The organism is Halobacillus litoralis (assembly GCF_020524025.1).
Classification (GTDB): domain Bacteria; phylum Bacillota; class Bacilli; order Bacillales; family Halobacillaceae; genus Halobacillus; species Halobacillus litoralis_D.
Map to the genome: position 1 here is coordinate 1,093,084 of NZ_JAIVKN010000001.1, position 57,671 is coordinate 1,150,754.

At 40.9% G+C, this 57,671-nt stretch carries 62 protein-coding genes and 1 riboswitch (2 of these 63 only partly in view); of the genes, 12 read left to right on the plus strand and 50 right to left on the minus strand.

The window, feature by feature from the left end; genetic code table 11:
- The 16 genes from LC036_RS05785 to LC036_RS05860 form a co-directional block, all read right to left on the minus strand.
- On the minus strand, window positions 1–678 hold the 5' portion of the coding sequence (locus LC036_RS05785; RefSeq protein ID WP_226579444.1) for a hypothetical protein. Its footprint begins 492 nt before the window's first position; only the first 678 of its 1,170 coding nucleotides appear in the window; it begins with the start codon at window positions 676–678; the stop codon falls past the left edge of the window.
- Window positions 659–1,207 (minus strand): RNA polymerase sigma factor SigX, encoded by a 549-nt coding sequence (locus LC036_RS05790; protein WP_226579446.1) that lies wholly within the window; start codon window positions 1,205–1,207, stop codon window positions 659–661. Before LC036_RS05790 ends, LC036_RS05785 begins: the two co-directional genes overlap by 20 nt.
- 183 nt (window positions 1,208–1,390) lie before the next feature.
- Window positions 1,391–2,221 (minus strand): alpha/beta fold hydrolase, encoded by an 831-nt coding sequence (locus tag LC036_RS05795; protein ID WP_226579449.1) that lies wholly within the window; start codon window positions 2,219–2,221, stop codon window positions 1,391–1,393.
- 387 nt (window positions 2,222–2,608) lie between these two features.
- Window positions 2,609–3,121 carry an ECF transporter S component gene (locus LC036_RS05800; protein ID WP_226579452.1) on the minus strand — a complete coding sequence of 171 codons (513 nt, stop codon included), beginning with the start codon at window positions 3,119–3,121 and terminating at the stop codon, window positions 2,609–2,611.
- A gap of 6 nt (window positions 3,122–3,127) precedes the next feature.
- Window positions 3,128–3,523, minus strand: a complete 396-nt coding sequence (locus LC036_RS05805; protein WP_226579454.1) for a DUF4430 domain-containing protein — start codon at window positions 3,521–3,523, stop codon at window positions 3,128–3,130.
- 232 nt (window positions 3,524–3,755) lie between these two features.
- Window positions 3,756–3,937, minus strand: a riboswitch (cobalamin riboswitch).
- A 44-nt stretch (window positions 3,938–3,981) separates the two neighbouring features.
- Window positions 3,982–5,763 carry an ATP-binding protein gene (locus LC036_RS05810; protein WP_226579457.1) on the minus strand — a complete coding sequence of 594 codons (1,782 nt, stop codon included), beginning with the start codon at window positions 5,761–5,763 and terminating at the stop codon, window positions 3,982–3,984.
- Entirely contained in the window at window positions 5,763–6,479 is a 717-nt protein-coding gene (locus LC036_RS05815) for a response regulator transcription factor (protein WP_226579461.1), read from the minus strand. The genes LC036_RS05810 and LC036_RS05815 overlap by 1 nt, the downstream gene beginning before the upstream one ends.
- Before the next feature lie 82 nt (window positions 6,480–6,561).
- Window positions 6,562–7,749, minus strand: coding sequence for a c-type cytochrome biogenesis protein CcsB (gene ccsB, locus LC036_RS05820; protein WP_319004430.1), 1,188 nt, complete (start codon window positions 7,747–7,749; stop codon window positions 6,562–6,564).
- 16 nt (window positions 7,750–7,765) lie between these two features.
- Complete coding sequence (locus LC036_RS05825) at window positions 7,766–9,400, minus strand: cytochrome c biogenesis protein ResB (RefSeq protein WP_226579464.1); 1,635 nt, start codon at window positions 9,398–9,400, stop codon at window positions 7,766–7,768.
- A 28-nt stretch (window positions 9,401–9,428) separates the two neighbouring features.
- Window positions 9,429–9,980, minus strand: coding sequence for a thiol-disulfide oxidoreductase ResA (gene resA / locus LC036_RS05830; protein WP_226579467.1), 552 nt, complete (start codon window positions 9,978–9,980; stop codon window positions 9,429–9,431).
- A 53-nt stretch (window positions 9,981–10,033) separates the two neighbouring features.
- The gene (locus tag LC036_RS05835; protein WP_226579470.1) at window positions 10,034–10,771 is read right to left on the minus strand and encodes a pseudouridine synthase; all 738 of its coding nucleotides are present in this window, start codon (window positions 10,769–10,771) and stop codon (window positions 10,034–10,036) included.
- A gap of 138 nt (window positions 10,772–10,909) precedes the next feature.
- The gene (locus LC036_RS05840) at window positions 10,910–11,425 is read right to left on the minus strand and encodes a spore maturation protein (RefSeq protein ID WP_226579473.1); all 516 of its coding nucleotides are present in this window, start codon (window positions 11,423–11,425) and stop codon (window positions 10,910–10,912) included.
- Window positions 11,422–12,012 carry a nucleoside recognition domain-containing protein gene (locus tag LC036_RS05845; protein WP_226579476.1) on the minus strand — a complete coding sequence of 197 codons (591 nt, stop codon included), beginning with the start codon at window positions 12,010–12,012 and terminating at the stop codon, window positions 11,422–11,424. Before LC036_RS05845 ends, LC036_RS05840 begins: the two co-directional genes overlap by 4 nt.
- The gene (locus LC036_RS05850) at window positions 12,000–13,088 is read right to left on the minus strand and encodes a D-alanyl-D-alanine carboxypeptidase family protein (RefSeq protein WP_226579479.1); all 1,089 of its coding nucleotides are present in this window, start codon (window positions 13,086–13,088) and stop codon (window positions 12,000–12,002) included. The genes LC036_RS05845 and LC036_RS05850 overlap by 13 nt, the downstream gene beginning before the upstream one ends.
- A 247-nt stretch (window positions 13,089–13,335) precedes the next feature.
- Complete coding sequence (gene scpB / locus LC036_RS05855; protein ID WP_226579482.1) at window positions 13,336–13,929, minus strand: SMC-Scp complex subunit ScpB; 594 nt, start codon at window positions 13,927–13,929, stop codon at window positions 13,336–13,338.
- Window positions 13,920–14,675, minus strand: coding sequence for a segregation/condensation protein A (locus tag LC036_RS05860; RefSeq protein ID WP_226579485.1), 756 nt, complete (start codon window positions 14,673–14,675; stop codon window positions 13,920–13,922). The genes scpB and LC036_RS05860 overlap by 10 nt, the downstream gene beginning before the upstream one ends.
- Window positions 14,676–14,813: 138 nt before the next feature.
- On the opposite strand from LC036_RS05860, the gene LC036_RS05865 reads away from it, so the two are divergent.
- Window positions 14,814–15,278 (plus strand): DUF309 domain-containing protein, encoded by a 465-nt coding sequence (locus LC036_RS05865; protein ID WP_226579488.1) that lies wholly within the window; start codon window positions 14,814–14,816, stop codon window positions 15,276–15,278.
- Between the two features lie 57 nt (window positions 15,279–15,335).
- Here LC036_RS05865 and LC036_RS05870 read toward each other — a convergent pair whose 3' ends face one another.
- The 25 genes from LC036_RS05870 to LC036_RS05985 form a co-directional block, all read right to left on the minus strand.
- Window positions 15,336–15,701: a GNAT family N-acetyltransferase gene (locus LC036_RS05870; RefSeq protein ID WP_226579491.1), complete on the minus strand. Its 366-nt coding sequence runs from the start codon at window positions 15,699–15,701 to the stop codon at window positions 15,336–15,338.
- Window positions 15,702–15,986: 285 nt separating this feature from the next.
- On the minus strand, window positions 15,987–16,448 hold the full coding sequence (locus LC036_RS18615; protein WP_413229840.1) for a M50 family metallopeptidase: 462 nt from the start codon (window positions 16,446–16,448) through the stop codon (window positions 15,987–15,989).
- 16 nt (window positions 16,449–16,464) lie between these two features.
- The gene (locus tag LC036_RS05875; RefSeq protein WP_226579494.1) at window positions 16,465–16,899 is read right to left on the minus strand and encodes a peptidylprolyl isomerase; all 435 of its coding nucleotides are present in this window, start codon (window positions 16,897–16,899) and stop codon (window positions 16,465–16,467) included.
- Between the two features lie 14 nt (window positions 16,900–16,913).
- Window positions 16,914–18,209 carry a diaminopimelate decarboxylase gene (gene lysA, locus LC036_RS05880; protein WP_226579497.1) on the minus strand — a complete coding sequence of 432 codons (1,296 nt, stop codon included), beginning with the start codon at window positions 18,207–18,209 and terminating at the stop codon, window positions 16,914–16,916.
- A gap of 255 nt (window positions 18,210–18,464) precedes the next feature.
- On the minus strand, window positions 18,465–19,931 hold the full coding sequence (locus LC036_RS05885) for a spore germination protein (RefSeq protein WP_319004431.1): 1,467 nt from the start codon (window positions 19,929–19,931) through the stop codon (window positions 18,465–18,467).
- A gap of 23 nt (window positions 19,932–19,954) precedes the next feature.
- Window positions 19,955–20,305, minus strand: coding sequence for a stage V sporulation protein AE (gene spoVAE / locus LC036_RS05890; protein WP_226579499.1), 351 nt, complete (start codon window positions 20,303–20,305; stop codon window positions 19,955–19,957).
- Window positions 20,302–21,318 (minus strand): stage V sporulation protein AD, encoded by a 1,017-nt coding sequence (gene spoVAD / locus LC036_RS05895; RefSeq protein WP_226579502.1) that lies wholly within the window; start codon window positions 21,316–21,318, stop codon window positions 20,302–20,304. The genes spoVAE and spoVAD overlap by 4 nt, the downstream gene beginning before the upstream one ends.
- An 11-nt stretch (window positions 21,319–21,329) precedes the next feature.
- The gene (spoVAC, locus tag LC036_RS05900) at window positions 21,330–21,773 is read right to left on the minus strand and encodes a stage V sporulation protein AC (protein WP_226580034.1); all 444 of its coding nucleotides are present in this window, start codon (window positions 21,771–21,773) and stop codon (window positions 21,330–21,332) included.
- A 43-nt stretch (window positions 21,774–21,816) separates the two neighbouring features.
- On the minus strand, window positions 21,817–22,227 hold the full coding sequence (locus tag LC036_RS05905) for a stage V sporulation protein AB (protein WP_264188094.1): 411 nt from the start codon (window positions 22,225–22,227) through the stop codon (window positions 21,817–21,819).
- Window positions 22,214–22,831: a stage V sporulation protein AA gene (locus LC036_RS05910; protein WP_226579505.1), complete on the minus strand. Its 618-nt coding sequence runs from the start codon at window positions 22,829–22,831 to the stop codon at window positions 22,214–22,216. The genes LC036_RS05905 and LC036_RS05910 overlap by 14 nt, the downstream gene beginning before the upstream one ends.
- Window positions 22,832–22,951: 120 nt before the next feature.
- Window positions 22,952–23,698 carry an RNA polymerase sporulation sigma factor SigF gene (gene sigF / locus LC036_RS05915; RefSeq protein ID WP_226579508.1) on the minus strand — a complete coding sequence of 249 codons (747 nt, stop codon included), beginning with the start codon at window positions 23,696–23,698 and terminating at the stop codon, window positions 22,952–22,954.
- Between the two features lie 10 nt (window positions 23,699–23,708).
- Window positions 23,709–24,149 (minus strand): anti-sigma F factor, encoded by a 441-nt coding sequence (spoIIAB, locus tag LC036_RS05920; RefSeq protein WP_226579511.1) that lies wholly within the window; start codon window positions 24,147–24,149, stop codon window positions 23,709–23,711.
- Window positions 24,134–24,499: an anti-sigma F factor antagonist gene (gene spoIIAA / locus LC036_RS05925; RefSeq protein ID WP_226579514.1), complete on the minus strand. Its 366-nt coding sequence runs from the start codon at window positions 24,497–24,499 to the stop codon at window positions 24,134–24,136. Before spoIIAA ends, spoIIAB begins: the two co-directional genes overlap by 16 nt.
- 92 nt (window positions 24,500–24,591) lie before the next feature.
- Window positions 24,592–25,767 (minus strand): D-alanyl-D-alanine carboxypeptidase family protein, encoded by a 1,176-nt coding sequence (locus tag LC036_RS05930; protein WP_226579517.1) that lies wholly within the window; start codon window positions 25,765–25,767, stop codon window positions 24,592–24,594.
- Window positions 25,768–25,981: 214 nt separating this feature from the next.
- Window positions 25,982–26,368: an HIT family protein gene (locus tag LC036_RS05935; protein WP_226579519.1), complete on the minus strand. Its 387-nt coding sequence runs from the start codon at window positions 26,366–26,368 to the stop codon at window positions 25,982–25,984.
- Window positions 26,369–26,380: 12 nt separating this feature from the next.
- Entirely contained in the window at window positions 26,381–26,734 is a 354-nt protein-coding gene (locus tag LC036_RS05940) for a hypothetical protein (protein WP_226579521.1), read from the minus strand.
- 139 nt (window positions 26,735–26,873) lie between these two features.
- Window positions 26,874–28,175, minus strand: a complete 1,302-nt coding sequence (locus tag LC036_RS05945) for a pyrimidine-nucleoside phosphorylase (RefSeq protein ID WP_226579523.1) — start codon at window positions 28,173–28,175, stop codon at window positions 26,874–26,876.
- A gap of 109 nt (window positions 28,176–28,284) precedes the next feature.
- Window positions 28,285–29,106, minus strand: coding sequence for a purine-nucleoside phosphorylase (locus tag LC036_RS05950; protein ID WP_226579525.1), 822 nt, complete (start codon window positions 29,104–29,106; stop codon window positions 28,285–28,287).
- A 13-nt stretch (window positions 29,107–29,119) separates the two neighbouring features.
- Entirely contained in the window at window positions 29,120–30,298 is a 1,179-nt protein-coding gene (deoB, locus tag LC036_RS05955) for a phosphopentomutase (RefSeq protein ID WP_226579527.1), read from the minus strand.
- Window positions 30,299–30,397: 99 nt separating this feature from the next.
- Window positions 30,398–31,285, minus strand: a complete 888-nt coding sequence (gene xerD, locus LC036_RS05960; RefSeq protein WP_226579529.1) for a site-specific tyrosine recombinase XerD — start codon at window positions 31,283–31,285, stop codon at window positions 30,398–30,400.
- A gap of 7 nt (window positions 31,286–31,292) precedes the next feature.
- The gene (locus tag LC036_RS05965) at window positions 31,293–31,511 is read right to left on the minus strand and encodes a YqzK family protein (protein WP_226579531.1); all 219 of its coding nucleotides are present in this window, start codon (window positions 31,509–31,511) and stop codon (window positions 31,293–31,295) included.
- 339 nt (window positions 31,512–31,850) lie between these two features.
- The gene (locus tag LC036_RS05970) at window positions 31,851–32,327 is read right to left on the minus strand and encodes a Fur family transcriptional regulator (protein WP_226579535.1); all 477 of its coding nucleotides are present in this window, start codon (window positions 32,325–32,327) and stop codon (window positions 31,851–31,853) included.
- 111 nt (window positions 32,328–32,438) lie between these two features.
- A complete protein-coding gene (spoIIM, locus tag LC036_RS05975; protein WP_226579537.1) occupies window positions 32,439–33,077 on the minus strand; it encodes a stage II sporulation protein M in 639 nt (212 codons plus the stop codon).
- A gap of 81 nt (window positions 33,078–33,158) precedes the next feature.
- On the minus strand, window positions 33,159–34,316 hold the full coding sequence (locus tag LC036_RS05980) for an endonuclease Q family protein (protein ID WP_226579539.1): 1,158 nt from the start codon (window positions 34,314–34,316) through the stop codon (window positions 33,159–33,161).
- Complete coding sequence (locus tag LC036_RS05985; protein WP_319004432.1) at window positions 34,316–34,861, minus strand: NUDIX hydrolase; 546 nt, start codon at window positions 34,859–34,861, stop codon at window positions 34,316–34,318. The genes LC036_RS05980 and LC036_RS05985 overlap by 1 nt, the downstream gene beginning before the upstream one ends.
- Window positions 34,862–34,958: 97 nt before the next feature.
- On the opposite strand from LC036_RS05985, the gene LC036_RS05990 reads away from it, so the two are divergent.
- Complete coding sequence (locus tag LC036_RS05990; protein ID WP_226579545.1) at window positions 34,959–35,882, plus strand: aldo/keto reductase; 924 nt, start codon at window positions 34,959–34,961, stop codon at window positions 35,880–35,882.
- A gap of 166 nt (window positions 35,883–36,048) precedes the next feature.
- On the opposite strand, the gene LC036_RS05995 is transcribed toward LC036_RS05990, so the two are convergent.
- Complete coding sequence (locus tag LC036_RS05995) at window positions 36,049–37,095, minus strand: dipeptidase (protein WP_226579548.1); 1,047 nt, start codon at window positions 37,093–37,095, stop codon at window positions 36,049–36,051.
- Between the two features lie 473 nt (window positions 37,096–37,568).
- A complete protein-coding gene (locus tag LC036_RS06000; protein WP_226579551.1) occupies window positions 37,569–38,096 on the minus strand; it encodes a DinB family protein in 528 nt (175 codons plus the stop codon).
- A gap of 610 nt (window positions 38,097–38,706) precedes the next feature.
- On the opposite strand from LC036_RS06000, the gene LC036_RS06005 reads away from it, so the two are divergent.
- On the plus strand, window positions 38,707–39,849 hold the full coding sequence (locus LC036_RS06005; RefSeq protein ID WP_226579554.1) for a glycosyltransferase family 4 protein: 1,143 nt from the start codon (window positions 38,707–38,709) through the stop codon (window positions 39,847–39,849).
- 406 nt (window positions 39,850–40,255) lie between these two features.
- On the plus strand, window positions 40,256–41,698 hold the full coding sequence (locus LC036_RS06010) for a DHA2 family efflux MFS transporter permease subunit (RefSeq protein ID WP_226579557.1): 1,443 nt from the start codon (window positions 40,256–40,258) through the stop codon (window positions 41,696–41,698).
- A 107-nt stretch (window positions 41,699–41,805) separates the two neighbouring features.
- Here LC036_RS06010 and LC036_RS06015 read toward each other — a convergent pair whose 3' ends face one another.
- The 4 genes from LC036_RS06015 to LC036_RS06030 form a co-directional block, all read right to left on the minus strand.
- Window positions 41,806–42,918, minus strand: a complete 1,113-nt coding sequence (locus LC036_RS06015) for an NAD(P)/FAD-dependent oxidoreductase (protein WP_226579560.1) — start codon at window positions 42,916–42,918, stop codon at window positions 41,806–41,808.
- 119 nt (window positions 42,919–43,037) lie between these two features.
- Window positions 43,038–43,763 carry a GntR family transcriptional regulator gene (locus LC036_RS06020; RefSeq protein ID WP_226579562.1) on the minus strand — a complete coding sequence of 242 codons (726 nt, stop codon included), beginning with the start codon at window positions 43,761–43,763 and terminating at the stop codon, window positions 43,038–43,040.
- A gap of 184 nt (window positions 43,764–43,947) precedes the next feature.
- Window positions 43,948–45,261, minus strand: coding sequence for a cytochrome P450 (locus tag LC036_RS06025; RefSeq protein ID WP_226579565.1), 1,314 nt, complete (start codon window positions 45,259–45,261; stop codon window positions 43,948–43,950).
- Window positions 45,262–45,363: 102 nt separating this feature from the next.
- Window positions 45,364–45,849 (minus strand): DinB family protein, encoded by a 486-nt coding sequence (locus LC036_RS06030; RefSeq protein ID WP_226579568.1) that lies wholly within the window; start codon window positions 45,847–45,849, stop codon window positions 45,364–45,366.
- A gap of 108 nt (window positions 45,850–45,957) precedes the next feature.
- On the opposite strand from LC036_RS06030, the gene LC036_RS06035 reads away from it, so the two are divergent.
- Window positions 45,958–46,143, plus strand: coding sequence for a hypothetical protein (locus LC036_RS06035; protein ID WP_226579571.1), 186 nt, complete (start codon window positions 45,958–45,960; stop codon window positions 46,141–46,143).
- Between the two features lie 319 nt (window positions 46,144–46,462).
- Here the strand turns inward: LC036_RS06035 and LC036_RS06040 are convergent, their stop codons facing one another.
- Window positions 46,463–47,938 carry a UDP-N-acetylmuramoyl-L-alanyl-D-glutamate--2,6-diaminopimelate ligase gene (locus LC036_RS06040; protein WP_226579574.1) on the minus strand — a complete coding sequence of 492 codons (1,476 nt, stop codon included), beginning with the start codon at window positions 47,936–47,938 and terminating at the stop codon, window positions 46,463–46,465.
- A gap of 359 nt (window positions 47,939–48,297) precedes the next feature.
- Between LC036_RS06040 and LC036_RS06045 the strand changes: the two genes are divergently transcribed.
- The 6 genes from LC036_RS06045 to LC036_RS06070 all read left to right on the plus strand — a co-directional run bounded on the left by LC036_RS06045 (window position 48,298) and on the right by LC036_RS06070 (window position 54,536).
- Complete coding sequence (locus tag LC036_RS06045; RefSeq protein ID WP_226579577.1) at window positions 48,298–48,747, plus strand: ASCH domain-containing protein; 450 nt, start codon at window positions 48,298–48,300, stop codon at window positions 48,745–48,747.
- Between the two features lie 303 nt (window positions 48,748–49,050).
- A complete protein-coding gene (sppA, locus tag LC036_RS06050) occupies window positions 49,051–50,049 on the plus strand; it encodes a signal peptide peptidase SppA (protein WP_226579580.1) in 999 nt (332 codons plus the stop codon).
- 12 nt (window positions 50,050–50,061) lie between these two features.
- Window positions 50,062–50,604: an RDD family protein gene (locus LC036_RS06055; RefSeq protein ID WP_226579583.1), complete on the plus strand. Its 543-nt coding sequence runs from the start codon at window positions 50,062–50,064 to the stop codon at window positions 50,602–50,604.
- Between the two features lie 311 nt (window positions 50,605–50,915).
- Window positions 50,916–52,295, plus strand: a complete 1,380-nt coding sequence (locus tag LC036_RS06060) for a spore germination protein (RefSeq protein WP_226579586.1) — start codon at window positions 50,916–50,918, stop codon at window positions 52,293–52,295.
- Window positions 52,292–53,386 (plus strand): GerAB/ArcD/ProY family transporter, encoded by a 1,095-nt coding sequence (locus LC036_RS06065; protein WP_226579589.1) that lies wholly within the window; start codon window positions 52,292–52,294, stop codon window positions 53,384–53,386. Before LC036_RS06060 ends, LC036_RS06065 begins: the two co-directional genes overlap by 4 nt.
- Window positions 53,376–54,536, plus strand: coding sequence for a Ger(x)C family spore germination protein (locus LC036_RS06070; RefSeq protein ID WP_226579592.1), 1,161 nt, complete (start codon window positions 53,376–53,378; stop codon window positions 54,534–54,536). The genes LC036_RS06065 and LC036_RS06070 overlap by 11 nt, the downstream gene beginning before the upstream one ends.
- A 227-nt stretch (window positions 54,537–54,763) precedes the next feature.
- On the opposite strand, the gene LC036_RS06075 is transcribed toward LC036_RS06070, so the two are convergent.
- Window positions 54,764–55,789 (minus strand): serine hydrolase domain-containing protein, encoded by a 1,026-nt coding sequence (locus LC036_RS06075; RefSeq protein WP_226579595.1) that lies wholly within the window; start codon window positions 55,787–55,789, stop codon window positions 54,764–54,766.
- Window positions 55,790–56,043: 254 nt separating this feature from the next.
- Between LC036_RS06075 and LC036_RS06080 the strand changes: the two genes are divergently transcribed.
- On the plus strand, window positions 56,044–56,766 hold the full coding sequence (locus LC036_RS06080) for a 3-ketoacyl-ACP reductase (protein WP_226579597.1): 723 nt from the start codon (window positions 56,044–56,046) through the stop codon (window positions 56,764–56,766).
- A gap of 228 nt (window positions 56,767–56,994) precedes the next feature.
- On the opposite strand, the gene LC036_RS06085 is transcribed toward LC036_RS06080, so the two are convergent.
- On the minus strand, window positions 56,995–57,671 hold the 3' portion of the coding sequence (locus LC036_RS06085) for a MetQ/NlpA family ABC transporter substrate-binding protein (RefSeq protein WP_226579600.1). It continues 157 nt past the right edge of the window; only the last 677 of its 834 coding nucleotides appear in the window; its start codon lies off the right edge, out of view; it ends in the stop codon at window positions 56,995–56,997.

A 57,671-nucleotide genomic window follows, 5' to 3' on the forward strand; every position in this document is an offset into this window, starting at 1 on the left:
CCAGCGGATACTATCTATGACCATTTGGGAATAAGAAGACCCACTCACTTTGAATTGATCGGGAAAAATAACCTTTGCCCGTCCCTGTTCAATATCAATGGTTAAGTCTTCTGTAATCCGTTCTGACAATCCGAGAGATCCAGCAGGAACACGATCAGAGAGAGAGGATGTTTGTGTCAAAGGTACCACTGTTTCTCCGTTCATTCCAGGATAAGCATATGTTTTCCCTTCCCCATTTCCTGCCAGCAGGGAGTTCACTTCTACACTGTCCTCTGAGGTATTCGAGTCGTTGGAATGCGTATCTGTTGAAGAATGTTCTTGTGTTTGATTCGAGTTCTTTTCTAATGGATGATTCTTATCTGTTTTATCCTGCTCCGGCAGCTTCTCCGCTCCTTTACTTTCCTCAAGTGAAGAGTCAGACTTTGAGTGGGAGCCCTCAGATGAATCCTCCATAGTTACAGGATTCATCTGGTTAATGAACGTAGGAATGAATACAGTAAGCAGGAGGATGACGGTAAGGGTTGCGAGACTTGGAAACAACCAAGGTGGAAACTTCCTTTCAGGGATATTAACGCGTGCACGAACCGATAGATATAACTTTTCTTTCGATTGATGGTCCTTTAGAGACGGGAGTTGTCTTAATCGTTTTTCGACATCGTTATTTTTTTGTTTCTTCATGATTACCGCTCCCCTCCTCTTGATTCTCCATCAGTGCTTTAATGGTTCTTATGGCTCTATGTTGAGTCGTTTTCACTTTGCTCTCACTCCAGCCCGTAACTTCTGCTGTTTCCTTAATTGTGAGCTCTTGTATGTAACGAAGGACGAGGACGCTGCGCTGGTTTACAGAGCAATGATCTAACGCATCGTAAACTTGTTGGATTTCTTCATTCTGAACAATTAATTCTTCAGGTACTGGATGCTGATCTTTCAGCTCATCCCCTTTATCATGCCAATCAAAGAATCCCAAGATTCTGTTTCTTTTTCTCTTCTGCTTCCTGAAGTAATCGAAAATCACATGACGAGCAATTGAAAACAACCATGTCTTCTCTGTACTTTTTCCGCTGAATGAGTCATAGGATTTTAAGACTTTCACATAAACATCCTGAACAAGATCTTCAGCGAGACTCCGGTCTTTCACCATGTACATAATAAACTGGAAAAGATCCTGGTGATAGTTTTCATAAAATTCATCGAAGAATTGTTTCAATAGCCGTACCTCCTGAGTCACCTGAATAGTCGTTTTATGTATGTAAAAGTTACACTTCTAATCTTAATATGTGAAAAATGAGAAAGAAATCTGTAATTTAATTGAAAGAAAAAAAGTTGAATACAAATGATGGAGGACACGATTACCTAAAGCCATCAAGCGTATTCAACGAACTAAAAAAGATTATGACTGTGCATCAGCGGTATAAGCTTTTTCCTCTAAATCTGGCAGAAGCACTTGACCTTTTGATTGAATAAACTCTAATGAACACTCATTAAATGCCTGTGGTTTATCTAAGTTCACTACGTGGCCGCTGCCAGGAACGATTAATAAAGCTGCGAGATTTAGATTACCAATATCTTTCTTAAGACGTTTTTTGAACATATGGTCTTCTTCACCGGTAATATAGAGTTTGGGTACCAATGAGGCTTTTTCATTTACACGTTTGAACGTAGTTTCTACGCTTGGAAAGATGTCATACCAGCCTAGAAACTCCCCTCTCCCCATCTGAGAGGCCTCACTGATGAAAGCACTTCTAGATTCTTTGTGATTACTCTTCGGCATGAGGATATGCGCAAAAAGGGAATAAATCCATAAATGAGGCATGAGGTTCTTAATCCAACCACCTAAAGTAAACAAAGTTCTAGACAGTGGAGTAAAGCCTGTAATTGCTCCGCCCAGCACTGCCGTTTCCACTCGTTGTGGTGCAATCGTTAAAATGTTATTAATTAGTACAGATCCCAGTGATATCCCGACAAAGTGGGCTTTTTTTATATTTAATTTATCCAGTATCTCTATAATATCTTTGGCAGCACAGTCAAAAGAGAACCCTTCCATATAACTATATACGCTGGGGGATTTTTTGTGGCCGGGTAAATTCACTGCAATGATATTATAATCTTTTCTAAACGCTTTCACTTGAGGGAAGAAAATATTTGAGCTCCCTCCAATCCCATGAAGGAGAATTACATATTCTTTCGCCTGGTCTTTACCTAAAACTTTATAATCTAACAAATACAATCTTCTCCTTACTGATGTTATATATCCTTACTCATTAAAACACACTTTTATTAAAATCCACAAAAAAGGGTAGGCTTAATCAAATAGAAACGTTTTGTCAACAGAGTTTAAGTTCACCTAAGAATTTCATCTTACCTTCAGCCCGGATAAGGACAGAGGTTTATCCATCGTAACATTAAATGGAGAGAACGCGGAATTTTCATTTCATAGCATACTAAATAATCCCGGATTCTTACGGAACGGCAGAAAGCCTATTTATAGAAATTCTTTTAAATACAAACCTTTACTAGAAATAGAGGATTAAAAAGATGAGGCATTGTTACTCTACCATTAAAAGTTTAAAGATGACAAACCCAAAAAAAGCTACCCGTTTATGGGCAGCTAAGAAATGTTCGTAATGGCATTTCTTTTATTATAGCGTTGAAATAGAGCACCTAAGATTGGCGACAGTATTAAGATAAAAGCAGTATTGGAAATCGCATGGTTGATATCCATCGGTAAACCTGCCAGATAGTAAGGCCAGAAAGGCTGACCGACAGCTCTCATGGTAAGAGAAAGAATGAAACCGAAAAACAGTCCACTAAAGAAACCATACCCGGATAAGAGCCAAGCAGGAGTGTTCGGCCATAGTTTCCCTATCCATCCTGCCGTTACACCAATTATGGACCAGGCTGCAATCTGCCAGACGGTCCAAACACCCATCCCAAGCAGCATATTGGAAACGAATGTTGTCAGGAAGGCAATAATAATTCCTGCAAGCGGTCCCAGCCAGAAACCGGCTATGATGATAATTGCTGTCACCGGCTGTACGTTAGGAACGGTCGAGAGAGCCATGCGGCCTGCCACAGCGAGGGATGCCAGCATAGCAATCAAGGTCAATTTATATGTTTTCATTCTTTATCATTCCCAGGAATGGTAATCAAATAGAATGTCGTCTCCTTCTTTTACCTCATATTCATTTGCTCCTACCGTTGCTTCTTCACCATTAACGGTATACATCCAGGCCATTTTTTCTTCCTGATTGCCTGCCACTCCTTCAATACTGTTAATAAAACCATCTGTCTGCTCAACTTCAAAATTCTCTTCCATCAATTCCATCAGGGTTGTTCCTTCTTCAACGGTAAATTGTTCGTCCGCCAGAACTTCTTCACCATTTTTCTTAGATAGTTCAACTTGAACCGTTACTTCCTTCACTTCTTCTTGCGAAGTGTTCGACATCTCTTCCTGAGCACCACATCCTGCCAGCACTCCTGCTGTTATAACAGCAGCTAGTAAAAACGAATACCATTTACCCATTCCTCATCTCTCCCCATCTCTTTTTTGTTTCTTTGCTTACAATAGAAAAGAGACGAAACAACCAAAGAGGCATATGTAAAAGAATAAATGTGCAAGGGGTGACCCTTTTTTTAAACCCGGCCCATAAAAAAAGCTTGTCCATAGTATAGGACAAGCTTAAGACAAACCGTATAGGTTAAAAACACGTTCTTTTTCAGACCAATCGGTTGTCTCAAATGCTCAATCCCCGAAGCTTTGAAACGTTGGATCAGGCAGGTCTACTGACTTGTGTGTCATCCTATTCAGGACCCTTCCCATGCGGAAAGCACAGTGGAATTTCCCTTTCGTCTACACTTACAGTTGCGAGGACAGTTCTGGTCTTTCACCAGATTCCCTATTAAGTCTTTATCAGACACCTGAATCCTCTTCGTATGAAGTTCCATAATTAAGATTACATGAACTCTCCTGCATTAGCAACACTAATTTTCAGCATTCATATCTGGAATCTTAAGAGTGAAGGTCGTTCCTTCATTAATTTTACTGTGAACACTAATGCTTCCTTCATGTGCTTCCACTATATTCTTAGCTATGGCAAGTCCTAAACCAGTTCCTTTTTTATAGTTTTTGCTTTCCCGTTTCCTGGATTTATCCGCTTTGTAAAACCGCTCAAATACAAAAGGAAGGTCTTCCTCAGCTATTCCAAGCCCTGAGTCATGAACAGAGGCGACCCATTCACCCCTGCCGGCATCTACTGTCACAAGCACCTCGCCTCCACTCTCGGAATGACGTATAGCATTATCAATTAAGTTTGTAAATACCTGTTCAATTCTGTCAGGATCAAAATGAAGTGTTTTTAGATTTTGATTGATACTATAGGTCAAAACCACCCCTTTTTCATTGGCAATGCCGTGAAACTTACGGATGATTTTGTGCATATATGTCTCCATATCAATTGGTTCGATGGAAAGCTGAATATGCCCAGCCTCCATTCTCGCCAGGTCTAAAAGTTCATTTACAAGGCGGCCAATGCGCAAGGATTCATCATGAATAATCTGCGCCAGCTCGTTTTTCTCTTCTTTACTCTCGGCAATATCATCAACTATAGCCTCACTATACCCCTGCAGCATTGAAATAGGAGTGCGCAGTTCATGAGAAACATTAGCAATAAAATCTTTACGTAATTTGTTCAGGCGCCTTTCTTCTGTCATATCTCTCAAAACAGCTACAGCCCCCCGGACCTTTTGACGATCATACAGTGGTGTCATGATAATGACCCAGGACCTTCCCTGCAGGGTTACTTCTGTCATTGATTCATTTTCTTCTGATATGACACTCCTGAACAATTCCTGCAAAGGTTCTGGAAGGGCGTCTTCCTTATTCCAAACTCCATGATTTTTCTCGAATTCATACGCTTCCAGATATTGCTGAGCTGGCGGGTTGGATACGAGAACATCCCCTTGTCTATTTATGGTAATGACACCGTCAGCCATAGATCGGAGAATTCCTGAGAGCTGTTCTTTTTCCTGGTTTAGAGCATTGATATGAAACTTCAATTCTCGTCCCATCCGGTTAAAGGCCATCGCGAGCTCACCAATTTCATCATGAGTACGAATGGGTATTTTTGTATTAAACTCACCCTTGGCCAGTTCCAAAGCTCCTTCTCTCATCTTTATTAAAGGAGCTGTAATCCTTGTAGAGAGGAAAAAAGCAAAAATGGTTGTTAAAACAATGGCAATACCTGCTCCAAGGAAGATAATCTTTGTTGTCTGCTCTGAGGTTTCTTCAATAGTATCAAGCGATTGATAAACAAACACAGCCCCTTTATTATCTGAAAGGGGGGTTCCCACGACCATTACACCAGTTTCACTTGATTCAAGAGAAGCTACTTTTTTCACATCTACCCCCTCTTCCAGGACAGCAGAGAGCTCAGGGTCCTTATCAAACCATTGAGCATCCATTTTTGGAAGATTTTCAGAATTACTTTCGGATATTAGCACTTGATCCGGTCCCCATGTAATGACCGCTCTGCTTTCAGGGTCTTTCACCATTGCTGTAGTGGATAGCAGAAGGTCTTGATCTCCTTCAAAACGGTCCACAACTTCAGAAATTTTATCAGCCGTCTGAAGCAAATGTTTCTCCGCTTCCAACACATGATAATTCTGAAAAAATTCCAGCAGCAATATGGTTAAGATGAACAACACAAAGCAAACGAGGAAGAGAATGGTAAACCAAAGTTTACCGACTACACTACGCCAAAACATCAGTCACCAGTGACCTCAAACTTATACCCAATGCCCCATACGGTGACAATCATGCCAGCGGCTTCAGCGGATACTTTACTAAGCTTTTCACGTAGTCTTTTTACATGGGTGTCGACTGTTCGTAAATCGCCAAAAAACTCATACTGCCACACTTCTTTTAGTAAACGTTCTCTGTCGAAAACTTTATCTGGTGATTGAGCCATATAGTGAAGAAGCTCATATTCCTTTGGTGTTAGAGCAATTTCTTCTCCGTCCGCTGTCACACGGTGTGCATCGTTATCAATAGTCATGTGTGGAAAAACAAGGACATTTCTTGCTGAAGTCTCCGTTTCTAAGAATTTCGTAGAAGAAGACCTTCTCAAGAGCGCCTTCACTCTTAAAACAACCTCTCGTGGGCTGAAAGGTTTTACAATATAATCATCTGTTCCGACCTCGAAGCCCTGCACTCTGTTGGCCTCTTCCCCCTTGGCTGTGAGCATAATGACAGGTGTTGCCTTCTTTTCACGAAGTTCTTTACACACTTCTATTCCATCTTTACCTGGAAGCATCAAATCAAGAAGTATAATGTCATAGTCGTTTTGTACGGCTTTTCTTAACGCTTCCTCCCCATCTTCCGCTTCATCAATCATATAATTTTCTCTCTCCAGGTACATTCGGATAAGGCGACGTATACGCTCTTCATCATCGACAACTAATACTTTTGCTTCTCTATCCATTATTCAACCTCCATCAGGCAGTAATCATATTTTCATTATAGAAAGGGCAGGCCGAGTGTGCAGCCCGCCTGCCTTTTTAGATTTACGCATAAGAATGCAAACCAGAAATAATTAAATTTACGGCAATTAAGTTAAACATGATGATTCCGAACCCTCCGACAGCAAGCCAAGCAGATTTCATACCCTGCCAGCCCCGTGATAACCGAAGGTGAAGGTAGGCGGCATAGAAAAAGAAAGTAATCAGAGCCCATACCTCTTTTGGATCCCATCCCCAAAAGCGGTCCCAGGCCTGCTGTGCCCATATCATTGCAAAGATAAGGGCACCGAGAGTAAATACAGGGAAGCCAATGGCTACAGCCCTGTAGGATACTTCATCTACAAGTTCTGGATTAACTTTCTTTAATAAAGGCTGAATGATAGCCGCAATCCGTTTTTTGAAAATTAAGCGGGCGCTCCAGTAAAGGACTAATCCACCCAATACCGCCCATAAGAAGGTATTCAGTTTCTTAGCTGCATCCTCCCCGCGCATCCATTGCGGTGCTTCAAATAAAGGTCCCGTCGCCCCTTCAGTCAATACCCGGCCTTCACTTGGACCTGCAATAGCCGGCATTTCATACGTAATTTCAGCAGGTTGTCCTTCTACAGGTGCCTCAAAAACGGTTTCATAATTCATCGCGCTGAACACTGAAGAAAGCACGATAAATGCAATAGTTACGGCAATGATGTAAAGAACAAACTCAAGCCAGAAAGTATGCTTTGAACGTTTGGTTTGATCAATCTGTCGTATAAGAAAAATCAATCCAGCCACAAAACTGATAGATAAAATTCCCTGTCCGAGCGATGCCGTCGTTACATGGATATATAACCAATGAGACTGCAAAGAAGGAACTAACGGGGAAATCTCAGTTGGAAACATACTCGCAAAAGCAATCAGCAATAAAGCGATTGGCAGTGCGAATAGACCAAGAAGATCCACCCTGTATATGAAGTATAGAATGATGAATGCAAACACAAGCATCATACCGAAGAATGTTGTGTATTCAAAAAGATTACTGACAGGAGCATGTCCGCTTGCCACCCATCTTGTAAAAAAATAACCGAGCTGGGTCAGAAAACCGACTATTGTTATTGTAATTCCGATATTGCCAGCAACTTTGCTTTTTCCTTTTTTCTTATCACGAATCGTACCTCCGAAGAAAAACGTCGCCAATAAATAGGTGAAAAAGGAAACATAAAGTAAATTGCCACTGATGTTTGTCAAATCTCCCATACTCAACCTCCTGACTCTAAGATTTCATTTCATATTGATCTTTAGGCGCTTCAATATTGGTATCTGCAATCGCCTTTTCAATGTCCATCCGTAAAGCATACCAGTTTTTATTCGTATGGCCGGCAAGCCAAACCCCGTCTTTACGTGGCTGCAGCCAAATACGGCGGTGGTTCCAGTACATCCCTTGAATGACACCGATCATAAAGATTGCGCCTCCAAGAGAAATGATGCCAAGGGTATGATCCTTTTTAACAGTTAAGCCTGTAACATCACGAACGTCAAAACCAGCAAGTCCAAGCTTATATTGATTGTCTCCTCCAGCATCAATATTCGCCCCGATTCCTAGAAAGCTAGTTTCAGGATCGTTTTCTCCAGGTGGATAAAGGTTAAATACGAAGGCAGGATTTTTTGGATATTTTGACACAGAGACGGGCTGACCATCTTCCATTTCATAGTCAGGAAAATAGTTTGCGACTTCTACTCTATATCCTCCGTCTAGTTCATATGTAGATTGAGGATTGGAAAGATCGACGGTGAATTCTCCATAGTTCGTATCTTCATCATCTTTATCATGGATTTTAAAGGTCATTTCTTTAAATTCATTGAGTTGGTAACTTGCCTGATACAGCGCATAATCATCAAATTTCAATGGATTATTCATAGTCGCTGCGCCTTCTTTGAAAACATCAAGTTCTGGCTCTGCCCCTGGAACGCCTGAGTTTGTGCGTTCATAAACAACCGCATCTGTTCTGAAAGTTTTTGGAATGGGACCGCCCTGTTTTTCAATAGCTTCTTTAAATTTCGCATCTTCCGGGTCATCCATATTGTAAGTTTCCAATGTAAAGGCTTTATTTTCGATATAGAATTCGCCTTCTGTTCCTGCAATCAACGCTGTTTCACCTTCACGGACCCAGATGAACTCATCCACATAAAAAGCCGGAATAAAACGGAGTAAAGCACCAAGCAGAAAAATGATTAGCCCAATGTGATTTACATAAGGACCCCAGCGGGCGAAACGATTTTTTTCTGCCAGTATATGACCATCCTGCTCATAAACTTTGAAGCGTCTCTTCTTCAGGTTTTCTTTGAAACGGTCTGCATCAATGTTCTCAGCTACCGTTTGGCCATAGATGCGCTGTTTTTTCATGAAAAGTTCATGCCGCTTCGGCTTTTGCTTTTTCAACGTTTTATAAAGTGGGAAGAACCGATCAATACTGGCAATTACAATGGAAATCCCAATCATTGCGATTAACAGCATGTACCACCAGGAACTAAACAGGTCATGAAAACCAAGCTGGTAATAAATTTGACCCGGGATTCCATACTGGTCACGGTAATGAGTGGCAGGATCGACATTTCCCGGAATGAATACTTCCTGAGGGAAGATGGTACCGATGGCGGAAGCAATAAGTGTAATAAAGATAAGCCAGACACCGACTTTTACTGAGGAAAAGAAATTCCATACTTTATCAACAGCTGTCCGGTTATAGGTTTGTGATCGGCGTGCACTACCATCATAACGCATATTAAGAAGTTCTTTTTGGTCATTGCCATCGATATGCTGGTTTTCTTCCACCGGTTTACCACATGATTCACAAAGGACCGTTCCCTCAGGGTTTACATGTCCACACTCACAGGTAATCTCGTTCATAATAAAACCTCACAATTTTAAGTAGACTCTATTCTTCGGGTGAGATACTTTGCAAGTGACCTTCTAATTTATCAAGTGTGAGAGGGCCGATGACTTGCTCTTCGATATCACCTTCCGGGTTGATGAATAAGGTAGAAGGAATAGGACCAATGTTGTAAAGATCCATAACTTCCCCATTTTTATCTTGAAGGATCGGGAAAGACAGGTCATATTCATGAATGAAATTTTCCACAACTAACTCCGTAGAGTCTAAATTAACAGCTAAAATTTCAACGCCTTTTTCCTTATATTTCGGGTACAGTTTTTCCATATAAGGCATTTCGTCTTTACAAGGTCCACAATACGTGGCCCAAAAGTTCAGCATGATGCCTTTCCCTTTTAAGTCACTTAACTGAATAGTCTTATCAGTAGTGAATTCCTTCAATTGAAAATCAGGTGCTTGTTCTCCTTTGGCAACGACTGTCTGTTCCTCTTTGCCATTAGCGATAAGAGCGAAAGCTGCAAGTCCCACCATGAACACGAGCATAAGGGAACGAAAAACCAGTCGTTTTTTCTTCTTTTGTAGCGTTTTTTCCTTCATATTAGTCACTCCCAAACCATTATAACATCGAATGGAATGTAAAAATTTGAACGTTATTCAACACTTTTCTCTGCCAGTTGACGAAGCTGTTTGACTTCTATAGGTTTAAGCGGACGATAATCTCCTGCATTTAAACCTTTCAAATCAAGGGAGCCGTACCTTTCGCGCTTCAATTTATCCAGGGGAAACCCAAGAGCTTCGAACATTCGGCGGACTTGACGGTTCTTTCCTTCATGTAATATGACTTGCACAATAGCCGTATTCTTCTTTGAATCCGTTGACATGACTTTGGAGTGAACAGCCTTGAGATATTCTCCATCTATATTCATTCCTTTTTTCATCTGCTTCATGTGATCACTTGAAGGAATGCCTTTTGTTTTAGCCACATACACTTTATCCACTTCATGACTTGGGTGCATCAGTTTGTTTGCGAATTCCCCATCATTTGTCAGGAGCATTAAACCGGATGTATCATAGTCGAGGCGACCGACTGGAAAAATACGTTCCTTCACTTCAGGAAGAAAATCGGTAACGACTTTCCGTCCCTTGTCATCGCTTACACTTGAAATCACGCCTCGCGGTTTATAAAGCAGATAGTATACAGGTTCCTCTTTATCAATCGGAACACCTTCTACTTCTACGTCGTCGTTGCCGCCTACTTTTGTACCAAGTTCCGTAACAACTTTTCCATTTACGGTAACCTTACCGTCTGTAATTAATTTTTCTGCTTTTCTACGTGATGCAACACCTGCGTGGGCGATCACCTTTTGTAGTCTTTCTTTATCTGTCATTCGACCGTCACCAACTTTCTTAGTACTTTCATTTTATTTCATTACATAACAGGAAGCCACGCTTTAAGACTGGCGCGGCTTGTCATTTCATTTACATTATACACATTCTTGTAAGATTTGAACAAAAAAATCATCCTATTAACCAAATAGGATGATAACAATAATGATTGATGCTATTATACCAACGATATCAGCCAGCAGTCCAACTTTTAATGCATCACCCATTCGTTTAATTCCGACAGCCCCAAAATAGACAGTGATAATATATAGGGTTGTGTCTGTACTTCCCTGCATGACAGAGGCCAGTGTACCAATGAAAGAGTCCGGCCCGAACGTCCGGATCAGCTCTGTTGTCATACTGAGAGCGGCAGTTCCGGAAATAGGCCGTACCAAAGCAAGGGGAAGGATTTCGGCCGGTACTCCAATTACAGACAAAAAAGGTTCCAATCCTTTTGTAATAGCTCCCATCGCACCTGAAGCCTGAAAAATAGCAATTGAGACCATCATACCCAGTAAAAATGGCAGAAGAGACAAGGCAATAGTCAGCCCTTCTTTACTTCCATCAACAAATACCTCATAAGCCGGGATTTTTTTAATAGTTGCCGTAACCAAAACAGTTAATATAATTGCAGGTATCAACCATATGCTGATCATAGCCGCAACGCTCTTTTCCTCCGATAATAAAAGTAGCGATCAATTAATAGTGCAGCACAAGTCGAAATCATTGTCGCTACAATGGTAGCCCCAACAATCGCTGTTGGATCTGTTGATTCATATTTCAATCGAATGGCAATTACGGTAGTAGGGACGATGGTGAGAGAAGAAGTGTTAATCGCCAGCAAAGTAATCATGGAGCGGCTCGCTTTATCTGATCCAGAAAGATTTTTTAACTCTTTCATAGCTTTTAAACCCATAGGAGTAGCCGCATTACCGAGACCAAACACATTGGCTGTCATATTGGATAAAATGTATCCCATAGCGGGATGTCCGTCAGGGATATCAGGGAAAATTTTCTTCACTACTGGCCGAAACAGCCTGGACAAGCCCGCAAGAAGGCCTGCTTCCTCAGCAATCTTCATGAGTCCAAGCCAAAAGACAAGGACTCCTGCCAGACTTATGGTGATCATAATCGCCTCATCCAGTGTTGAAAAAATGGCCTTATTCACCTCTTCCATTGTTCCATTAATGCCAGCATAAACAATGCCGATGACAGCAAGCAGCGCCCATATTAAGTTGACCAAGGCGCCACCCCCATCATTCGATTTAAAAAGGCTTTTAATTCAGATAAAAACGATTGGGAAGGGCGTTCATTCCAGACTGGAGCTTCCAGAAGGGCCTCTTCTCCTATTTTATACTGAGCCACTCCTGCAAGATTTGAGGTGTTCTTATCATAACGGTAAAAAACAGCATGAAGATCCTCTTTTTCAGCTATCGTTAACGGATAGTAGAGGTCTCTTGGGAAATAGTACGCCTGCCCATCTGCCTCTACTACGCCTTCATTATGAAGTTTGACAGTTTCAAAGTTTTTAAATCCCCACTCAAACAAAGCTTTATGATCGTTCCAGTCATCCGGTGCATTTAAAGTGACCACAATGAGTTCCATACCATCCTTTTGCGCACTTGTAACAAGTGTACGCCCTGCGGCCTTCGTATAACCTGTCTTTCCTCCGTTCGTCGGTTCATAGTACTGAGTCAGCATTTTGTTTTTATTCATCCAGGCGTAGTCACGGTTCTCAGACCGGTACAACTCACTGCCCGTTACTTCACGAAACACATCATTCTTCATAGAGTACGCCATTAACAAACCCAGATCATAAGCGCTGGAGATATGTGTTTCTCCATCCAATCCGTGCGGATTCTCAAAGTGACTGGCATTCATACCAAGCCAGGAAGCTTTTTCGTTCATTAGTTGAACAAACCCTTCCACACTGCCTCCCACATGCTCAGCTATAGCAACAGCAGCATCATTTCCTGAACGGAGCATCAGCCCATAAACAAGGTCTTTTAAAGGGATTTTTTCTTTTTCAGTTAAGTAAATGGAGGACCCTTCCGTATATACGGCTCTTTTGCTCACTTTCACTTCTTCCTCCATCATGCCGGACTCTATCGCAATAATAGCTGTCATAATTTTTGTCGTGCTTGCAATCAGCGTCGGGTCATAGGCGTTCTTTTCATACAATACACGCCCGGAATCCGCATCCATTAAGACGGCGCGCTCAGCAGAAACTGATATATTAGGATTGGCATGAACCTGATTGTTGATAAAAAGCGGAAGTATTAGAAGTATAGCCACAAATAGACAAAAAGACCTTCTCAAGAGGAGTTCCTCCCATTCTCATCGTTTGCTTCACCTTATGCGGAAAAGTACAAGCTTATGATTCTTTAGGAAGGTGGAACCCCATTTGTCAGATCCCACAGATCACTTTTAGAGTCTCGAAACAAGGGCTTCAAGAATGCCTGGGATGTTTAAAAACTACTCATACAGATCAACATTAATGCTCAATTGAACCAAAAAAACCGAGCAGAGAATATTCCCTGCCCGGTTTCGTCATCCATATCTATTTTCATTCGTCTTCACTCAAGGGATCCTCAGTAAACTTCTCAAAAAAGAGGTCTGCCTCTCCCTCTATATCTTCCGGCTGCTTTAATTCAGAAAGCGGAGGAAGATCCTCGATGGAAGTCAGACCGAAATAGATTAAGAAGTCTTTTGTTGTCCCATATAAAATAGGGCGGCCAATTGCATCCTTGCGGCCCTTTTCTTCAATTAATCCTCTATTAGCAAGCGTTTGAATAGCACGGTCACTTTTCACCCCGCGAAGGTCATCCACTTCGATTCTCGTAATCGGCTGTTGATAGGCGATGATCGCAAGTGTCTCAAGAGCTGCCTGCGACAATCTTGTAGATCCTGGTGACTCAAGCAGACGCCTGTAATACGAGGCATGTTCTGGTTTGGTCGTCAGATGCAGGGTCCCCTGTGAGTCCATAATGGTAAGTCCTCTATGTGATTGTTTATAATCCTCTGCCATCTCATTAAGTAATTGATGGACAGATTTTTTGTCTAACTCCAGCAAGGAAGCCAGTTTATTTTTTGTAATTCCTTCTTCACCCGAAGCAAATAAAAGTCCTTCGGTAATGGCTTTGTATTCTTCTAACTCCATGGTGCATCCTCCATCTTAAACACGATTAATTCATCAAAATGTTGTTGTTGGACACATGAAATTTCATTACTCTTCATCAGTTCCAATAAAGCAATAAAGGTAACAACTATATGCGGCCTTGTACGTTTTTCAAATAATTGATGAAAAGGAGTGCCCCCAGGCTGAACATCAATCTTCTCGAGAATTTCTTCCATTCTCATTTGAATCGGGATTTCGTCGCGTTGTATTTTGGCTTCTTGAGGTTTCTCATTCTTGCTTCTTTTCATCAAGTTACCCATCGCTTGAATCATATCGTAGATGGATGCTTCTCCAGGTCGGACTTCTGTCTTTTCATCTTCCCATCCTTCTGTGTTGAGCGGAGGTCTTGTGTAAATTCGATTGGCATCCAGTTCTTTTTCTTTTAACTGTTCAGCCGCCTGCTTGTATTTGCGATATTCGATAAGTCGCCGCATTAAATCTTCCCGGGGATCATCTTCAAAATCTCCTTCATCCATATCCTCTTCCACATGTGTATGAGGCAGCAGCATTTGAGACTTAATCGCAAGCAGTGTAGCTGCCATCACAAGGTATTCGCTTGCAAGGTCAAGCTCTAACTCCTGCATAGTATGAATGTAATGCATGTATTGATCTGTGATCTGAGAGACAGGAATATCATATATATCAATTTCGTATCGGTTAATTAAATGTAAAAGAAGATCGAGCGGTCCCTCAAAACCATCCACTTTCACTTGGTAGCTTTTTGTCATATCATTCTTCCTTTACGTTCCATACTTCTTTTTCTATTTTACCAGAAAATTGAGGAATCAGATAGAAGAGGTATGACATCCTACTTGTCTACTTCATATCTACTCCTATAGAATAGAAAAAGAATTGGAGGTTCATGTATGTATCCAAAACCTTATATTGAATTTTTAGCCCACTTTCATGGGACAAGGGATTACTTTGAATGTCATGAAGTGCTTGAAGCCCATTGGAAATCCGTCGATCCCAAGAATCGCGCGTCTGTCTGGGTCACTCTCATACAAATAGCTGTAGCGATGTACCATGATAGAAGAGGAAATCAAAAAGGTGCCCTTACCCTGATAAACAGGTGCATAAATCGTGTTCCAGATCTTAAAAATGAAATAGACGAGCTGGGCATTGATTCTGACGTGTTATTCCAACGGTTGGCCGGCATCCGGGAGAGACTGGAAGAAAGAAAACCCTACCGAAGCTGGAACTTCCCAATCGTTAGTCTGGATGTCAGCAAGGAAGCTCAACTTTTGTGTCAGCAATGGCGGGTCGCCTATGGATCTCCCAGCAATCTGGCTGACCAATCCCTCGTCCTTAAACATAAGTACCGTCGCTGATAATTCTTTATGTATTCATAATAAAAGAAGGTGCCTCAAATTGGGCACCTCCTTACATTATAGCTGGGAAGAGGCACTCTCTTCATCGCATTTCTCAATAAAAGATTCTGTAGCTACATCCGCACAAACGTTGTACTGATTTTTATAAAAATTGCGTGTACTTTGAATCATTTTTCTACCGATTCCTAAATTACGATGAGAAGGATTGACCGAAACATGCTGAATAACAGCTCTGTCACTTTCCACACGAACGCCGACAGCCCCAAGAATATCTTCTTCTTTCCATAAGAACAATTGCCAATCAGGATTTCCTTCATATTCCTTTATGATTTCCTGCAGGTTCCTTACATCAGATACTTCAGGCATAAAGGAAAGCAGTCCCATAGCGATTTTTTCAAATGATTTTTTATATCGAATTAACATAATAACCCCTCAATTATGAAAATAACTTTCCTTAGATCATTAGGATCATAGGTTTTAAAGTTGATCTATTCATCCAATTGAAAATTTGTTACTTTCAATCATTGTTTCTCATTTTATAAGAATTGGGTGATTACATTACTATAACGAACCAGTAATACAATCCCCAACCCAGGCTGAACAAAGCTAAAATGGTAAACAGCGTCCAGTTTTTCATTTTCATTACACGTTCCCCCGGTTCAGAGATGGTTTTATACCCCGCTAAACAGAATATAGCAATCCTAGAAATTATTCAACCCTCCGCCGAATAAGTCTCACAGCTTCAATGAACTGATACCCATCTGACCTTTTCCCAAAAAAGGAATAAGGTAGGAGGTTGACCACAGCCAGATACAAGTTAAATAGGAAAAGGAGTTCAACAAGGCGATTTTCATGCACCATAAAACTCATCAAAGAGAGAATAGCTGTAAACCCATTTAGTAAAGGACCACCTAAACTAATCCATATTTTTTCAGATGGTGAAAAGCAAGGGTGCCTTTCATTGATGGAATAGGCCCCCTGAAAAAACAAAGCATAAATATTTATTTCCACGCTGCCTAGTCTTCTTCGAAAAACCAGGCGGCCCCGACCAAGATGGATTATAGATAGTCGCGCTTTAAAAATCAATCCGGGGATGACATGTCCAAACTCATGAATGATTAATGAAAGAGGAGCCACTAAGAAAATCAATAAAAAAACCGTGACAAGCACCTTTTTTTAGTCTCTCTTACTTGTCTTCTACTCTTACCTTCTGCATAACGTCGCCCACGCGTACGCGGTCGACAGTATCTACACCTTCAATGACTTTGCCAAACACTGTGTGGCGTCCATCCAGATGAGGCTGCGGAGAATGACAAACGAAAAACTGACTTCCTCCAGTATCTTTTCCAGCATGCGCCATAGATAAGGAGCCGCGTTCATGTTTATGAGGATTACCTTCTGTTTCACATTTAATTGTATATCCAGGTCCGCCTGTCCCTGTACCATTCGGGCATCCTCCCTGGATAACGAAATCCGGAATGACACGGTGGAAACTCAAACCATCGTAAAATTCGTCATTTGCCAATTTTTCAAAATTAGCTACTGTGTTCGGAGCGGCCTCATCATATAGTTCGATCAGCATCTTCTCTCCGTTTTCAAATTGAATCGTTGCTTGTTTCATTTCTCATACCCCTCTCATTTTTCGTAAGACAAATCCAGTCTGGTCATTTCTTGATAACTTTCTCTACGGACGACCAACTGATGTTTTCCGTTTTCAACGAACACCACAGCCGCTTTTTGAAAGCGGTTGTAATTGTTTGCCATAGCATAACCATACGCTCCTGTACTGAAAACTGCAAGTCTATCTCCAGAATGAACTTTTGGAAGTGCCACATCCCATATTAGCATATCTCCAGATTCACAGCACTTTCCAGCGATTGAATATTCATTTTCTGCCGGCTCCTGCATTTTTTCGGTCAAAACGGCTTCGTACTTGGCTTGATAAAGAGCAGGGCGAATGTTATCTGTCATTCCTCCATCCACAGAAACATACGTCCGTACATCAGGAATCTCTTTAATAGAACCAACTGTGTATATAGTCGTACCCGCTTCTCCGACAATGGCTCTTCCTGGCTCAATCCATATCTCAGGCATAGGATACTCAAACTGCTCTGAGAGATTTTTCACTTCTTTTATTAAGGCATGGGCATATTGATCCAAGTTAAGCGGTTCATCAGCTTTTGTATACTGTATGCCAAATCCACCGCCTAGATTAACAACGGTGGCTTCAAAATTGAACCTTTCACGCCATTTATTCAATGTAGTGAAAAGCTTTCTTGTGGCCATTTCAAAACCATTGGTTTCAAAAATCTGTGAACCAATGTGACAATGGAGACCAATCATATGGATGTGCTCATCTTCATGGACTTTCAGAAAAGCTTCCTCAGCCTGGCCGCTTGTTAAATCAAAACCAAACTTTGAGTCTTCCTGACCTGTGAGGATATAGTCATGAGTATGAGCCTCAATCCCAGGAGTTACCCTTAGCAGTACGTCCATCGTCTGATTCTGTTCTTTTAAGATCTCCCGCAGGAGCTCAATCTCATAAAAATTGTCTACAACGATGCATCCAATTCCATTTTCAACAGCCATCTCCAACTCCTGGATGCTTTTATTATTTCCGTGCATATGAATCTTTTCTACTGGAAATCCTGCTTCCAAAGCTGTATGTAATTCCCCTTCAGAAACAACGTCAAGACTAAGGCCCTCCTGGCGTGCAACCTGCAGCATAGCTACTGAAGAGAATGCTTTACTGGCATAGGCTACTTGAGCTGGAACATTGTTTTCTGCAAAAGTGCGTACAAAGGCTCTTGCGTTTGTACGAATTTTCTCTACATCATATACATACAAAGGTGTCCCATATTGATCAGCAAGCTCATTTGCAGAGACCCCGCCAATCATAAGCTGACCTTTTTCATTCACCTCATAGTTCATCGTAACCCGCCTTTTCTTAGGTATCGTTGGTTAGTAATTAATAGATAGTTCTGGTATATGCATAGTCTGGAAGAGAAATTGGTCGAGCCTTTTGAACTATATTGTAATTTTATGCGTCAAAAGACTCTGTATAGGCTTCCTTTGAATTACAAGTCCAAATACTAGGCAGAACCATTGAAAAAATGCCCTTTGTTGTTCAAAGGACATTTATAATTTATTTTAATTTATCACATCGATAAAGGAGGAGCAATAGAATTACTCCTGACGTGTATTATTTTGTGGATGTAAAAAGCTGGGTCTCACTCTTAAAGACGGCATACTTAATCGGAAGATAATTTGAACGGCCGCCTTGGCATTAAACGGTAAAAACGGCCACAAGTATGGCGTGTTCAACGATTTTGTATTAGCGAGTAAAAGAACATAAGCTAAGAAACCAAGCATTAAACCCTTAATCCCCAAAAACGCAACGAGAATAACAAACACTACACGTGTCATCTTATTCGCAACAGAAAGTTCATAACTCGGCGTTGAATAGGAGCCAATAGCAGCCACGGCTACGTATAAAATCACTTCCGGAACAAACATGCCGACATCGATAGCAATCTGCCCGATTAAGACAGCAGCAATTAACCCCATAGCGGTTGATAAAGGTGTGGGTGTATGAATAGCCGCTATCCTCAGCATTTCCAACCCTAAATCAGCAAGTAAAATCTGAATAATAATTGGAATAGTACTTTCTTCGTTCGGTCCAATAAATGCCAGCGCATCCGGCAGTAAATCCGGCTGCATGACGAATAGCATCCATATGGGCAGAACAAAAATAGACGACCAAATACCAAAATACCTTACCCAGCGTACAAACGTTCCAACCGGCGGCGATTGTCGAAATTCTTCCGCATGCTGTACATGATGAAAATAGGTCGTTGGAGTGATGATCATACTAGGCGAAGTATCGACCATCACAATAACATGTCCTTCAAATAAGTGAGAGGCTGCAACATCCGGCCGCTCCGTGTACCTTACAAGCGGGAATGGGTTTCTTCCTTGATGGACAAGAAATTCTTCTACAGATTTATCTGCCATAGATAACCCATCGATATTAATTTTTGTTAATTCTTCCTTAATGAGTTTAATTAATCCAGGATCTGCCACGTCCTGAATATAGGATATACAAATATCCGTCTTCGAACGTTCCCCCACCTGTAAGATTTCATGTCTTAACCGTTCATCTCTAATACGCCTGCGTGTTAATGCTGTATTTTCAATAATGTTCTCTGTGTATCCATCACGAGATCCTCGAATGACCTTTTCAGTGTCTGGTTCTTCTGGTGTTCGTCCTGGATAGGTACGAACATCGACAATAAAGGCTTCAGATTCCCCTTCAACAAAGATGACTATCAAGCCGGATAATAGCTGAGTAATACATTTATCGATACTGCTTACCGTTTCTACCTGCTGGTGTGGAATGTCATCCTTAATTCTTTTAAAGACAGAGGGTTCTTCTGAGGAACCTTCATTTATTTCAAACAGTTGACGCAGCACTTCCACAACAATGGGCGTTTCCACCAAGCCGGTTACATAATACACATTAACCTCATGATCGAGGATGTTAAGTGATCGATATCCTATATCAAAGGATTGATCAACACCTACCCGGTCGTTCATTATTTTCCGGTTTTGTTCCAACTTCATCACTATCGGTGTTTCTTTATTTTGAGGCATCCCTTACACTCCTTGGTTCCACATTAACCTTTCGGTTTAAAAATAATCGCAACAATAAAACCGAATAAAATAGCTGAAGCAATACCTGCTGAAGTAAGTTCAAAAATTCCAATTGCGATTCCAATAATCCCATGGTCTTCTGACTGTTCCATCGCTCCATGCAGCAGAGAATGGCCAAAACTAGTAATTGGAACAGTAGCGCCCGCACCAGCAAAGTCAATCAGATTATCGTATAGATCAAAAGCATCCAAAACGGCTCCGGCAACAACAAACGAGGACATTACATGAGCGGGTGTTAATTTAAATACATCCAGTAAAATCTGACCAATCACACAAATGCCCCCACCGACAATAAAGGCCCAGAGGAAAGTCATGAAACCGCCTCCCCCTTCATAAGGACGACAGCATGAGCGATTCCGGGAATGGATTCTTTTTGTTGAATCATCATTGGACTCATTAGTGCACCCGTAGCAACGACTAAGATCTTTTTATATTTTCCAGCTTCTAAGTCCTGGACAAGCTTTCCATATGTGACAACCGCTGAGCATGCACATCCGCTTCCACCTGCAAATACAGGCTGGTCACTGTGGTAAACAAGCATCCCGCAGTCCTTGTGAACTTCAGAAATGTCTAATCCATCCTGCTTCATCATGTCACGAAGAATCGGAGTCCCCACAGATGACAAATCACCAGTAGCAATAACATCGTAATCACTTGGTACCCTCCCCATATCCTCAAGGTGGGTTTTAATCGTATCCCAGGCGGCAGGCGCCATCGCTGAACCCATATCAAAGGGATTTTTGATGCTGTAATCCATCACTCTTCCAATCGTAGCCGCTTCAACCTGAATGGGAGATGGGGTTTTGGATAATAAAGCTGCTCCACTTCCTGTAACGGTGTATGTTGCTGTTTTAGGTTTCTGCCCTCCGTATTCCGTCGGATAACGAAACTGTCTTTCTGCTGTACAGTTATGGGAACTCACAGCAACCAAAGCCTGCTTGGAATAACCTGACTCCACAAGAGCCGCACCTGTCGCGAGTGTTTCCATACTGGTTGAACAAGCCCCGAACATTCCCAAAACAGGGATGCCAAGCTCACGAGCCAGATAATTTCCTGTGACGTTTTGATTTAGAAGGTCACCTGCCAAAAATAAGTCAACAGCAGACTGATCCACTCCCGCTTTCTGCAGGCAGGTATGGACTGCATCGTACATAAGCTTCCTTTCTGCGAGCTCCCAGTTTGCTTCTCCACAGTGAAGGTTTTCATGTACGATGTCGTAGGTATCTTTTAAGGGTCCCTCACCTTCCATAGGGCCTACTACTGTGCCGGTGGATTGTAAATAGACAGGGGATGTAAACGTCCATGTTTGCTTTCCAGTTTTAGCCATATAGATTCCTCCTAAAAAATGAGCGACCAAATATAACGAATGATGCCGAGTACATAAGCAGCCACTACTCCAAAAACAATAACTGAGCCGGCAAGCTTAAATAAGTTTGTTGCTACTCCAAGGACAATTCCTTCAGACTTATGCTCGAGCGCAGCAGAAGTGATAGAATTTGCAAAGCCTGTCACTGGAACAGCTGATCCTGCACCTGCAAATTGTCCAAGTTTATCGTAAACTCCGAATCCTGTAGCCAGAGCAGAAAGAAGGATAAGCGTGGCAACGGTCGGATTGATGGCATTTTTTTCACTGTAATCGAACCAATGGATATACATTTGAGTTAACAGCTCTCCAAATACACAAATCAGCCCCCCGACAACGAAGGCTTTGAGACAGTTAATAACATATGGAGTCTTAGGCTGATAGGATTTGACAGCTTTATCAAAGTTATGTTCATTCAAAGGTTGTTTTCCCACAAAGTTTCCTCCTCGATTAGGACTTTAACTAACGTACAAAGATAATCCACTGAAATAATGACCCGGCAATTTTACCCAATACCAGCGCCATAAGAAGGGTAAACAAATGACCCTCCACTCCGATTCTCTTAAATAGTAAAGGAAAGACATTTAATACCTCAGTCAGTGCAGCAGCAAGCATACCGATAAATATGCCGTGAAACAGTCCCCATATCATCAGCCCAGGAAGGGTCATTTGTATGGGTCCGTCCCCGAAGGATAAGTAAATGCCAAATAATACTCCAAGGATGACCGCCATTTCATAGTAACGAAGCATATGTTCGGAATGACTAAGCTGCATCAATCGGGGAACAATGCCAAGGACGGTTAGAAAGGCTACAAATCCCGTACCAACCGCAATCCCTGAAGCGAGACCGATCAGGGCTTCAATTATCCACATCCTGTTTCTCCACCTTATTTTCTTTTATGGCCACATAATGATCCAGGTCTTCCTGATAATTGAAAATCTCCACTTCCATTGGACTGGGCTCTTCATTGAATCGCTTTTGAAACCAATGATTAAAAAATAAGATCATTCCAATTCCCAAACCAACAGAATAGGGTACTTGGATCCATAGTGGATGCTCTGTTTCTTTCCCTGTCAGCATAAAGTGGAGTTTTTGCTGCACAGACTGCATGCTGACATCATAGTGAAAGTTCATGATCGCCATGGCGGCACCAATAAATAATAAGATCCAGATTGCACTAATGAGGAGTGGAGAAGGATTTTTTTTTCGATTCTCCACATGCACTACGCATTGATTCGGTCCAATCAATTCAATTTCAAGTTCAGGAAACTTGTGTAGGATTTGCTCAATAATCATATAAGAATCAATAACCACGATATTCCGGTCTTCTTTCTTAACATGATGGAGGACCATCTCTTTTAAAGAAGATACATGTTGTTTCGACCCAGTAACCATTCCGATATCCTTTAGACGAATCTCGGCTAGAGGTTCTACATAAATCGACTGCTTTATGCGAATGTAGACAGGAGCAACCATATTTTTGCCTCCCCTGCTTGATTTTCTTAGGGTTATTATGTGTGTGTTCCAGGAAAACATACAGAACAGAAAAGTTCCTCTTTTCCATACAAAAAAGCTGTACCTAAAAAGGTACAGCTTTCAGCTTGTATCATTCATCGTTTCTTTCATGTCTGCTAATATTTTTTTCTCCAGCCTTGATACCTGCACTTGAGATATGCCTAATCGTTCAGCGACTTCCGTTTGTGTCTGATCTTTGTAGTAGCGGAGATAAATAATCAGTCGCTCCCGTTTATCAAGCCGGCTCATGACATCCTGTAGAGTTAAATGATCAAACCAATTATTCTCTTCTTCTGCGATTTGATCCACCAGCGTAATCGGATCTCCTTCGTTTTCATAAACCGTTTCATAAATGGACTGAGGCGCTCGTCCAACTTCCTCCGCCTGGACGATTTCTTCTTTTGATAGTCCCAGCGCATCCGCCAGTTCATTTACCGTTGGGGAACGGCCGTGTTCTTTAAGAAGTTCCTCTTTTTTAGCCCGGACTTTATGGTTCAATTCTTTAAGACTGCGGCTTACTTTTACACTTCCATCATCTCGAATAAACCGCTGGATTTCACCAATGATCATAGGAACGGCATATGTGGAGAAACGCACATCATAACTTAGGTCAAATTTATCGATGGACTTTAATAAGCCTATGCAGCCGATTTGATAAAGGTCGTCCTGGTCATACCCGCGCCTTAAGTATCGTTGGACGACCGACCACACAAGGCGTGTGTTTTTTTCCACTAGTAAATCTCTCGCCTTATGATCGCCCGCCTGACTCTTTTTAATTAAGTCTTTGACATCTTTGTCGGACAGACGTTCTTTCGTCGTATCACTCATAAGCGCGACCTCAATTACACAGAGCGCGGGCTGACGTTAGTTGCTTCGTCATACGGATCGTAGTTCCGATCCCGGGCTCTGAAGTAATATCCACTTGGTCCATGAAATTTTCCATAATGGTAAAGCCCATTCCTGACCGCTCCCATTCTGGTTTGGAAGTGTAGAGCGGTTCCTTTGCCAGGTCAATATTATCGATCCCCTGTCCGCGATCTTGAATGATAAGCTCAATTTCTTCTCCGTCAATGGCACAGGTGAGCGTGACCTTTTCATCCGTCTTATCTTCGTACCCATGTATAATCGCATTGGTAACAGCTTCAGATACGACCGTTTTAATGTCTGTCAATTCTTCCATTGTCGGATTCAACTGGCTGATAAAAGCAGCTACAGATACCCTGGCCAATGATTCATTTTCACTAATGCTTGTGAATTCTAAAGTCATTTCATTTCGCATGATGCCACCCCCAACATCTCTAGAGCAGAAGACTCATTGTCCATAAGCTTCATGATTTTGAACATCCCTGACATATCAAATAATCGACGGACTTCCGGGGAAATAGAGCAGATAACCATCTCATTCCCTTTGGCCTGAACTTCTTTATAACGACCAAGCATCACACCAAGGCCTGAACTATCCATAAAGGAAAGCTTTTCTAAATTAACTATGACATGATCGACCGCTGGTTTTTGCAGTTGTTCCTGCCAGGCTTCTCTCAGTTGATTCGCTTCATGATGGTCTAGTTCTCCATTTAGACGAACAAGCAGGACATTTTCTCTAACAACAAAATTAACTTGAAGACTCAAGTGAATTACCTCCTCTGACTAATAGAGTCACTATGTCTTTTCGTACTTTTTGTTGTCATTTCCTGCTTACAAACAATACTAGTTAGAATATGCTAAAACCTCTGAAAGCTCGTCAAATTTTTCCAAGAGCGCTGCCACAAGGCGAGTAATCCGGCTTCTTCGACTGCTCCGGATGTTTCAAGGCGAACTTTTGCTACTTCCTCATCTCCATTTTTCACAACGACCCATCCCATATGTGATCCTTTTTTCATTGGAAGATCAGGTTCATTTGACAGCTTCAATTCTGTGGTATATTCGTTCTTTTGATCGTTTTTCTTTTTCAACACAACCACATCTTTTTCAGGAGCCAGTTGAATTTCCATAGGGTTTCCTTTTGTAATTCTTATCGTTTTGAGTGGATCATTTTTAGAGTATAACTTGACGCCTTCGTATTGACCGAACCCATAGTCAAGTAAACTGGTGACATCCGCATTTCGTTTCTTTGGATTCTCAGCACCCATGACAACGGCTATCATGTGCATGTCATTTCTTTGAGCTGAAGCAGTCAGGCAGTATTTCGCCTCTGAGGTATAACCCGTTTTAAGACCGTCCATCCCTGGATATGACTTTATCAACTTATTGGTATTTACAAGCCAAAACTCATTATCCTGTCCTTTACGAAGGTAATCATCATAGATTTTAGTGTATTTTGTTACGTCGTCATGAAGCAGTAACTCACGAGCCATTACCGCCATATCATACGCTGTGCTGTAATGATCTTCAGCTGGAAGACCCGTCGGATTCATAAAGTGAGTGTTTTTCAATCCGAGATCTTTGGCTTTTTGATTCATTTGTGCAACAAACTCTTTCTCACTCCCCGCGATACGCTCTGCCATCGCGACACTGGCATCATTTCCTGATGCTACAGCAATGCCTTTAAGAAGATCCTCTACGATCATTTCCTCTCCTGCTTCAAGAAAGATCTGTGAACCTCCCATAGAGGCTGCGTGTTCGCTTACTCTTACCTTCTCATCTAATTGAATGCCGCCTTTTTCCAATTCTTCCATGATTAAAAGGAGAGTCATGATCTTCGTCATGCTCGCTGGCGGTAATTTTTTATTTGAGTCTTTATCATAAAGCGTCATTCCACTGTTCTTTTCCATTAATATGGCAGACTGGGCTGAGTTCACAATTTCTGTTCCCTCTCTCTCCTCAGCAAACGTAAGATTCGCCGGAAATAGGGATATCACTAAACAAAGAGCGATGAATGCACCTACTAATTTTTTCATAACCTTGACCTCCCAATTAGCTGTAAGTGCCCCTATCATTCCCTTTCCATCATCTTCTATGCATGATGGAAAAGTGGAAATTACCAATAATAAGCTTTTCTAAATTGTCTCCTTAAACACATGTCGTGATACGGGGGATTATTTCGGGGACCTCATGTCCACACCATTTTTCAGGGAATAAAAAAAGCACTACTAAAATCAGTAGTGCTTCCTTTTAGATATGGCGTTTATTTTCTTCCTGTTTCAACCAGTGACGAATGCCTTTGCCGGCATGGGGTTCATCCTCAAACCTTGGTATCACATGCATGTGAGCATGAAATATATGCTGACCACCGGTTTGATAACAATTATAGCCGATGTTATACCCATCAGGATGAAAAGTATCATCCAACCACTCCTTGACCTCAGACAGCATTGCCTGGGTGTCAAGCCACTCTTTCGGCGACAGGTCAAAAACAGTGACCTTATGGGACTTTGGCACAATTAAGCCCGATCCCTTTAAGATCCGCTGATCTCTTTGTACAAAATAGCAGGATTCATTTTCAAATATAATCCGCTGTTCATCATCCAGCTCCGGCATACAAAAAACACAATTCTCCATGATATTACCTCCCTATGTAATAGGAAAAAATGATTCAAGAAATATAAATCCCATCACCGTTGTTTTTATCAATAAAACAGAACCATAAATGGTTTGATTATTATCTCTTAATAATCTGATGCTTTGGAAGAAAAATAGTAAGGATAACATGAGTGATGAATACTTGAATGGAAGGTCTAAAGAAAAAAACCAATGGGCAACAAGGGCTGCAAGGGCAACAAGGGCTGCAAGGGCAACAAGTCCAATGAGCCGTTCAAGGTTTCGAAAAATGCAATCCCCCCTTATTAACAAAGCTCTACACGTATCGTACCATGAAGCCTTAAGGAAGAGAACCGCTTTGAAAATGAATACTTTTCGAATCCGCAAGTTCTCAAGTTCCATTCCTCTTCAGGTCTGCAGAGAAGCGGGCAGACAAGAAAACCCAGACCTCAAGTTTCCCATAGCGATTTCAGCGTCTAAGAGTGCCAGCATAAAAAAGTCCCAGGTTATGACCTGGGACTTTTCCTCATTTGATAATATTGTGAATTAATGTTGGCTTTTCCACTTGTTTATCAGAAATGGTATACGCTTCTTTTACTTTACTAATAGAATCCACCGGTTCTTCGTCGTCACTAATAAGTACAACAAGTGCCTCGCCAGCCTTAACAGGATCTCCAATTTTCTTCTTCAGGCTGATACCGACACCGTGATTAATTTGATCATCTTTCGTTGCACGCCCAGCTCCAAGGTACATCGCTGCAATGCCAATGGATTCTGCATCTATTGCAGATACATAACCATCTTTATCTGCCTTTACTTCTATTTCATAAGCGGCTTTAGGTAGTTGATTAAGATCATCTATCATAGCTACATCCCCGCCCTGGGACTCTACCAGGGTACGAAGAGACTGGAACGCTTTTCCGTTCTCTATGTTTGCTTCAAGCGCAGCATACGCTTCTTCATATGAAGGGAACACCTCTGCCAGAACGGCCATATGAGAAGAAATTTCTAGTGAAAGTAAGCGTAGATCTTCGACATTCTTTCCTTTCAATATTTCAGCCGCTTCTTTAATTTCATTTGCATTTCCAACTTCATATCCCAGCGGCTGATTCATGTCACTAATAACAGCAACTGTATTTCTTCCCAGGTTATTTCCGATATCCACCATTTCACGGGCTAGAGCCTCTGAATCCTCAAGCGTTTTCATAAATGCTCCAGAGCCAGTCTTTACATCTAGAACGATGCTGTCCGCACCAGATGCAATTTTTTTACTCATGATTGATCCTGCAATGAGCGGGAGAGAATTTACTGTTCCAGTTACATCCCGAAGGGCGTAAAGCTTTTTATCTGCAGGGGCGAGATTTCCCGTTTGACCTGCAACGGCTAATTTATGCTTGTTAACGTTTTCAATAAACTTTTCTTTAGTCATTTCAATTTCAAGTCCCTTGATAGACTCAAGCTTATCAAGAGTTCCACCAGTGTGACCAAGTCCCCGCCCCGACATTTTTGCTACCGGGATTCCAACAGAAGCAACAAGCGGGCCGACGATAAAGGTTACTTTATCTCCTACACCACCTGTGGAGTGCTTATCAACTTTTTTCCCTTCTATAGCAGAAAGGTCAATGGTTTCTCCTGAGTTGACCATAGCTTGTGTTAATGTCGCTGTTTCTTCTGCCGTCATTCCTTGGAAATAAATCGCCATCGTTAAAGCAGATGCTTGATAATCAGGTATTTCTCCTTTAGTGTAACCTTCAACAAAATATTCGATTTCTTCTTTTGTCAATATACCGCCATCGCGTTTTTTTACAATTACATCATACATTCTCATTTCCAATCACCCTTTACAAAATTCTATATAGAAATAAAAGAGCCGGCGCCTGTTCCAAAACGGGAGGACAGGCGCAGCTATTAAATGTTTATCTTCATTCTCGAACTAGTTATACAGGTAAAGTCTTAAGCATTTCTTTTACAAACCCAAGAAAATCTTCACGGACCTGAGCTGTTGTTTCAATAACTTCATCGTGTGTTAAAGGTTGGTCAAGGATGCCTGCTGCCATATTGGAAATACAGGAGATTCCAAGAACCCGGATTCCAGCATGGTTGGCAACCATTACTTCAGGAACTGTAGACATGCCGACAGCATCCCCCCCTAATGTACGAAGCATGCGTACCTCTGCTCCTGTTTCATAAGCAGGGCCGGTATTTCCGACATATACGCCTTCCTGCACTTTTAGATCCAACCGGTCGGCCGATTGTTTTGCGTGCTTGATTAGATCTCGATCGTAAGCTTCAGACATGTCCGGGAACCGTGGCCCCATCTCGTTATCATTTGATCCAATTAAAGGACTGTCTCCCATATTATTGATGTGATCTGTAATAACCATCAAGTTACCAGGCTGGAAGGATTCGTTAATTCCACCAGCAGCGTTGGTAACAAACAAGGTTTCCACACCCAATTCTTTCATCACTCGAACAGGGAAAGTCACCTGCTTCATATCATAGCCTTCATAATAGTGGAACCGTCCCTGCATAGCTATCACCTGCCGGCCTTCAAGCTCCCCTAAGACAAGCTGACCTTTATGTCCAGACACTGTAGACTCCGGAAAATGGGGGATGTCCGTATAAGAAATAGTGGTTGGGTTCTGAATTTCTTCAGCCAAAACGCCTAAACCAGATCCCAGAATAAGCCCCACTGAAGGCTCCAGGTTTATATTTTGTTGGATGAATTGTGCTGCTTCTTTGACTTGTGTAAGATTCATGTCAATCTCCTCCCTATTGAATGTCTTTCAAGAAACTTGTGCCGTATTCAGGTAATTCAATGGAAAAGTTATCCGAAACTGTCGCTCCAATATCTGCAAAGGTTTTGCGCTGAGTAAGTTCTGTTCCTTTTTCGATACCTGTGTGATAAACAAGTAAAGGTACCAGTTCACGCGTATGATCTGTACCGTGATGAACCGGGTCATTTCCATGATCAGCCGTGATGATCAGTAAATCATCGTCCCTCATTTTATTAAGCACTTCAGGAAGTCTTTCATCGTAAGACTCCAAGGCTTCCCCATAGCCCTGCGGGTCACGACGGTGACCATATTTGGCATCAAAGTCCACGAGATTTAAGAAACTGATGCCTTTGAAATCTTTATCCATAGAATTCACAAGCTGGTCCATTCCATCCATATTGTCCTTGGTACGAACAGCCTCTGTCACGCCTTCTCCATCATAAATGTCAGAAATTTTCCCTAATGCGATCACATCAAGACCTTCGTCCGCCATTTCATTCATGACTGTGCGGCCAAATGGTTTTAATGCATAGTCGTGACGGTTGGATGTGCGTTCAAATGCTCCCGGTTCTCCTATAAATGGTCGGGCGATCACACGTCCAACCATATATTTCTCATCTTTCGTAATCTCCCTGCAGAATTCACAAATCTCGTAAAGTTCTTCAGGTGAAACAACATCTTCATGTGCAGCAATCTGCAGAACGGAATCAGCAGATGTGTAAATAATTAAATCCCCTGTTTCCATATGATGCTTACCGAGCTCCTTTAAGATCTCTGTTCCAGAAGCAGGTTTGTTTCCTACGATTCCACGCCCCGTTTTTTCTTTAATTTGGTCCAGTAATTCATCAGGGAAGCCTTCCGGGAATGTTCTGAAAGGCTGATCAATATACAATCCCATAATCTCCCAGTGGCCTGTCATGGTATCTTTTCCATTCGAAGCCTCTACCATTGTCGTGTAATGAGCCTTGGGATTATCTGGAGCCTCTATTCCTTGAATAGAACGAATATTACTTAAGCCTAGTTCACCCATATGCGGCATGTTTAATCCGTTCATATGCTCAGCGATATGCCCTAATGTGTCTGCACCTTTATCATTAAATTTCTCAGCATCAGGTGCTTCTCCGATACCAACGGAATCCATAACTACTAAAAATACTCGATTAAATGATTTCATCAACGATCCCTCCTACTGTTTAATTTCCCAAATTCGTGAAAAACTACCCTACATTTCTAAGATGTAGGATGTCAGACAACTTAAAATATAAAAAGGGGCTTACGCCCGTGGATGATAGGAGCGATAAACGTCCTTCAAACGTGTTTTTGATACATGTGTATATATTTGTGTGGTGGAGATATCCGCATGACCCAGCATTTCCTGCACGGCCCTTAAGTCTGCTCCATTTTCCAGTAAGTGTGTGGCAAATGAGTGCCTTAAGGTATGGGGGGTCAGTTCTTTTTTAACACCCATATCTTTAGCAACCGCTTTCAGTATCTTCCAAAAACCCTGTCTTGAGAGCCCGTTGCCGTGATGGTTTACAAACAATTCTTCTGTTTTTTTGTTTTTGACCAGTGTTCCCCGACCAGCTTCGAGGTAATTTTCGACCGCTTCCTTCGCCATATCGCCAAGCGGGATAATACGTTCCTTTGAACCCTTCCCAAGACAACGCACAAAACCCATCGTCAAATGCAGATCACTAACTTTCAAAGAGACAAGCTCTGTCACACGCAAACCAGTTGCATACAACATTTCAAACATGGCTTTATTCCTTGAAGATAAAGGATCCTTCGCATGGATATTCAAAAGCTTATCTACGTCCTCACTAGAGAGCACTTTAGGAAGCTTTCTTTCTTTTTTCGGCGTTTCTATATGTAAGCTTGGGTCCTGTTCCGTTATTTTCTCCCGAATCAAAAATTGATGGAATAACCGGATAGATGAAAGTAATCTGGCAACCGTGGCCGATGATTTCCCATGATCATTTAAATCATATAAATACTTCATGATGTGCGCTCTTGTAATCTGTCCCCACTCAGTTATTTGTTCTTTCTCCTGCATAAAAGCTGTATATTGAATCAAGTCCCTTTTATACGACTGAATAGTGTTGGGGGATAATCCTCGCTCTACTGTCAAGTAATGAAAAAAGTCTTCAAGCGCATACTGCATCGTCCATCTACTCTCCTAATCGGAAAAATATCGACAGGCGATCCGTCCATTCCTGCTCCATCGGTTGATAGACCTTAACAGCCGCACCTCCAGGCGGATCGTATCGATGCTGTCTTTCATATTCCTCATGGACCATTCGAAGGGCCATGTAGAATACACAAGTACAGACTGTAAATACAATGAGGACTTTAATTAAGTCTCTTAAACTGCTTTGCAGACGACTCATGGAAATCCCCTCCTTTTTTCCGTATCTTTGTAAAAGGATATGCCTAAATTCCCTGCAAATATACGTAGAAAAGAAGATGGAAAAAACAGCCGGCAAAACAACCAAGTCTCATCTAGCATAAACGTACACGATTTTCTCGCATTTGTAAATAAAAGATAGAAGATAGATAGAATTAAATTAACTGTTTTGGACGACTGATAGATAAAATAAGCTTAACAGAGCCTGAGGGATTGGAATTTCACGCTGGTATACCTGTTTAAGATCCAAAGCAGAATAGATCTAGTGTGAGGAGTCTGCAAAAAGAAAAAGCCACTATGTCGTTTCATAGCGGCGTTTCGATCATTCTTTATTTTCTTTTGCTGACGAAGCCGCTACAGCCTGTTTTTGACAGACGCGGCAAATGCCATGAAAGGTCAGGCGGTGATCTTTAACCTCAAATCCCCATTGGCTTTCCACAATTTTTTCGACGTCCAATAGTAAATCTTCTTCGATTTCTTTAACAGAACCGCATTCAATACATACTAAGTGATGATGGAAATGCTCGGCTCCTTCTTTTCTCAAGTCATAACGGGAAACGCCGTCCCCGAAGTTAATTTTGTCGACGACTTTAAGTTCGGATAATAGTTCAAGTGTTCGATAGACGGTTGCTAGACCAATTTCAGGTGCTTTCTCTTTTACGAGGAGGTAAACATCTTCCGCACTTAAATGATCTTCTTCGTTTTCCAACAGAACTCTTACAGTAGCTTCTCGTTGTGGTGTCAGCTTATAGCTTTGAGAATGCAACTGTTTTTTAATTTTCTCTATACGATGTTCCATATCGCTCGTCCCTCCCTCGTAATACCAACTTCATTATAATCAGAGACAGAACGAGTGTCAAATTATAATCATTTTAATCTATTAACGATAATCATTATTATTTAGTATCTTTTATTTGTATATCCATTTAAGGATAATTTCTAAAAAAGTATTGGAAACAAACACTTCAACTACAGAAGACGCCATAAGAATGATAACCAGAGCTCCAAATAAAGCACTATATCTAAAAAAAGCTTTAATAATTGGTTGGTGCACCCTGCGTATGAAGAGTTGCTTACATAAAGTTAGTGAAAAGATAAGGGCCAGTGATCCTGCAGCCAAGTAAACAGGAATAATGATTAAATTTTGTGGCGCTATGGAAACGGAAGAAATTAAAAGACCATACCACCCCATTTGATTAACAAGAAATCCAACAGAAAAACCGATCACGAGTCCTTTAATAAAAAGAAGAACGGTGATGATTGGCATCCCTATCACGGATATACCTAACAAAAATAGTAAAAGCATATATTTCATATGGTAGAGTATGCTGTCTCTCCAAAGAACTGCATTACTTGTACCATCATGGGAGGTCTGCTGCTCAAAGAATTGCTTCAAGTAAAAGAACAGGTCCTGTTTCTGTACAAAGTTCATACTGTTTACAATGACAGCACCAAACACCATCCCCATAATGAACAGTACAAAAATAAACACGAAAATATTCATGTGTGTATGAACATCATTTTTAACCATCCGCATTCCCTGCTGCATCTTTTCTCCACCTTTCTCTTCACCGGTCTATGACCAATCTATGAGAGAGGTGGAAAAAATAGACCATACAAAAAGGTGTTTCTATTTAATTCTTCCGTAACGGCCGCCACCCCCTGCTGTAATCTTCAGTTCCCCCTGGCGCAGAGCTAGAATGTTCTGACAAACTTTATCCGGAACCACTTTCTGCAATTGCTCGCAGGGGATGTCGTGAATGACCTTCATTTCTGATCCGAATGTATCTATCAATTTTTCATAGGTTCGTTTCCCTACACCAGGAAGAGATGACAAAGGAACTTGGTAGATATAAGGAGGTCTCTTCCTATTCTGATACCCGTCTTCAAGTTCTTGGATCCTGTCTGATACCCCTTTAATAATTTTTGAAGAACCACAATGGTTACAAGACGAAGAGAAACCGGGATGGGTTGATTCACATTGCAGGCAGAAGGTTTGATGGTATTTTCCCATTTCCGGATTCAGGCCATAGTTAGCGGCTCCCCCTCGTTCTCCCTCTCTATAAAGAGCACGCCTTAACTCTTCAAATGTTCTTGTTTTCATTCTCACTTTTTGATATTCCCTTGCCATGTTTATAAGAGAGTGGGCATCTGAATTGGTCAGGTACGTGTAAGGTTCTAATTCAAGAAGACGGTCTGCCATATTCGTATCAGCACTTAATCCAAGTTCTACGGCGTCAATTTTTTCACTGTCCAGCACTTCGTGCAGACTCTTCTTCACACCTTTTCCGTATAAGCTCTTAAATGGTGTGAACATGTGCGCGGGAATAAAAAGACCCTTGTGACTCTTGACATGCTCCTGCAGTTCCCGTGCTGTGCCATAAAAGCGCTGGGAACTTAAAGATACATTCTTCATTTTTTCTGACAGCCAACTGGTAAAAAGCTTCATATCTTCTAGAAATGGAAAATAACAAAGGACATGAATTGGTCCTGAACAGGAGGCATCGTAGACTTCAATCTCAGACCCTAAGATCAACACAGTATCTTCAAATTGAATCCCGCCTTCTGCCAGTTCTTTTGCCTTTTTACTTTCAATCAGGTCCATAATCTCTTCTTGAACAGCCGGGGATTGAGCGTCAATTATTCCGATCATATCCAAGCCTTTCCTGCGGCTGGCATCTTCTAAAATGCGGCTTAAGGTCAAATTCTTTGATCCAGTTATTTTAACGGGCCTGTCATACTTGTCTCGACCGATATGAATATGTAAATCCACATAAAAGTCAGGCATTAACGGTCATTTCTCAATTTTAAATATAAAATCGCGTAGGCTGTTTTAGCATCGTGTATGCGTTGTTCTTTCTCCATTTGTTCCGCTTCTTCAATAGTAATTTCCAAACGTTCTACAAATTCATCCTCATCTCCATCTGGCTGTTGGTCCAGAGGCTTGATTTGGTCTGTAAAATAAAGGTGTACAATTTCGTCCGCAAATCCTGGCGAAGTATAAAAGGAGGTAACAAGTTCCAAATCTTCGGATGTATAGCCTGTCTCTTCTTCTAATTCACGAAGCGCACATGTTTTCGGGTCCTCCCCTTCTTCGAGCTTTCCGGCTGGAATTTCAACAATACTCTTCTCAAGCGGTTTACGATACTGTTCTACACAAACCATCCTGCCTTCTTCTGTAAGTGCTATGACAGCAACGGCTCCAGGATGTTTGATAAGCTCTCGTTTAGATGTTTTGCCATCGGGTAAAGTAACACTGTCCACATTCAACTGTACAATTTTCCCTGTATAGATTGTCTCTGATTCATAGGTCGTTTCTTCAAACTTTTTCAAGATGCTCATCCTCTCCATTAATCTACTGACATTTTAACACAGGAGTAGTAAAAACCTTGAATATTCAGCTAAACTTATATTGAGAAAGGATGATTTGATGAATAAACGTCAATTAGGAAAATCGGACTTGTATGTAACAGAAATCAGCCTGGGGTGTATGTCTCTTGGAACGAACTACAGCAACGCGAAAGAGATTATTGACTACGCTCTTGATGCAGGCATTAATTACTTGGATACCGCTGACCTGTATGACTTTGGTGAAAATGAAAAAATCGTGGGAGAAGCAGTTAAAGGAAGACGTGAGGATATTATTATCGGTTCAAAAGTCGGCAATAACTTTACTCCAGGTCAGGAAGGCTGGACATGGGACCCTTCCAAAAAACATATTAAAAGTGGCATAAAAGACAGTCTTCATCGATTAGGCATCGATTATATCGATCTTTATCAGCTCCATGGAGGTACAATTGAAGATAATATTGATGAAAGTATTGAAGCGTTTGAGGAATTGAAAAAAGAGGGACTTATACGTGAATACGGGATTTCCTCCATTCGACCTAATGTGATCCGCGAATATGTAGAAAAATCCAACATCGTGAGCGTAATGATGCAGTACAGTGCCCTGGACCGCCGCCCTGAGGAAGAAATCCTGGATTTACTCTCAGACAACGAAATCAGTGTTTTGGCACGCGGACCATTAGCCAAAGGAATGTTGTCATCGAACGGTCTGAAGAAGGCCCAGGAAAAAGGCAGCGATGGCTATTTGCAGTACAGCGAGGAAGAGCTCCTTTCTATCATAAAAAAATGGCAGAACTATACTGGCGATAACCGGACGGCACAGGCTCTTGCTTTGGAATATGTTCTACACCATCCAACTGTAGCGACAGCGGTATTTGGTGCAAGTTCAGTGGATCAATTAAAAAGCAATTTAAGCTATCTACAGGCTGAACCGCTGACAAAGGAAACCTATGAAGAATTACAATCCATAACAAAACCTATAACCTACCAAAAACATCGTGCCTAGTCTTTGAGAATAAGCGAATTTCATAGGATTTCTTAATTAACGAACACTAAATGAACCTATTTTAGAGTTATTGATTTTGAATCACTGTTTAAAGCCAAACGAAAAACAGCTCCTGACTTATAAGTCAGGAGCTGTTTTTTCTATAACCCGTTCTCCTTCACTTCGTTTATTTCCATGTATCCCCCAGCACCCGCAGCCAGTTTTTATAAGTCAGCAAATCTAATTCTTCATCCGTCCAGCCTTTTTTCTTCAGTAGTTCCAAAAGACGCGGAACTCCAGTTACATCTTTCAAATCCAGCGGTATACGAGTGCCATCAAAATCCGATCCAAGAGCTACATGTTCAATACCCACGCGTTCAGCTATATAATGGATATGCCTGGTGATTTCTGTCAAAGGTGCGCGTTCATTATTTTTCCCATCAGGAGAAACCATATTTGGATTGATACTATATGTCACTCCGATGAGTCCGTTTGAATCGGCAATCGCATCTATTTGTTTGTCCGTTAAGTTTCTTGTTACCGGACAGATCGCATGGGCATTTGAGTGAGTGGCCACAAGTGGAGCGTGACTTAGTTTCTGAACATCCCAGAACCCTCGTTCGTTTAAATGGGATAGATCAACCATAATGCCCAGTTCGTTACAAGCGGAAATGAGATTTCTTCCAGCAGGGGTCAGACCAGGACCTGTGTCTGGGGAAGAGGGAAAACGGTAAGGAACTCCCTCCCCAAAGATATTTGCCCTGCTCCACACAGGACCAAGGGATCTCAAACCAGCTTCATAATATACATATAGAGCGTTTAAGTTCTCATCAATACCTTCCGCTCCCTCTATATGTAAAATCCCGGCCATTCCTTTACCTTTTATAGATTTTTCCACATCTTCAACTGTGCGTGCTATGTTAAATCGACCGTTTGACTTTCTTTCAAGCTCTAAGAAACGGCCAATCATTTTAATCGTGTAATTCGAGGCATAACTATAGGTTAACGGCTTAGGAAGTGGCTTTTCATAACCTTTTGAAGTGGTGAAAGCAACAGGTGTTGGGTCGGTGAAGGGGTTCGGGCAGAAAACAGCAAAAAAACCAGCTGCAAAACCTGCTTTCTTTCCTCGCGGCCAATCGATATGGCTGGAATTTATCCCCTTAAAGAAGTCCTCAACTCCATGATCCAGCTGCATTAATGTATCATTATGTCCATCTATAAAACGGTAAGTCATCACTAAATCCTCCTCACTTTACTCGTCTGCCTATTTTTTTGCCATCCCTTTACCTTTCTGCCTACAAACTAAAGATAAAAAGATTTCACAAGGGTCTTATTTATCTGTTACGAATCTTTAAACTAAAACAGTGTTTTTACTACCAGAACTGGTATGCAGTATATGCTGCAGGCTTAACAACTAAAACATGCTTAACTTACATAAGGTCAAAAGAAATGCCCAGTCGTTTCAACCATGATAATAAAACGTTTGGATTAAATGTCAGCTATGAGAACAGCTTTTCAAATAAAAGAGCCTGGCACTAGGACCAGGCTTTAAAACTGAAGGCGCTCATTGATTAAAGTAGCTTTACTCTTCAATGAAGCCTTTCATAAATGAACTTATACTAAAGAGGTCGGTAAAACGAAATACTTATAATCATTATTTCTATCAACAATTTTAGAGAATATACTCATACCACCTGTAGGAGACTGTCAGGTTTGGACAAGTCCTTCCTTACGCTGACGTATCATTGATCGTATTTGGCCACGGTGATTAATTTCATCTTCCATCACGTGAAACCAAAGGTAATAAGGGTTGTATTTGACCCCGTTCGGCCATGTACGCTCCTCATAAAGCCAGGCGTCATCTTTCTCCTTTAACAACTCGAGGGTTTGATCTCTTGTGAATTCCAATACGTCCAGATAGTCATCAATCGAGGACGAATGAATGTTCATGCGTGCAGTTTCTCCAAGTTTCAAAGCGGCTCCCCATTCGGCCAGTTCTTCCTCTGTTAAATCTCTTTCTTCAAAACTAATAACCTGATGGACATATTCAATCGCTGCAATATGTGAGAGAAGCGCTCCAATGGAGTTTCCACCGGCATCACAGGTGTCAAGTTCTTTCTTAGTTAAATCTGCCACTTCCGCAATGGTCACAGCTCGAGCATGTTCAAGCATGCAAACAAGTTCACCAATTTTATCGGTAAACCCTTTTTCGGATTGAACTTGATAGGAAATCATTAGGCTTCCCCCTTTTATTTTTTTACAAAATATCAGGTTTTGAAAGAAATTCTTTCAATATATCACCTGCTACTTTTACCTATTCGACAATAGGAGGGATATCCCTTCCCTCTAAACTTGAAATCATCGAATTTTGTAGATATTTTTGTTGTTTAAAGAAGATGAAATGACGGTATATCTTAAGTATTAATAAAACGACCATGTCTGTTCGTCAAATCCCATCAAGCTTACCAAAATCATGAGGAGGAAATATTATGAAAATCAAAGCAGGTATCTGGAAGAAACTGACTAACCAGGATAAGATGATTCTATTAAAAGCTGTCAGTCAACAATCATACACTAAAAAATCGGCGTAAAACTACACACCCTCTCATTAACTTCTCTTCTCTATACCAATATACTCACAATCACGCACACCACTTATTCCCCCATAGTAATACTTGACAAAAACCTGCAATTGCAGGTTTTTTGTCGTGCACTCATCTATTAACAATTTAAGCTTTCCGCTGTTATCCCCATCCCCCCTTTGTCATAAACTTTATTCAGATGAATAGATAAGTAGCGAAGGGACAAAGAATTCAGTTCTTATACAGGTAAGAGGGGGAGAAAAATGAAAGTAGCTATTTTTACAGACACCTATACACCACAGGTCAATGGAGTAGCGAAGACACTGGAAAGATGGACGAAGTATTTAAAAAAGCAGAACATTGACTATCGTTTATTCACACCTCATATCAGAGGCTGTCATAGTAATAGTGAGGAGATCCGCACCTCTTTAAGTCTTCCATTCTGGCTATACCCTGAATGCCGCCTGGCTCTGCCTAAACCTTCAAAAATCAGAGCAGCTCTGGAAGCCTTTCAACCTGATTTAATTCATATCGTCACTCCTTTTACCATGGGATTAACTGGCCTGTATTTTGGAAAGAAGATGGATATTCCAATGGTGGGTTCTTATCATACGCACTTTCACCAGTATTTAGACTACTACCGCTTGTCCTTCTTATCCCGCTATAATTGGAAATATATGAGATGGTTCCATAAATCTTTTCAAATAACGTTTGTTCCATCAGAGGAAACTCGACGCCATTTAGAGACCCAGGGGTTTATGGATATTAAATTGTGGAAACGGGGCGTTGACAGTTACTTTTTTCATCCGTATCAGAATGAGGAATCCATACGAAGAATTTATAAAATAGAAGAACCATATATACTGAGTTATGTAGGAAGACTTGCACGGGAAAAAGGACTGGACGTTTTAATGCAGACTGCAGAAAAACTTCCCCATTCTATCAAACAAAACGTACACTGGATAATCGTTGGAAATGGTCCAATGTATAGAAAACTAAAACAAAATGCTCCAACCAACATGACATTCACGGGCTATCAAGAAAATGAAAGGCTGAGTCAAATCTATGCTTGCTCGGATCTTTTTGTCTTTCCCTCTGCTACTGAGACGTTCGGGAATGTGGTATTGGAATCGCTGGCTTCGGGTACCCCTGCCATCGTTGCGCGTTCAGGTGGTGTACAGGAAATTGTCCAGGATGGAATTACCGGCTATTTGTGCGAAGCAGAACAGTCTGACAGCTTCGTTTCAGCCATCTCTACTCTGCTTTCCCAACCGGCACTTCGTAAAGAAATGAGCAGGGCTGCAAGAACATATGCTCAATCTCAACGGTGGGATCTTATCTTTGATCAGCTGTTATTAGATTATCAGGAAACGGTTCAAGTCTATTCATTGGATAAGGACGCTTGATTGCAAGACTGCGGTTATCGTGAACATTTTGTTTTATCAAATGGGGCAATAATGTCCAAACATCCTAAAAATAAGCGATGTTTAAAATGTTTCTATGATATCCTTTACCATCCAAGGACTCTGTTTTTAGTGTTTAATTGGAAGATGGTGTATCTTCCTGTCGGGGATTCGATGTACTTTTACGATGTGGGATGAAATGAAAGTTTCTATTCATTATTTAAGTTCCTCGAAGGGCCCGCCTTTTTTGGGTGAGATTAATTCTGATTCTTACTTTTGCAGGACAACTTAAATTCTTTTCACAATTTAAGTTTACATAATAATATGCATGTATACTTAGTTTTAATTAGTTGTCCCTCCTCCTTAAACAAGCGTATAATGATAGATTAGTTGAAAGGGGGAGAAGAGCATGCCTTTAAAAAGTACAAATAAAGTTCTGATAGCTGCTATTTTACTTGCTGGCTCTTTTATTACCATTTTAAATCAAACCTTAATGATTACAGCCATACCTCCAATTATGGATGAGATGAACGTTACTGCGAACTCTGCACAATGGCTGACGACAGTGTTCATGCTTGTAAATGGAGTAATGATTCCAGTCAGTGCTTTTCTAATCGAACGTTTTACAACTAGACAGCTGTTTCTCGCAGCTATGGGTATTTTTTCCGTAGGTACGGTCATTGGAGGAATAGCCCCCAACTTTCCTTTCCTTCTTCTCGGGCGCGTCGTTCAATCTGCCGGAGCTGGTGTAATGCTGCCCTTAATGCAGACAGTCTTTTTGATGATCTTCCCCGTAAATAAGCGTGGCGCTGCAATGGGTTATATTGGGCTTGTCATTTCTTTTGCACCAGCGATCGGTCCTGCTCTCTCTGGTTGGATAACTTCTGAATATACATGGCGCTATTTATTTTGGTTGATTCTACCTTTGACGATTATCATTATGACTGTTGCGTTTTATGTATTAAAGAACGTTACGGAGCTTACGTATCCAAAAGTCGATCCTGTTTCTATTATTTTGTCATCCATAGGTTTTGGAGGACTGCTTTATGGTTTCACGCTCGCAGGTAATCAAGGGTGGACAAGTGTCGATACTATCGCTGTATTAGGAATAGGGGCAGTTACCCTGACGATATTTATCTTACGCCAACTCACTATTAATCATCCAATGCTTGAGTTCCGAGTATTTAAATATCCGATTTTTTCTATTACAACCGTCATTGCAATGATAGCCTTTTTAGGACTTATCGGTTCAGAAACGCTAATCCCTCTTTATATGCAGAACATGCGTGAGTTCAGCGCTTATGAATCAGGTCTGGCTCTTTTACCTGGAGCAGTTATTACTGCTTTCATGTCACCTGTTACAGGGAGAATCTTTGATAAAATCGGAGCAAAACTGCTCGCTGCCGTAGGACTTTCCATCATCACGGGGGCATCACTTGCTTTTTCTTTTTTAGGGATTGAAACCACCTTTACAACCATTACTGTTCTGTATGCTATTCGTATGTTCGGTTTGTCAATGGTAATGATGCCCGTTACAACCGCTGGACTTAATCAACTGCCTAAGAAGTTAATTCCACACGGAGCTGCTATGAGTAATACGATGCGTATGGTGGCCGCTTCTGTGGGAACAGCGGTTCTTGTTACCATTATGACTACAACGACTGAAACAGCCCAAAACAATCCTGCTATAGATTCGCCAGGTATCTATGGTGTGAATATTGCTTTCTTTGTAGTAACTGCCTTATCTCTTGTCGGTCTTGTACTCGCGTTATTTGTAAAACGTACGTACCCACCTGACGAAGAACCTGAAAGAGCGGAGAATGAACAGGACCGCCAAGCGAGTCACGGTTAATTGAAAAATTACTATTAGATTAAAAAAAGCTTCCTAATAAGGAAGCTTTTTTTAATCTTTTGGTTGAATTACATTAATAGAGCATACAGAAAAGTCTGCTTATCTATTCATGTGAAAATATGGTCTGGTCGATAGTTACTTAAATTGATTTCTGTTTCCTGCTGAACAGCTAGTGCAGCTAGTTGTGATCCAACATATGGACCGCTCGTTAAACCTGAAGCGCCAAGTCCATTCGCGACTAAGACATTCGTAAACCCAGGCACACGGCCAATCACAGGAAGAGAGCCGGGGGTGAAAGGACGAAACCCTACTTTTGTTTCCAAATAAGATGCATTGGAAAGGCCCGGGGCTACACGCAGAGCTTTATCCAATAACTGATGAACAGAACCAATAGTCACACGAGAATCAAAAGAGGCGGACTCCTCTTTCGTAGCCCCTACAACAATTCTCCCACTGCCGAATGTAAGCATGTAATGGTTGAACGGCGGCAGCATCACAGGCCAGTTGGCGGTATCATAATCAGGCATCTGTAAATGAATGATCTGAGCTTTTTCAAAAGTGACATGAGAACGGACTCCAATGAGTTTAAACAACTCGTTGGTCCATGCCCCGTTTGTTACAATTACCTGATCAGCAAAATGAGGATGACCGTTTACAGAAACTCCTTCTACTTTTTCCTGCTGATATAGTAAAGATGCATCTCCTGTGATTATTTCGGCCCCATGCCTTTGTGCAGCACGTAATAGTGAGGCTGCCACCGCCGCTCCATTTACACGAGCAGCCCCGCTGATATGAACGGCTCCATACTCTTCAGAAACTGGCGGAAACAGCTTTTTCGTATCCTCCGGGGAGAGTTTAGTGACATCGCCCATTTCAGGAGTTTCAACCTGTCTTTTTTGGGCTACTTCCATTTTACGGTCCAATTTTTCTTCAGTATCAAATATATTGATTGCACCAACCTGGTGATAGCCTGTTTCCGTTTCGCCCTCAGCTCGAAGTTCTTCTATTAAATGAGGATAATATTTTGCGCCGGATACAGCCAGCTTGTACCAGGATTTATTGCTGCGATTTGTGAGCCATGGACAAACAATGCCCGCTGCATTTTTTGTTGCCTGGCCAGCCTCAAGACGATCGATTATCAGTACTTTTTCCCCTCTTTTTGCTAAATGAAAAGCGGTCGATGCTCCTAAAATTCCTGCTCCAATAATAATATGCTTCATATATATGACACCTGCAATTACTTATATTTTTACCACCCTATATTTTAACCAAATGTCTGTAAGAAATATAGGGTGCAGGGAAAAGGACAAAAGAAAAACATTTTCTCATACACTTCTTTTTACGTTCTGTAAATATCGCTAATAAATTTGTATCGATCCGCCCGATATGAAGATTTGACAACTTCAAAGGGTGTGCCGTCTGCTAATTGGCTGATTCTCTCCATATAAAGGACTGCCGAACTGGGGGGTATCCCCAGCATGTCCACCTGCTCTTCATCGGCGATGGTTGCTTCTATAACTTGAGAGGCTTTATGGATCTTGTGGGGCTGCTGTTGCTCAATATAATGATACAACGAACCCTCCACAGCTGTTTTCGTTAACTCAGGGAAAAGTTCTAGCGGGATATATGTCCGTTCGTATGCCATAGGCTGTTCATCAGCTAAACGAATACGGTGGATGTCATAGACAAAAGCTCCAGCTTCTAAATTCAGTTTTTCCATTACATCTTTAGGTGCATGGATGACGGAGAAATCAAGCAATTGACTACTTGCTGCCATCCCACGTCTGGACATATCTTCTGTGAAACTCGTCATTCCGCTCAGTTTCTGTTCAATCTTCTCTTCAGCAACAAACGTCCCCTTTCCTTTCTCACGATATAAACGGCCGTCCTGGACAAGGTTATTAACAGCCTGTCTAACTGTCATCCGGCTGACTTCATATTGTTCACTTAATTCCCGCTCAGATGGAATAGCCTCTCCCTCTGCATATAAACCTGTTTCAATCTTCTGCTTAATATCTTCTTCAATCTGATAGTAAATGGGCAGTGGTGAACGTTTATCGATCATCTTTTCAGCTCCCCTCTCCTTTCCACCTATAATCATACTGATTATAAGTTTTAACAATTTCGTTCATTTGTCTATCTATACCATACTAATCCTATTGATACCAGACTTCTATTTAAGTTATCACCACATCATATAGTTGTCTATACAGATAAAAACAAAGCCCCCTGTATGGGCGCTTTGTTTTTTACAATTTCCTTTTAGCTAATACCCACAGACCTTCTTTGGGACGCAGAGTAATTAATGGATCTGGTGTGACAGATAGTTTTGAAGATAGAGGTGAGAATTGAATCGATTTAATCATTGTAGAAAGAATAACAAGCATCTCCACTATGGCAAAATGCTGACCAATACAAATGCGGGACCCTGCTCCAAAAGGCAGATACACAAACTCAGGTACTCCAACCGGCTTACCATTTTCAAATCGATCAGGAATAAAGTCATCTGTATAGTCGAAATACCTTCTGTTCCTATGCATAGCATAAGGGCTGATCATAAGAGTTGATCCTTTCTTGACATAGGTCGAACCAATATTTACATCCTCCTGAGCTTGTCTCCCAAAAAGCCAGGCTGGAGGATAAAGTCTCATACTTTCAAGAATGACTTTTTTTGTATAAGTTAACGCTGTCGCTTCCTGGTAGGTTGGAAGGTCCCCCGACAAGACATCTTCCACTTCTTCTACTACTTTTTCATAAACGTCCAAATGGTTCATTAATAGATAAAGGGTCCAGGTTAAAGTGACAGCTGTCGTTTCATGACCAGCTAAGAATATAGTCATGACTTCATCACGAAGTTGTTGGATAGACATTGAACCTTCCCCTTTCGCCCGGGGATTTTTAAGTAAACTTAACAAGCTGTCATTTCCCTCTGAATGCTGTTCGATAATATGGTCCACCATTTGATTTAAGTCACCGACAGCTTTATTAAAAAGTCTGTTGTTCCCAATATTTAATCCTTTTGGGGACTTCCATATTGTACGTATGCGTTGAACAGCCACCTCCATGGCTGTTTCTAATGGCTTACCAACCAAAGCATCCCCATTTTCTACCATGGTTCCAAACATTGTTTTCACTATCACCTGCAATGTCAACTCCATAAAATCCTTGGAAATAGGACGCGCTTTATTATCTGTCCAGTCATCGATTTTCCCCTTGGTACAATGCGCCATATCTTCAACATATGTTTGAATATGCTTAGGGGTAAATAATGGCTGAATATGAGACCTCTGCTTCTTATGAAACTGTCCTTCACTTAAGAGGAGACCCTGTCCTAATATTGGCTCTAATTCCTTAAATGGTTTTGATTTATAGAAATAGTCAGCCTTTCGAATGAGGGTTTCTTCTATTAAGGCTGGATGCATCAACAGGTATACAGGTCTATGAGCAAAACGAAAGCGTAATACGGGTTGCTGTTTCTCTTCCATTACCTTTAAGAAAGCGATGGGATCTTTCTTAAAGGCTGGAAGCTGTCCGAGCGGCGATCGACTTTTTACTTTTGTCATAATAAAACCCCCTCGTACATTTCTCTTAAAGCGTACGGGGGGACTGGTTTATTTATTCGTCTTCTTAAGTGAATGAAGCAAAATGGTGAATACCTTTATTGTTTAAAAAAGGGCTTTAATCCCCTGCGCCCTTTTCTGGGCTGAAATGGTTCCCTGATGAAGACCTTCGTGCCAAAGACTAAAATTAACCACTTCATCCAGTGTTCTAAAGACAACTCCACCTCCCAAATCAAAAGGCTTTTCCCCTTCTTCATCTAAACGACCTTGAAATTGATGAATCATTCGTTCCGTCTGCTCTTCAAGGTATCCTCTCAATTCTATTAACGAAGGAACGTTCTCCGGCCACTCTTCCGGGGATGTGCCTCCGTTGAATAAAGAAAGATAGGTTTTGGGGAGCTCAGGATCTTCACCTAAGAATCGCTGCAATAAATTCTCCTGGGAAACATAAATATGACCAAGGTTCCAGCGGATATTATTTAAAAAACCCTGGGGCGTTTGACCAGCCGCTTCTTCCGTAGTCGCATCTAAAGCCGCTAATGTCCGTCTTCTCACGAATCGCATGTGTTGAAATAAACTTTCTTCTTTCATATCGTTTCCTCTCCCTATTAAAATATTGTAGTTTCATTCAGTTTAACATGAACGAAACGTTTGAAGTGTGTTAGTCTATACGTGGAAATCATTAAGGGGGAGATGACGGTGAACGAACAGTTAAAAACGGGCACTGCCCTAATTGCCAGTTTCTTATTATTAGTGGTTGGAGCCTTTCGGATCTTTACAGATCAACTTGAAGACATGTCGTTAATAGTCGCCTACATATTTGCTTTTTCGGGCCTTATCGGAGTCATTACAAACGGATGGAAATGGAAAACTAATAAATACTAATTTCTCTTTGGACTGCAGACATTCCTTTTTTCAATCTGTTTGTTTCATAAGGTTAATCCTTCCGAACTTTAACAGAACCCCTTATTTGTGATGGTAAAGAGTTAATTCTTTTCTAAAGCAAGTAGTTTTCTTTTCCAAGTGGCGAAACGATTATACATCATTGGTTTAATTGTTGAATTCATAGAAGTTGTTCATGCTATATTCTGAGGTTAACATCTAAAGTAAGAAATCTCCCTTAGAAGAGCAGTCAAAAAGAAGTTCATAGTCCCTCCTCCATAGAAAGTCAGACGACTCAAGCTGAGCCGTCTGACTTTGGACTTTATAATAAGCTTTCCCTTGTCTCAAAGCTTTTCCTCTCAGACTGAATGCGCTCAACTGTATCCTCGTCGGATACAGCAGAAAGTTGAAACCGCTGCTGGTAAGATTCATGACCTTTACCCGTAATTATGACCCAATCGCCCCGCCGACTCTCTGCAATGGCTTCCTGAATAGCGAGGGTACGGTCAGGAATGATACGGCCTTTACCATTCCCATAGTTTGTCTGAAGAGACTTCAAGGTTTCTACCATATCTTCATAACTTATAGAATTCAAGTCATCAAGCGTTAGAATATAAACATCACTCATGGCTGCAGAGGTATCCAGGATAGCTTTCCTCTTACTCTCATCCCTATTTCCTCTGAACCCGAATACATGAGTGATTGATTTAGCTCCCTGATTTTTAGCTGCCTGAAGAACATATTCGATACTGTCGGCTGTGTGAGCATAATCTATAACCGCTGTGACTCCGCTTTCTAAAGCATAGGTCTCAAATCGCCCTCGAACCCCTGGAAATGAATCCAGGCTGACTTGAATTTGATCCGGCGTACAACCGAGCAGATTGGCGGTCATATAAGCTTGGATCGTATTATACATATTGTGGATGCCGTAGATGGGGGTAAATACCGTCTTCTCTTCAAATGAGGATTTAATAACAGCAGACGTATTATCAATCGTATTTATTACAAAATCACACGCTTCTTCTCTGCCCAGGTTGTAGTGAGTAATCTCCTCTGTTTCCAGTAGTTCGTGAAGCTTGTATCCCCAATCGTCATCGGTATTGATAACAGCCCGGCCACCTTCTTTCATCATGGAAAATAGACGTGCCTTCGCATTGAAGTATTCTTCCATACTGGAATGGTAGTCTAAATGATCTTGAAAAAGGTTGGTAAAGACGGTGACATCAAACAATATGCCTTCTAATCTGTATTGTTCTAATCCGTGGGAAGACACCTCCATAACCACAACTTCGTCTTCGCTTTCATAAAGAAGCTTTTGCAAAGTGAGTGCGCCGGGTGTTGTCTGTATACCTGGTACAGCTTCCCCATTAACAATATAGTCAATCGTGCCAAACAAGCTGCATGAATAACCATTTTCTTCAAGCACATGTTTAATCATGTGGGTCGTAGTAGTTTTTCCATTTGTCCCAGTGACCCCTATAACAAGCTTGTTTCTTGAAGGATTATCGTAATACGCGCTGGCCAGCCGACCTAATGTTCTTCTTGAATTGTCCGTCCGAATATACGGAACTGGAAGATGTATTGATTCCATCTCACCGACGACCAGGACGGCTCCTTTGTTTATGGCTTCTTCTATAAAATGATGTCCATCCACCTGGTATCCAGGAACAGCGACGAAAACATCACCTTCTTTAACTTCGCTGGAGTTATCGGTGATACCTTTCACTTGCAGCTCTTTATATTGTTCTGATAGTTGTTCGCTGATCGGAATGTCATCTAAAAGTTGATGTAGCTTCAAAATCTGTATACTCCTTTATATTAGATTGATACCACGTGCCCAATTTTAACGGTTTTTTAATCGGAAAGATGCCTTTTGTCTCTATGTAAATAAAATTTAATATCTCACCCTATTTCTTGGAAATAAAATTCCACGTGTATCTATTATACGTAATGGTCATGTAAAACCTTTTAGCGCTGTCTGCATCTTTTCATTATTTTATAGAATCGAATTCCTCAATCAGTCCGTTTTTCTGCTGCCCGTATTGAACCAATAGAAAAGGGCTCAAATTTTTCTCATAGAGATTTAGAATATCTCATATCCATAAATTCCATAATAAAAGGATAGTATGAATTTCATTAAAACGAAGGATGATTCGAATGAATGAAAAAGCTGAAATATACTGGAATACTTATTGGAAAGGAAAAGTTCAACCATCAACAGTTTCTGCCTGGGCGTTTGGTGATGATCCTGACAAACTGGCCCGGCTTGCCATTGATGGAGTTAAAACAGCTACTTGTTCAGCAAAGAAAGCATACGAAATAGAAAATGAACTTCTACCTAAAGAGGGGGAGTACAGCATTATCTTAAATAAGAAAGAGGATCCTGTTGCAATTATAAAAACATCAGCAGTTGATATTACCCCATTCAATCAAGTAACCGAAGAATTTGCAAGAGAGGAAGGAGAAGGAGATCGTTCTTACCAATATTGGCGGGAGACCCATATAGAATTCTTTAATAATGAAGCAGAAGAACTTGGTTATACGTTCAGCGAAAGTATGCCTCTAGTCTGTGAGCGATTTCAGCTGATCGATGTAAACCAAGATTAATCACCCTGCCTGTTACTGAAAATGTCATGAAAGAGTTGGAAGTACACAGTACTCTTTTCTTTTAGAACACCAGAGTCCGTTTACATCTGAGAGCAAGCGTTCAACCCACCTCCGCTCATTTGAACTGTATGTCTTACTGAATCTGGAACCTTTCATTCATGGATGGTCTATATACGCAATAAAGAAATAATTATATAGATGAAATTTGAAACCTTCCCAATCTTTATACGTAATACGTAATGTTCAGAATAGAATTATATGGTAAAGTGAATCTCTGAGCACCTACAAGAAAGGAGTTTACATATGAATAAAAGAATTACAGCAAGTGTGATTGCCGCAGCAATTCTCATCGTCGCTATTGTTTTTCAAGCAGCTGGTTCGTTCATATCGAATGAGGAAGATGAAAACAATGCCATGTCTATTTTCTCAAACAGCGAAAAACTAGAAGAGAAAGTGGTAGAAAAGGGATCCGGCTCAAACCGAATCGTTGAACTAAACCTAGAGGGTACAATTATGGACAGTCCAAGTACCAATACCAATCCATTTAGCAGCGCTGGATATCAACATGATCGTTTTATGAAGAAATTAGAGGCTATAAAAAATGACCCTTCCATCAAAGGCATTCACTTATATGTCAACTCACCTGGAGGCGGTGTTTATGAAAGTGCTGAAATCCACGACAAACTTCTGGAAATTAAAGAAAAAGACAAAATCATCTTTGTTTCCATGGGGAATATGGCAGCTTCCGGGGGGTATTATGTTTCTGCCCCGGCAGACCAGATCTTCGCAGCCAATGATACATTCACCGGATCTCTTGGCGTAATTATGCAGAGTGTTAATTATCAGGAGCTTGCTAATGAATATGGGGTTAAATTTAATACCATCAAAAGTGGTGAATTTAAAGATATAATGAGCCCTACTAAAGAAATGACCGAAGCGGATCGTGAAATTCTACAATCGCTTGTAGATGATTCTTATGACCAGTTTGTAAACGTTATTGTCAATGGGCGTAATATGTCTGAGAGCCGGGTTCGTGAACTAGCTGACGGACGCATATATTCAGGGAAACAAGCCGTAGAAAACGGACTTGTCGATAAGATTGGTTTCCGTGAAGATACATTAGCTGCCTTAAAAGAAGAAATTGGCGGAGATCCTCAGGTTTTTCAGTATAAAAACAATATCTCATCCATTCTTAACCTTCCGCTTGCCCAGAACCTGATGCCAAATAGTGAAATCCGCTATATCGAGAGGCTGATCAGCGAGCGCCAAGGTCCTACATTGATGTATATGTATACAGAATAAGGAGGGGTATATATGGAAACAACGGATCATTCCTACAGCTCGAGCAGCCTTACTTCTACAGCTGCCAAACATAAAGATGAACTTCAAAAATTGATTTTTGCCGGCTTCGGTTCCCGTTTTGCAGCCTACATCATTGATTTGATCGTCATATGGAGCCTTAATACAATCGTTACAAGGCCGCTTCTCAGGCTGATGAATATTGAAAACGCTCAACTCTGGATCCCTATGTTGAGCGCTGAAAATATTACAACATCCATTATCTTTTTCCTATATTTTATAGTGCTGACAAAATATTTTCACGCAACATTAGGAAAAATGATCTTCGGTCTTACTGTCATATCTTTCAAGGGTAACACGCTCACAAACGGACAGATCATTTTCCGTGAATGCATTGGTCGATACATCAGCATGGCAGTTCTTGGCATTCCCTACCTTGTCGTTGCCTTTACAAAAAGACATCAGGGAATCCACGATTTGTTTGCAGATACATCGGTGATCAAGAGTAAATTCATCGAATTTAACGAGTCTTTAGAAGAGCATCCAGATACGATATAGAGAAACGCCTGCTTCCTTCACATAGGAAGCAGGCGTTTTTTATTTATTTAACGGGACGGATCCTGTTTACCAGTACCATTTGTTTCGCCTTTTTCACGGCGCAATTGGTTTAAATCTTTCTTGTTTTTGTTTTTTGCCTTTTTGCCCATTGTGACACCCTCCTTTCAGCCGTTAGTTTGCCACACACATGAAAAGTTCATGTAAAAGGGCTGTTTAAATCTATAAAAAGCATCAGGAGCTGTTGGATTATGTGTAAAACCTGCCTCTCCTGCTCATACTATAATAAACCTTTCATTCAAGGGGTGATCAACATGGAAAAATCCCGCTTGGATATTAATGAGATCTTACGCGAGAAGAGCAAACAAGGGCACATCGTTACAAAAGAAATAGAAATATCCGGGCATTCGATTTATGTGATCTACATGCCGTCAATAACAAAAAATGCAGAAATTAATAATTCAATTTTATCCCCTTTGATGGAGTGGAAGTATAGAAAAGGGCAAACGCCTGTTCATACGTTTTCAACTGAGCAGCTGCAAGTGATGAAGAATAAAGACGAACTCGACGCTCACCTTCTAGACGGTTACACAATCCTCATTGAAAACGAGGATGTTTATGCGCTGGATACAGCCTACTTCTCTCATCGGTCAATTTCTGAACCCGTATCTGAGATGACCTTAAGGGGCTCAAGAGACGGTTTCATTGAATCTATTCAGGAAAATATCAACTTACTAAGAGTCCATTTAAGGACCACAGATTTACAATTAGAGTATTATACAGTGGGTACTAAATCTTTCACCAATGTGATCCTAGCTTACATACAAGGAGAAGTAAATGAAGAGCTATTAAAAGAAGCACGGAAAAGAATTGAAGAAATCAATGCAGAGTATGTCTCAGATGGAGGTCTTATTGAGCAGAGCATTGAGAAAAATACGTACTCCCTTTTTCCTGAGGTTCAGGGAACGGAGCGGCCCATTAAAGTAACCAATGCCTTAGTTGAGGGAAAAGTGGCTATTTTTGTAGATGGCTCTCCTACTGTACTCATCGCCCCCATCACCTTAAACTCGTTGTTTCAAACGTCCGATGACTATAGTTTCAAATGGATACCGGCCTCTCTTGTCCGCTTGATGCGCTACATCGCTGCTTTCTTGGCGGTTATGCTTCCATCCATTTATATTTCATTAATCTCTTACCATCATGGGTTGATACCCACAGATTTAGCAATCTCTATTTCAAAAACACGCGAAGGAGTACCTATTCCATCATTTATGGAAGCCTTTTTAATGCAGGTGACCATTGAAGTATTAAGAGAGGCAGGAATACGGCTTCCAAAACCCATTGGTCCTGCTGTCAGTATTGTAGGAGCAATTGTTTTAGGAGAAGCAGCCGTCACTGCGGGTATAGTTAGTCCGCTTATGGTTATTGTTGTATCTTTTGCTGCCATCTGCTCTTTTACCATTCCAGATTACAGTCTAAGTTTAGCACTTAGAGCAATCAGCTTTATCATGCTTTTTGCAGCTGCCATTCTCGGTATTTACGGCCTGATCATAGCTATATTTTTACTTAGTATTCATTTAGTCAGGATTAAAAGTTTCTCTGTCCCGTACTTAGAGCCATTCGCTCCTTATTATTATAAGAGATGGAAAGATACCTTTATACGTTTCCGGTTTAAGAAAGGGGGTTCCCAGTGAGTGATGCTAAACAACTGACAGCCTTACAAATCATCGTCCTTACTACTTCTACAATGATTGGGATTGGTATTATTCTTATGCCTCGAGACTTAGCCAGACACGTGGATACTCCAGATTTATGGATCAGCATTATCTTTGGAGCTATCTTCATGTGCATAGTATCTATCATCTATGCTTTTCTCTCTTCCCGTTATCCTGGTTTATCTATTTTTGACATCTCACCAATCATAGTAGGAAAATGGTTTGGATTTATCTTTAATTTTTGCTTTGTGATTTATTGTTTAATCATTTCTGCATACATTCTTCGAGTGACGGCTGTTATCATCAAAAACTATCTATTGGATACTACTCCCCTCTATGTGATTGCAGGGACATTTTTGATGGTCAGCCTATACTTGATTGCAAACGGGGCAGGTGATGTGGTTCGTTTCTTTCAATTGTATTTTCCTATTATGATGTTCATGTTTATTGTGCTCGCTTTACTTAGTACAAAGGATATTAATATACAAAATACAAGACCCATGTTTGAAACAGATATCCTCCCTTTAATTACCGGGGTAAAAATCACCCTTTTTTCATTTGTAGGAATTGAATTTCTGTTAGTCTTTGGCACCCTGATCAAAAAGAAATCCGCGAAAAATTTAATGTATACATTGTGGACCAGCTTAGGACTGACTTCAATGCTCTATATTCTTTTCATCATCATTTCAATTGGCGTCCTCGGTGTGGAGGAATTAAAAGAAATCGCTTTCCCGACAATTGAAATGGCAAAAAGCATTGAATTTCAAGGGTTTTTCTTTGAGCGTTTTGAATTAATCTTCCTGTTTGGCTGGTTAATTACAGCGTTTACTTCGCTTACTGCCTACTACTTCTCTATGACAACAGGAATGAAAAAAATGTTTGGAGGATCCCGGTTTATGATTTGGATCTCTGGTACAATCATTTATGTTTTGACCCTGTATCCAGAGGGACTGACAGATGTTTTTCACTATTCTCAACTGATTCAAATAATTTCAGCAATAGCGGTTATTGCTATTCCAGGTATTCTTTTACTTGTTTCACTATTGAGGAGGCAGACCTATGTTTCTTAAACGTTCCCTTATTTCACTGCTCCTCTTATTTTCATTGGCGGGATGCTGGGATATTAAAGAAATTGAAGACATAGGAATTGTGTTGGGTATTGCGCTGGATACAACTGAAGATGATCAACTTTCTATGATTCATCAGTTCGTTGTACCCGGTCAAATCCCTACGCAGCAGAGCGGATCACCAGAAGGATTACCTTTTCAAAATATCCAGATAAAAGGTCATTCTCTTTTTGAAATTATTCGCAACAATTCTTTAGAAAGCAATGTCCCTCCAAATTTTACTCACTTAAAAACCATTTTACTCTCAAAGGAACTCTTAGAGAAAAAAAGAGTGGATCAATTCATTGACTTGTTCATAAGGGATCATGAATTTCGGAGAACTGTGCCTGTGTTTATTACACGGGATACTGTCGAAGAAGTGTTTGGAGAACAGCCTATGAAAGAACTGTTTCCTTCTATTCAAATTAAAGAGTTAAGTGAAAACCATTATTTAAATAATTTAACATTAAAAAGTCTTACTATAGGGGAAATGTCTCAATATATTTCGGAAGAAAAGAGTTTCTTAATCCCAGGCGTTGGGTTAAAAGAAGGTAAGGTAATTTCTCAAGGAGCTGGCATTGTTTCTTCAGAAGACTTCCGCTATCAAGGCTGGCTGACGGAGGAAGAAGTGGAAGGAGTCCGCTATATTAATAACAGTGTTGAAGGCGGTTATATCGACTTAAGTGAAGACCATATTGAACAAGGGCCAGTAGTTCTTGAAATTAATGGATCAAACACGTCCTATCATGTCGATCATTCAGGAGAAACGGTTCAACTTCATTTGAAAGTAAGCATCGAAACGTCGCTTGCAGAAGATTGGGCCATAGGTAGAGATGTTTACACGAAAGGCTGGAAAGAAGATTTGGAAGAAGCAGCCAATAAAAACATTAAGAAAAAAATTGAAAATGTTATAGAAGCTGCCCAGACGGAATATGAAACAGATTTCCTCAACCTATCTCAATGGATCCATATCAATGAACCCGATTATTTCAAAAAACATGAGGCAGAATGGGATGAGCTCTTCACAGACCTTGATGTCAAAGTCAGCGTACAAACGAAAATCACAGAATTTGGCACCCAAAACTTTAATGCCAATGAAGTTGGAGATTCTTAAACTAAGGCATTTGTTATGTAAGGACCAGGGACAAAAGACGACAACAGGAGATTTAGAAAAATGCTGAGAAATTAAAACCTCTCAGCATTTTCTCTTTTTCAACCAAGGGCATAATTTCTTTAGAGGCAATTCAGTAACTGTTAATAGTCAGAACACAACAAAAAGAAGAATGCTTTCCTAAATATCTCAATTAAAGTAGTCCCTAGTCTTACTTAGATCAACAGCGGCTACATTTTCATACAGTCTTCTACAGCCTTAACAATCAAGTAGGCACCCTTACTTTCATTGCTGCACACAGTAACCAGCAATTCATTTACATCGTAAAAGCATGAATGAAAGCTAACTCCTGGATCATAGCCCATCACATGGTATTTGACTTCCCCGTGATCAAGACTATCTATCCACAACCCATAGCCATAATATATCTGCTCTTTTACACTTACGTGGGGTTCAATTAATTGTTGAGTCATTGGTTTACTTAAAAGCTGAAAACTCATTAACCCCTCCCAAAATCGGTTCATTTCCTTAACCGTTACATATGCACCACCATCTGCACCGCCTTTGACAGGTACAGAATAGAAATTCGTCTTCCAAGTGCCGGAGACTTGATCTTTAATATAACCATAAGCGATATTTCCAGGAAGAGCATCCATGGAATAATAACCTGATTCCTTCATCTGACAACGCGTCAGGATCTCCTTTTCTACATAATCAGTAAAAGAAACACCTGTTTGATATTCAATAATCAATCCCAATACAATAAACCCGGCATTATTATAGTGAAACTTTCCTCCAGGTGAGAACATCATGGGCTTTTCTTGAAACATTGGAAGAAAATCTTTTAATTGTTTTAAGCAGTACATGGGGCTTTCTTTCCAAAGCTCTTCAAAGTCATCCATTTCCTCTTCATTAAAGTAATCAGGAATTCCTGATGTGTGAGTAAGTAAATGATGAACCGTCACCTCTTTACTGAAATGCGGAAAATCTATATCGATTATATTATGTATGGGTGTTTTAAAGGAAAACATGCCTTTCTCAACAAGCTGAGCTATGGCGACAGCTGTAAATATCTTACAGCCTGAAGCAATTCCAAACTTAGTATCCGGAAGGTTTCGAAGCTTCTCTGCCCGGTTTCTAAATCCATATCCTTTGCTAAAAACCCCCTGTCCTTTCTTCTTTATTTCCACACTTCCTGTAAAAGATGTGCTGCTGCAGATTTGGTCAATCTTATGACCCCAATCCAATGTCTTCATGTTTATCTTCCTTCCCTTCTTTCTTAAAAGAATGTCTCTAATTAGGTTTCTCTTATATGTATGTCTCTGTTAAAGTCTGTTTTTGATTTTAAATTTATATAAGGACTCTTATCCAGGTTGTAAACGTACCTAAAAGGTCACATTCATCATAAGCATAACAAATAAGAATTTTATAAGGAGAAATAGTGTGAAATTTTTGCAACCTTCTGATTAAAAGCCTACACTATTAACCAGAAACGAGAAAGGATGAGGATATGGGACAAGATATTCACGGTAAAACCGCATATATTACCGGTGCAGGAAGAGGCATTGGAAAAGCTACAGCCCTCAAACTAGCTCAAGAAGGGGTTCATGTGGGTCTCATAGCGAGAACAGAGAGCCAGCTCAAACAAGTAGCCGAAGAGGCCCGCACTTATGGAGTTCAAGCAAGTATTGTACCTGTGGATATATCCAATTTGAATCAGGTAGAAGCTGCTGTTCAGCATTTAAAAAAGGAACTTGGCCCAGCCCAAATTTTAATTAATAATGCCGGCATCGGTACTTATGGACACTTCTTAGAAATAGAACCAGAAGAATGGAAAAAAACATTCGAAATAAATGTATATGGTACCTACCATATGACCCGCGCTGTTCTACCTCATATGATAGAAAATAATGCAGGAGATATCATTAACATCTCTTCTAGTAGCGGTTTAAAAGGAACAGCCGGCTCAACCGCTTACAGCGCTTCGAAGTTTGCTGTACAAGGCATGACTGAAGCTCTCATGCAGGAAGTAAGACGTGAGAACATTCGTGTGTTCACCTTAAATCCAAGTCTTGTAGCAACCGAACTTGCTTTTGGTGAGGACCTCGATGATCAAGATAAGGAGAAATACATGCAGCCTGAAGATTTGGCTGAGTATATGACTGCGCAGTTAAAACTTCATCCCCGCATCTTTATTAAGCAGTCACTCCAATGGGCAACGAACCCCTTTTAAAGTTACTATTAAAAAGGAACCCATCTCCATTATGGAGATGGGTCCCTTTTCATTTTTTCATGGTAGTTCTCCTTTCTTAATTTATGTGTTTGAGGATGGAGAAAGTCAGATTTCTATGTTATCCAAACCTTTATCTATTCCAGATTAGAAAGAACCAAAAAAACACCTTCAAGAAACGATGGTTCCCATTCCTTGAAGGTGTTCCTTTGATCTTCATTATCCCTTGATTTATTCTTCTTTCATCCACTGCGGCTTTCCAAATCCTTCAAATTCTTCATCAATTATTTTTTCAAATTCAGCGGATTGAACCACTTCTTTTATATCTTTAACAAATTGAGCGTCTATATCTTCTGTCTTCACAGCCACACGGTTGCGGTATTGATCCGGCATATCCTCTAAAGCCAATGCATTTAACAAATCCATATCAGCAGCAAGCGCGTAGTTCCCTGGAACCATGGATAAATCCTCACTATCAACAAGACGTGGAAGCTGGCCGGCCTCTACTTCTACAAAGTCAATTTCTTTAGGATTTTCCTTAATATCTTTAAGTGATGCACGAAGCGGATCTACATCTTTCTTAATCTTAACTAAGCCTTCATCTTCTAAAATAAGCAAAGCACGTGCTAAATTTGTCGGGTCATTCGGTACAGCCATTGTACTGCCTTTTTCAATCTCATCCACTTGCTTATACTCATTCGAATAAATACCCATCGGGGCTGTTGGAACGATAATGACTTCAGAAAGTTCCAAATCATGTTCCTTAGCAAAGGATTCTAAATAGATGCCGTGCTGAAAGAGGTTAGCATCTAAATCACCATTAGCCAAAGCTTTGTTTGGTTGGACATAATCCGTGAATTCCTTGTTCGTTACTTCATACCCTTTCTCTTCAAGGAGAGGAGCAATAG

Coding starts and splice junctions, on each gene's coding strand:
- LC036_RS05800 (WP_226579452.1), bottom strand. CDS start 3,121: ATGAAAACATATAAATTGACCTTGATTGCTATGCTGGCATCCCTCGCT.
- LC036_RS05805 (WP_226579454.1), bottom strand. CDS start 3,523: ATGGGTAAATGGTATTCGTTTTTACTAGCTGCTGTTATAACAGCAGGA.
- LC036_RS05810 (WP_226579457.1), bottom strand. CDS start 5,763: ATGTTTTGGCGTAGTGTAGTCGGTAAACTTTGGTTTACCATTCTCTTC.
- LC036_RS05815 (WP_226579461.1), bottom strand. CDS start 6,479: ATGGATAGAGAAGCAAAAGTATTAGTTGTCGATGATGAAGAGCGTATA.
- ccsB (WP_319004430.1), bottom strand. CDS start 7,749: ATGGGAGATTTGACAAACATCAGTGGCAATTTACTTTATGTTTCCTTT.
- LC036_RS05825 (WP_226579464.1), bottom strand. CDS start 9,400: ATGAACGAGATTACCTGTGAGTGTGGACATGTAAACCCTGAGGGAACG.
- resA (WP_226579467.1), bottom strand. CDS start 9,980: ATGAAGGAAAAAACGCTACAAAAGAAGAAAAAACGACTGGTTTTTCGT.
- LC036_RS05835 (WP_226579470.1), bottom strand. CDS start 10,771: ATGACAGATAAAGAAAGACTACAAAAGGTGATCGCCCACGCAGGTGTT.
- LC036_RS05840 (WP_226579473.1), bottom strand. CDS start 11,425: ATGATCAGCATATGGTTGATACCTGCAATTATATTAACTGTTTTGGTT.
- scpB (WP_226579482.1), bottom strand. CDS start 13,929: ATGGAGTTAGAAGAATACAAAGCCATTACCGAAGGACTTTTATTTGCT.
- LC036_RS05860 (WP_226579485.1), bottom strand. CDS start 14,675: ATGACAAAAAGCTACCAAGTGAAAGTGGATGGTTTTGAGGGACCGCTC.
- LC036_RS05865 (WP_226579488.1), top strand. CDS start 14,814: ATGTATCCAAAACCTTATATTGAATTTTTAGCCCACTTTCATGGGACA.
- LC036_RS05870 (WP_226579491.1), bottom strand. CDS start 15,701: ATGTTAATTCGATATAAAAAATCATTTGAAAAAATCGCTATGGGACTG.
- LC036_RS05875 (WP_226579494.1), bottom strand. CDS start 16,899: ATGAAACAAGCAACGATTCAATTTGAAAACGGAGAGAAGATGCTGATC.
- lysA (WP_226579497.1), bottom strand. CDS start 18,209: ATGAACTATGAGGTGAATGAAAAAGGTCAGCTTATGATTGGCGGGGTC.
- LC036_RS05885 (WP_319004431.1), bottom strand. CDS start 19,931: ATGCCTCAAAATAAAGAAACACCGATAGTGATGAAGTTGGAACAAAAC.
- spoVAE (WP_226579499.1), bottom strand. CDS start 20,305: ATGACTTTCCTCTGGGCCTTTATTGTCGGTGGGGGCATTTGTGTGATT.
- spoVAD (WP_226579502.1), bottom strand. CDS start 21,318: ATGGCTAAAACTGGAAAGCAAACATGGACGTTTACATCCCCTGTCTAT.
- LC036_RS05905 (WP_264188094.1), bottom strand. CDS start 22,227: ATGTGGATAATTGAAGCCCTGATCGGTCTCGCTTCAGGGATTGCGGTT.
- LC036_RS05910 (WP_226579505.1), bottom strand. CDS start 22,831: ATGGTTGCTCCTGTCTACATTCGCATAAAGCAGTCGATTTATGTAGAA.
- sigF (WP_226579508.1), bottom strand. CDS start 23,698: ATGAGTGATACGACGAAAGAACGTCTGTCCGACAAAGATGTCAAAGAC.
- spoIIAB (WP_226579511.1), bottom strand. CDS start 24,149: ATGCGAAATGAAATGACTTTAGAATTCACAAGCATTAGTGAAAATGAA.
- LC036_RS05930 (WP_226579517.1), bottom strand. CDS start 25,767: ATGAAAAAATTAGTAGGTGCATTCATCGCTCTTTGTTTAGTGATATCC.
- LC036_RS05935 (WP_226579519.1), bottom strand. CDS start 26,368: ATGGAGAATTGTGTTTTTTGTATGCCGGAGCTGGATGATGAACAGCGG.
- LC036_RS05945 (WP_226579523.1), bottom strand. CDS start 28,175: ATGAGAATGTATGATGTAATTGTAAAAAAACGCGATGGCGGTATATTG.
- LC036_RS05950 (WP_226579525.1), bottom strand. CDS start 29,106: ATGAATCTTACACAAGTCAAAGAAGCAGCACAATTCATCCAACAAAAT.
- deoB (WP_226579527.1), bottom strand. CDS start 30,298: ATGAAATCATTTAATCGAGTATTTTTAGTAGTTATGGATTCCGTTGGT.
- xerD (WP_226579529.1), bottom strand. CDS start 31,285: ATGCAGTATGCGCTTGAAGACTTTTTTCATTACTTGACAGTAGAGCGA.
- LC036_RS05965 (WP_226579531.1), bottom strand. CDS start 31,511: ATGAGTCGTCTGCAAAGCAGTTTAAGAGACTTAATTAAAGTCCTCATT.
- LC036_RS05970 (WP_226579535.1), bottom strand. CDS start 32,327: ATGGAACATCGTATAGAGAAAATTAAAAAACAGTTGCATTCTCAAAGC.
- spoIIM (WP_226579537.1), bottom strand. CDS start 33,077: ATGCAGCAGGGAATGCGGATGGTTAAAAATGATGTTCATACACACATG.
- LC036_RS05980 (WP_226579539.1), bottom strand. CDS start 34,316: ATGCCTGACTTTTATGTGGATTTACATATTCATATCGGTCGAGACAAG.
- LC036_RS05990 (WP_226579545.1), top strand. CDS start 34,959: ATGAATAAACGTCAATTAGGAAAATCGGACTTGTATGTAACAGAAATC.
- LC036_RS05995 (WP_226579548.1), bottom strand. CDS start 37,095: ATGACTTACCGTTTTATAGATGGACATAATGATACATTAATGCAGCTG.
- LC036_RS06000 (WP_226579551.1), bottom strand. CDS start 38,096: ATGATTTCCTATCAAGTTCAATCCGAAAAAGGGTTTACCGATAAAATT.
- LC036_RS06005 (WP_226579554.1), top strand. CDS start 38,707: ATGAAAGTAGCTATTTTTACAGACACCTATACACCACAGGTCAATGGA.
- LC036_RS06010 (WP_226579557.1), top strand. CDS start 40,256: ATGCCTTTAAAAAGTACAAATAAAGTTCTGATAGCTGCTATTTTACTT.
- LC036_RS06015 (WP_226579560.1), bottom strand. CDS start 42,918: ATGAAGCATATTATTATTGGAGCAGGAATTTTAGGAGCATCGACCGCT.
- LC036_RS06020 (WP_226579562.1), bottom strand. CDS start 43,763: ATGATCGATAAACGTTCACCACTGCCCATTTACTATCAGATTGAAGAA.
- LC036_RS06025 (WP_226579565.1), bottom strand. CDS start 45,261: ATGACAAAAGTAAAAAGTCGATCGCCGCTCGGACAGCTTCCAGCCTTT.
- LC036_RS06030 (WP_226579568.1), bottom strand. CDS start 45,849: ATGAAAGAAGAAAGTTTATTTCAACACATGCGATTCGTGAGAAGACGG.
- LC036_RS06045 (WP_226579577.1), top strand. CDS start 48,298: ATGAATGAAAAAGCTGAAATATACTGGAATACTTATTGGAAAGGAAAA.
- sppA (WP_226579580.1), top strand. CDS start 49,051: ATGAATAAAAGAATTACAGCAAGTGTGATTGCCGCAGCAATTCTCATC.
- LC036_RS06055 (WP_226579583.1), top strand. CDS start 50,062: ATGGAAACAACGGATCATTCCTACAGCTCGAGCAGCCTTACTTCTACA.
- LC036_RS06060 (WP_226579586.1), top strand. CDS start 50,916: ATGGAAAAATCCCGCTTGGATATTAATGAGATCTTACGCGAGAAGAGC.
- LC036_RS06070 (WP_226579592.1), top strand. CDS start 53,376: ATGTTTCTTAAACGTTCCCTTATTTCACTGCTCCTCTTATTTTCATTG.
- LC036_RS06075 (WP_226579595.1), bottom strand. CDS start 55,789: ATGAAGACATTGGATTGGGGTCATAAGATTGACCAAATCTGCAGCAGC.
- LC036_RS06080 (WP_226579597.1), top strand. CDS start 56,044: ATGGGACAAGATATTCACGGTAAAACCGCATATATTACCGGTGCAGGA.